A 57671-nucleotide genomic window follows, 5' to 3' on the forward strand; every position below is an offset into this window, starting at 1 on the left:
TTGTTCGTCCATTTCGCGGTATCCATAAAAAGTATCTGCATCTCTATGTAGCCATGTTTGAGTGGGCTTACAATTTACGTTGGATTGATTTTGACTTCCTCCGCCGTCTTCTTGTCCCTCCTTTCACCTATTTACCCACATGAGCGACCCCTATTAATCCTCAGTCTCGCAGGTACGGTCATCGCCAACCTCATGGCAGGAACCGCCACCACTGCGGCAGTATTATTCTTCGCCAGATTTCTTGATGGCATCACAGGGGGAAATGCCTCCGTTGCTCAGGCTGTGATTTCTGATGTCACGCCACCAGAGCAACGCGCTAGAGCCTTTGGTATTAATGGAGCCGCCTTTGGCATGGGCTTCATTATGGGACCTGCGATTAGTTTACTTGCCCAAAAAGCGGCGCTAAATACACCCCTCGGCAAATCCTTCGGCGCGTCCTTTTTGGTATCCGCAGTTATCGCGGCGATCGCTCTGATATTGACCATTTTTGGGCTACCTGAAACCCTCAAAACTAACCCTAGCCAATCCCCCAAGAAAATCAACTTTTTCGATCTTGGTCTAGAAAGTCTGCTAAAGGGGCTATTTATGCCCAAGATTGGTATTTTATTAATGATCAACTTCCTGACAGGCTTAACCTTTACCCTGTTTACCTTTGCCTTTCAGCCCTACTTTATTAATGTAATCAAACAAAATAGTGATGCACTGACCTTGATGTTTCTGCTGTTTGGGGTATTGGGCGTAATCATGCAGACCTTGGGCATTGCCCAAATGACTAAACGTCTGCAATTAGTACAGATTCTCTTTTTAGGTCTATTTATCCGCAGTCTATCCTTTGTCCTGATGCCGATTTGGGTAAACCTCTATTATTTTGTCGCCGTATGTATTCTTTTCTCTTTGCTAAATTCAGTCGTGCAACCGATGATCAGTGCCTTAATTTCTCTCAACACTAGTCCCGCAGAACAAGGCACAATGCTGGGAATCAATTCCTCTTATCTGAGCATATCCAATGCCTTTGGACCTGTAATTGCAGGGCTAGTCGTCAATCAAAATAATCCCTCCTCCTACGGCTATCCCCTTTACATCGCGGGGATTTGTACATTTCTCGTTCTCATGCTAGCGATCGCCAAGCAAAAAGATTACGCAATCGCCACAAACAGAGAGCGATAACTGTGAAAAATCCACTGTGAATAGAGACAATAAGGAGTCGGGATTTTTGATTACCAGCTACGCCCATTGACTGGTCGCCTTAGACCCGCACCAACGAGTTCTCTTTCTTCGCCTTTGGGTCTAACACCAGAATTACCAGAACTATTAAATGTGGGCAGTTGATCAAGATATTGCTGATTTAGCTTTTGATCCTGCTTCAGCTCTTGATAGTTGCGCTCATTCTTAAGCAACACTTGCCGAACTGCCCTTACGATTGAGCGTTGGGCAAGCTTAGACATTACATCGCGCCCGATCGCTAAGGTTTGGGGCTTACTGAGAATACGGGTGGCTAGGGGCAGCATCTCATTGGGGGCGATCGCTTGATCCTTTTGGAGGATATTCCATAATTTAGCAATGTAACCAAGACTAGAAACAGATTCTTCCTTGCCAGAATTCGTGTTCCCTGATTGAGTTCCCGAACCAACAGCCTTACCAATCAAAGAATCCCGTAATGTTGAGGGTAAACGCTTACTTGCTTCCATTTCAATGCCTTTAACGATTTCCTCAATAATGCGATCGTGCATAAACTCACTGCGATCGGATAGAAGAAAATCAATTCCCTTATCTAAGGTTCCTGTTAGGTTATATTCAGGGTTAGTCTGGGCATTGGTGAGCAGATTCTCAAGGCGATTCCAACGAAATTCCCCATTGCGAAATAGTAAATCCTTAAGGGCTGCTCTTAATTCGGGAGCCGAATCATTGAGCAAGCGATTGGCAACATAAGGATAGGCAACCGCCAATACTTTGAACTTAGGATCGACACTAAAGGCAATGCCCTCAAGGGTGACGAGCGATCGGATAATCAACGCATAGTAAGCTGGCACTTGAAAGGGATAGTCATACATGATCTGGGATAGTTGATCGGTCATGTCTTTAAAATCCATTTGGGTTAAGCTCTGCCCCTCTGGAGGATTAAAAACGCTAGATAAAGCAGGCACGATCGCCGCAAAATCAATGTCTTCAGTCAAAAATCCCAAACGTACATAGTCCTTTGACAAAGCATCAAAATCACGATTAACTAGATGCACGATCGCCTCAATCAGTCCAAAACGCTGATCGGCAGACACCTCACTCATCATCCCAAAATCTAAGTAGGCAAGCTTGCCATCACTCATTACCAGTAAGTTGCCTGGATGAGGATCGGCATGAAAATAGCCATAGTCTAATAGCTGTTTGAGAGAACATTGCACGCCAACTTCAATAATCTGGCGACTGTCAAAGCCTGCTGCCTTTACCTTTTCCACATTAGTCAGCTTAATTCCCTCAATCCATTCCATCGTCAAAACCCGTTTGGCGGTGTATTCCCAATAGATCTTAGGAACGTAAATGCCTTCAAGATCACCGTAATATTTCGCAAATTTCTCGGCATTATGTCCTTCAAAGGTATAGTCCATTTCCTCAAAAATGCGACTTGCAAACTCATCAAGAATTGCAGCGAGGTTGCTCCGCACAAATTTGAAGGTTTTGCGTAGCCATAGGGCAATACCACGCAGAATATACATATCAAGAGCAATTCCTGCGGCAATATCTGGACGTTGCACTTTGATCGCCACCAACTCTCCCGATCGCAACTTTCCTTTATAAACCTGTCCTAATGAAGCGGCGGCGATGGGGTTTTCTGAAATCTCGGCATATACTACCAACGGCTCTGCGCCTAAAGCTTCACGAATAAACTGAAAAGCAATTTCATTAGGAAATGCAGGTAATTGATCCTGTAGTTCTGATAGCTCATCCATAAAAACAGGCGGCACAATGTCGGGGCGTGTCGATAGCGCCTGCCCAATTTTGATGAAGGCAGGACCAAGGCGGGTTAATAATTTGCGTGACTCGATCGCTAGTTTTTTTAATTGCGTTGGTGATGACTTTTGACTAAAGCGTAGTCTAATCAACAACCAAACCAATGGTACAAAAATCACGATGCAGCGCCACCAAACCCGCAAAGGCTGGTTGCGGTAATACTGGGCGATCGCTTCAATATCGTAGCGATCTAGCTCAAAGACAGATTTGGTGGTAGGCATAGACTTTGGATAATCTCAACAGGATCAACGAATTTCGGGGCTTGTGCCTTTGCCATCAGTTGTTAGCAAAGCTAGATTTCAATAAAAATCAACTATAGATTATTTTAACAATTTGTTACACAATTGGCGATCGCTCTCTGTGCCTATATTTGTAGCTTACAGCGCAAAATTAAAGCCTGTTGCCAATCCACATCAGTGACAAGGGCATGGGAAAAATCACAACTAATCAAATTTGCCTTATGAAATGACGCATTGGTGAGATCGGCATATTGAAACTGCGTACCAATCAATGTTCGGGCGCGATATAAATTCCATTGAAATAAATAAAGACTGCCAAAAACTTGGAGTGGTTGAATTGCCAAAAATGTTAACGAGGCCAGCCAAATATTCTCGGTCATAGAATTAGCGATCCCCTTAAAAGCACCATGAACCAACATTTTGACTAAAGGCGATCCCCAAAACCCCGCACAAAATGCAGTTGCTAGACAAATAAAAATTGCCAAAGTAATTTGCCTACGGCTCACATATGCCATGCCCCCATTGCAACCGAGCATAAAGGCGATCGCAAAACTCACTGCAAAAATCACAACTACAGCGATCGCCACCCCTGTCAAAATATCTGGGCTAAAACTATTACTGCCACTCAACCAAGTCATCATTAGAGTTGTGACAAACACCAGACATAGAATGGCAGAAACCATCACTGTCCCTGCAAATATAGCTGATATGCCATAGGCAATCAGCGAATGCCATAGGATCTGGCGATCGCTTAATCCCGATCTGACATTCGCAAAATTCGCAAACTTAAGCTGAGCGCGGTAAAAATTGCAACCACGAATATCAGCACCACTAAAATCCGCACCAATGAGGTTACGCCCTTTAAAAGAGCGATCGCGTAAATCTTGGTTAGCAAAGTTAAGACCTTGACTCATATAGTATTCCAATCCGCCTCAAACCTATGCAGCCTAGCTATATAACCTATTTAGAGCTTCTTGGTAACACCAAACCAAGAAAAGGCATAGTCATCTTGGAGTTGGGTATTACTGGACTAAGGCAGCTCTGCCGTAGTCGGCTTAGAAATATGGGGCAGCCCCCAACCTAATTTTTCGCGCAAAACTTGGAAAAATTCACCTTTTTGTAAACGAATAAATCTAGCAGGATAATGTGATCGCTCCACCTCCACCCGATAATCTGGATACACATAGCATCCTGCATTACCATCCACCACTAGCACCAAGCGATGTCGGTTGGCAGGAGTGACGATCACTTTTTCAGTATTAGCAAATACCAAAGCGCGGGATGCCATCGAGTGGGCGCAAATTGGCACAAGCTGAAAGACAGGAATTCCCGGCTCAATCACAGGTCCACCTGCCGAAAGCGCATAGGCAGTCGAGCCAGTAGGCGTACAGATAATTACCCCATCTGCGGCAATATCTACAGGCACATGATGACCAATCTGCACCTCAAAATGACACATACTAGTTAGCGGCTCACGGTGCAGCACCATTTCATTCAAGGATAGAGCTTCCCAAAGCAAGCCTTTACTGTCATAAACCCTAACCGTCATCATCGATCGCTGCTCAATTACATAGCGCCCTTCCAACACCTGATCAAGCGCCTCCTGCCACTTCGTCACATATACCTCTGTCAAAAAACCCATATGCCCTGTATTGACAGTTAGTACAGGTAGGGCTAGGGGCGCAATTTGGCGGCAGGTGGATAGAACCGTGCCATCACCACCCAAGGCAATGACAAACATTACCTCAGAGTCAAAACCCATTGGTACTAAACTATCTATGGGCGTATGACATACGGGCGCGTCTGGCTTGCCATAGCCCAAAATACCGCCCTTACCAGTTGCCAATACGGTCTGGATATCGTGCTTTTCCAGCCACAACCTCATATCCATCGCCACACTTTCGGCAACAGGCTTTGCGTCGTTATACACAATCCCGACTTTTGGCACGCTTAATGACTACCTATGACTATTCAAAATTTCCGTCAATCTGCTAATTATATCTTTGATACCCAATTAAAAAATGGTAACGCCGTTTTTTAATTTAAAAAATCTCGCTGACTCAAATCATCAAACAAAAGAAGCGACACATGGTATCGCTTCTTTGTTCTGGCTTATTTTTAAGGCAATATGTCCATTTGCATGACACACTAGTTAGCCAGTCAGCTAATTAGCAGTGAGGTCAACTGGCTTTTTTGAACGCTTAGCAGACTTTGACTCATGTTTTGCCTTGTGACCATGAAAACGAATGCCAAGGAATAAATCATAGAGAAACCCAGCAAGGTCAGGCATTTTGAAGATACCTAGGGTCTGAGGAGAACCATTGGCATCTAGCAAAGGCTTCATTTGATAATAAGCTGATTCGTAGTAGTACCAAGGTACGTTTGGCCAAAGGTGATGGATCAGGTGATAGTTTTGACCTAAAAGCAAAATGTTCAAAAATCGACCAGGGTAAACTCTGGCATTTTTCCAACGCGATCGCTCGACAAAGGGGCGATGGGGTAAGTAATCAAAGAACAGACCCAGCAGTAAACCCATCACGGCGGCGGGGACAAACCAGAAATTGAGCATATATCCCAAGAAGCCCCAATAGTAACCGACCACAATTGTTGCAATCACAATCAGACGGCTAACTGCCCATTCTAATAGTTCATAGTTGCGCCATAGACGGCGCTGAAAAAAGAAGATCTCATGGTAAAAGAATCGAGCAGCTATTAGCCAAAGGGGGCCGCCTGTAGAAACATAGTGATCAGGATCATCTTCCTCATCATTAACATGGGCATGATGCTGCATATGCACCCTTGTAAATACGGGAAATACAAATCCTTGCAAAATTGCCGAAATATGACCGATCGCCGCGTTAACGATTCGATTGGGATGCGCGACCCCATGGGAAGCATCATGGATGACGGTTCCTAGCACATATAATGCAGAAAAATTGCAAACGAATACCAGCCAGTGTGACCAGCCCCATACCCAATACCCTGTCGTTGATGCGGTTCCCAAAACGATAGAACCTAGTAACAGTATTATTGTTGGATTAAATCCCTGTGCTGCACCCATCAAACCGACTGGAACAGTTAGGGCTTTGCCCTGCTGCTGCATTGTGTCACTCCTTACTGAATTTCTAATCTTTTATTTTATGAATTTGGATCCGCCATAGTTAGACTTAACTAACCTATGCTTAACTAACCCATGCTTAACTAACCTATGCCTAAGCTTGTACAAGGCTAGAAACTAGCTTTGTATATTGTTTAGTTTTATTACGTTTATTATTATGACCCATGCTATCTGTATTGGGGTAAGATTGCAACTATTTTTAATCGGTGACAATTCATCATGGCAACTATCAACGACAACTACCTCAAGCTCAAAGCAGGTTATTTATTTCCTGAAATTGCGCGAAGGGTTAACACTTTCATCGAAGCAAATCCTGAAGCCCAAGTAATTCGCCTTGGCATCGGTGATGTCACCGAACCTCTGCCCCAAGCTTGTCGAGATGCCATGATCAAGGCTGTGGAAGATATGGGTGATCGCCATTCCTTTAAGGGCTATGGTCCCGAACAGGGCTACGCATGGTTGCGTGAGAAAATTGCCAGCCATGATTTTCAAGCTAGAGGTTGTGACATTGACGCTTCCGAAATTTTTATTTCCGATGGTTCTAAGTGCGACTGCGGCAATATCCTCGATATTTTTGGCAATGATAATGTCATCGCCGTTACCGATCCTGTTTATCCCGTTTATGTGGACACCAACGTGATGGCAGGGCATACAGGCGACATCAATGACAAGGGCGAATATGAGGGGTTAGTTTATTTACCAATTACTGCTGAGAATAATTTCACTGCCACCCTGCCCACACAAAAGGTGGATCTAATCTATCTCTGCTTCCCCAACAATCCCACGGGTGCAACTGCCACTAGAGAATATCTGCAAGCTTGGGTCGACTATGCTAGAGCCAATGGATCGATTATTTTCTATGATGCCGCCTATGAAGCTTTCATCACCGATCCCAGTATTCCCCATTCCATTTATGAGATTGCAGGCGCAAAGGAATGTGCGATCGAGTTCCGTTCTTTCTCTAAAAATGCTGGCTTTACGGGAACCCGTTGTGCTTTGACCGTAGTTCCTAAAAACTTGATCGGCAAAGCCAAAGATGGCGCGGATGTCGAGGTATGGAAGCTATGGAATCGTCGTCAATCCACTAAATTTAATGGCGTATCCTACATTGTTCAGCGCGGTGCTGAAGCGGTATATTCAGCAGAGGGGAAAGCGCAAATCAAGGCACTGATCGATTTCTATATGGAAAATGCTCAAATCATTCGCGATCGCCTAACTGAGGCAGGTCTAGCGGTATATGGCGGTGTCAATGCGCCCTATGTGTGGGTCAAAACTCCCGATGGTCTGACCAGTTGGGACTTCTTCGATAAGCTGCTCCATAACTGTCATGTGGTGGGTACACCAGGTTCAGGCTTTGGTGCAGCAGGGGAAGGCTATTTCCGTATTTCCGCATTCAACAGCCGCGACAATGTGAACGAGGCAATGCGGCGCATCCTTGAGAAGTTCTAACAAATAGGCGGTGCATTGCACCGCCTATTTGTTCACGCATTATCAAACTTATTTTCTAACTAACTTTACAGGTTGACCATCTGCCTGTAATTCTTTGCCATCGGCGGATATGGTGTAGGGCTGTTTGGGCGGGGTTTGGGGTGGCTTTTCACCATTGGCTAGTTCAACCTGTGAGGTCACTTTGCCATCTTCAATGCTCATTTTGCCAGTAATTTTAATTTCCTGCTCCTCCCCTTTAATCGAGACTGCCTTGAGGGTTGCGTCAAATTTGCCTTCAGGCTTAATTGTCCATATGCCTGTTACTGACTTCACCCCATCTTTTTCGGCTTCAGCCAATAATTTAGGATCTAAAACTACGTCATACGCACCTGCAATTTTATCTAAGCTGAGATCGCCCGTATTGGCGGCGGCAGGAGTCGGGCTGGCGGTTGACTCAGGAGACTTAGTGACCTGAACTTCAGGAGATTTTGCTGGGGTGGGGGTTGCGGCGGGAGTCGTGGCAGTGGGGCTGGCGGTAGGAGTGGCGGCGGTTTCTACCTTAGGAGGTTCGGGCTGTTGACAAGCAGACAGTACCGCAACGCAGGCGATCGCTGTAATAATTCTATGCTTGGCAGGAAGGTTGAATGATTGTTTCACGATTAAATTTATGGTCGGTGGATTGAAAATTGCATACAGGATGAGGGTATGCCTTTGATGACAGGTTTAAGTCGATCTAAGTTGCCTGATGTGGCAAACAGATCATCGATAGTTACTCATAATATATAGCGATCGCTAGTCTTATTAGGACACAAAACTAGAAGACGAGTAGTGGCGCGAAGAGCCGCTACTCGCTTCTTGGGCTGTGATTTGTCCCAATATAAGTGGCTATAGCTATACTGTAGGTATTATTGACTATACACTCCCTCATCAGCAACACCTCAGTAATACCTATGGTCATTAGTGAATCGAAACTGGATATCAAAGCAGAGATCGCTTTGCAGCGTGAATTTTTTGCTACTGGTAAAACCAAAAGCTATGAATTTCGGAAAACGCAACTAGAAAAGCTGGAACGGCTGATCAAGGAGCATGATCAAATCATCCTTGATGCACTGCACCAAGATTTGCGAAAACCTGCGATCGAAGCATTTGGCAGTGAAGTCTTAGTGACTACTAGCGAAATCAAGTATATTTTGAAGCATTTGCGGGCTTGGATGAAGCCGCAAAAGGTGAGTACTCCCCTCAATCTGTTTCCTAGCTCTAGCTATATCCATACAGAGCCCTTGGGCGTGGTCTTGATTGTTGCTCCTTGGAATTATCCCTTTTCCTTGACGATTCAGCCTTTGTTGGGGGCGATCGCCGCAGGTAACTGTGCCATCCTCAAACCCTCAGAGCATACGCCTAATACATCACGGGTAATTGCTCAGATCATTAACAATAACTTTGATCCCAGCTTTATTACCGTCATCGAAGGGGGCATTGAAACCAATCAAGCTCTACTAGCGGAGAAGTTTGATCATATTTTCTTCACTGGCGGCACGGCGATCGGCAAAATTGTGATGGCCGCCGCCGCGAAACACCTCACCCCCGTCACCCTAGAGCTTGGTGGTAAAAGCCCTTGCATTGTTGACGCAACCTGCGATCTCGAAATTACAGCCAAACGGATCATTTGGGGCAAATTCTATAACTGCGGACAAACCTGTATTGCGCCAGATTATTTATTGGTGCAAAAAAGCATTAAGCCGATTTTGCTAGAGAAATTGATTAGCTATATCAAAACTTTCTTTGGTGACAATCCTCAACAAAGCGCCGATCTGGGGCGTATCGTCAATGAGCGCCAATTCGATCGCCTCGTGGGACTGCTCGATGAAGGCAAAATTTTAATTGGTGGACAACATGATCGCGGCGATCGCTACATTGCCCCGACTTTAATTGATCAGGTTTCCCCCGATGCTAAGGTGATGGCGGATGAGATCTTTGGTCCGATTTTGCCAATTTTGGAATATGACCAAATTGAGGAGGCGATCGCCTTAGTTAACGCTCAGCCCAAACCCCTTGCCCTATACTTGTTTTCCAAGAATGAGCAGCTTCAACAAAGGATCGTGCAGGAAGTTGCCTATGGCGGTGGTTGTTTTAATGACATCATTCTCCATGTTGGCAATCCTGAACTGCCCTTTGGCGGTGTCGGCAATAGCGGCATCGGCAACTATCACGGTAAAGCCAGCTTTGATACCTTTTCCCACCGCAAGAGTATCCTCAAAAACTCTTTCCGCTTTGATTTGAAGTGGCGTTACCCTCCCTATACAATGAGTTTAGAGACTTTAAAAAAATTCATTTAGTTAGTATTAGAAAAGGAGAAATAGAAAGATTTTGAGCATCGGCGCTAAGCGTTGCTGCTCAAAATCTTTCTGGGTTTTAAATTAGTAATATTTATCAAGCATAAATTAGGAATTAATATGGATATCCATGCACTGAGAGAAGAATATAAAAAAGGTCAGCTAAGGCGTAAGGATTTACAGGAAGATCCATTTAAACAATTTGAGACATGGTTTCAACAAGCTTGTAATGCCGAATTGCTAGAGCCCAATGCCATGACCATTACCACGGTTTCACCACAGGGAAGCCCCTTTGCCCGAACAGTGCTTTTGAAATATTTTGACCAACAGGGCTTAGTCTTTTTTACCAATTACAAAAGCCGTAAGGCACAGCATATCGAACAAAATCCCCAGGTTTCTCTGCTTTTTACTTGGCTACCACTTCAGCGCCAAGTGCATATCACAGGCAAAGCGGTCAAAGTCTCTCAAAAGGAATCTTGGGAATATTTTACATCGCGTCCCCGTGGTAGTCAGCTAGGTGCTTGGACTTCTCAACAAAGCGAAGTGATTTCTTCTAAACAGCTATTGCTAATGCAGTTTGAAGAAGTAAAGCGTAAGTTTTTAGAAGGGGAAATTCCTCTGCCAGATTTTTGGGGTGGTTTTCGCATTGTGCCTGATAGCTTTGAGTTTTGGCAGGGCTGCCCTAATCGGCTGCACGATCGCTTTTTATACAGCCTGCAAGACGATCAACAATGGAATATCCAGAGGCTCTCGCCATAAAGGATAAAAGTATGAAAGAGCTGCGAAGCAGCGCTTTCATGTCGGTTCTCATTAAAAAACATTGATCGCTTGACAGTTCTAGATGCAGAATTATTAGATTTTGGATAATGGCGCAAAACCAAAGGTGGCGTTATATTGACGACACCAAATAGCAACAGAATTGAATTGTTCGGATTGAACGTTCTTGGGGATCTCGTAACGCTGTGTTCCGTTATAGCTTTTGAGAGGGGCGATTACCACATAGTCACCTGAAGCGATCGCGTAGTCAGGGGGCTTAGATATTTGCAGGATATTTGGTGATTTATGCAAAATCACGAATAGGTCGGGGCCATTTGGTGAAGTGCTAAAGTTTTGATCCAGCTCAATGAAATAAGTTCCATTTTCTTGCATAACTTGAGTTTTACCACTGGTCGTATGTTCGCCACTGATAAAGCTTCCAGACCTGATTTTGGCGGTTGCCACCTTTTCAGCTTTAGGTGAAGTTGGACTCTCGGCGGTAAGGCTTGCGGTTGGTGGCTCTGTCTGAGTGTTTATGGGAGCAACATTGGCGCATCCCATTGCTAAAATTAGCATTGTAGCGATCGCAGTAAATTTTTTCATGTTCACGTATTCATCAAAATTGGTGCTGGTCAAATTACATGGATACACTTGCTCACACTCACCTAATATTATCGCATTTTGATTATTCAATGCCTTGCCTTTGAGCCTTACCGTTTTACCTTGACTAGTCCTTTGCAAACGGCAAGAGGGGAGATCGCTTGTCGTGAGGGTTTTGTAATTAGCATCGGCGATCGCCAAGGTTTAGTTGGCTATGGCGAGGCGACTCCCCTTGATGGTTTGGCAATGGAGCCTTTGGGGATGACTAGGGAATGCTTGGCAAATGCTCAGCGATCGCTAGTTAATATGCAGATATCAAGTCTGGCTGACATTGAGAATCTATTGAGTGAATATGAACCATATCCTGCGGCAAGGCATGGCTTAGAACTTGCTTTAGTCGATCTCTATGCCAAACAGCAGGGGCTAACATTACCGCCATTAATAATCAAGCATTTTGGTGGCGTGATCCATCTGCCCAAGGTGAATGCGGTCATTGGCGCGATCGCTCCGCAATTAGCAGTAATCAAAGCTCAAGGTCAGATCCAAACGGGTTATCGCTGTCTCAAAATTAAAGTGGGATCTGACGATTTTGCAACAGATTGGCAGAGGGTGGCGGCGGTGCGATCGCAGGTGGGCAATGATATCCAAATTCGCATTGATGCCAATCAAGCTTGGACAGAGGCGGCGGCGATCGCCAATTTAAACAAATTAGCACCCTTGGATATTGAATATGTGGAACAGCCCGTTCCCTTTGATGACCTAGCGGCAATGGCAAGATTACGGCGATCTCAACCAATCGCGATCGCGGCGGATGAATCGGTTAATCATCTTGCACAGTTACAGCAAATAATTAATAGGCAAGCCGCCGATATTGTAATTTTAAAGCCCATGGTCTTAGGCGGCATTTTAACCACCCATCGAGCGGCGATAATTGCCCTAGATGCAGGTTTAGATGTGGTGATCACCACAACCCTCGATGGCGCGATCGCCTGTCAAGGAGCAATGGATTTAGCCTCGACTTTACCAATTACCAGAGCCTGTGGGTTATCAACATTGCACTTAGCGCGGTAAATCTTCAGGCTTGTTGCAATTTAGCAACATCCTTGGCGGCACTGAAGTAATCTCGATCACCTCATGTTTACTTAACCATTTTTGAAAGGAGCGCCCTCCCTGCTCAATAAATTGATGAAGAGATATGTGCGCTTGCCATCGATAAAAACCGCATAAAGGTTCCCAGTTTTTGCCATCGGCAGAACGTGGCAAATAGGCGATCGCCGCCATCGGTAACGCTGCTAAATCACGCGCCCAAGCCTGTAAAACCGCGCCTTGCAAATTCGGCAAATCGCAAGCCAATAGTAAGATCCAATCCACAGGAGGCGCGATCGCCTCTATGCCCAGACTAAAACCCACCAAAGCGCCATCTAGTTTGTTATCAATCACCAAGGTAAAATTACCAGCGATCGCCTGTTGATATGGCGCTGGTTCCCGCACCACCACATAGCCTTGCTCTGTCACCTGTGCCGCCGCCAAACATACACGCCGCAACATCGGCTCCCCATCAATTAAGATTAGTGCCTTGTCCTGCCCCATCCTTGAGCTTCTGCCCCCTGCAAGAGCGATCGCGGCGATTTGCATAATGTTTATACGGCTAAGAGTGATGCCGCGTTCCACACAGCATTACTGTCAGTTAATAATGTATTTCTGCCATTCGTCATGGTTGCCCGATCGCAAATACTTACTAACCTCAAAATGCAAACCACTATGGGGACGGCGGGGCTGCTTTTTGAGGGGCATTCCTGCCTCCTTGGGCGTGCGGTTGCCCTTTTTGACATTACAACGCACACAGGCAGTGGTAATATTTTCCCAACTGTCGCCGCCACCACGCGATCGCGGCAAAACATGATCGAGGGTCAAATCATCCCCGATATGTCCACAATATTGGCAGGAATGGGCATCACGGTGGAGAATATTGCGGCGGGTGAGGGGAATTTCTTTGTAAGGGATATTGATGTAATGCAGCATTCGGATCACAGTGGGCAGGGGCATCCCTGGATAAATCATCTTGCCATTATGCTCCACCTGTTCTGCCTTGCCTTTTATAACCAACACAATAGCCCGCTGCCAATTGGTAATGTTCAGCGGCTCATAGGATGCGTTGAGTACTAAGACTTTTGCCATTACTATCCATCTGACGTACAAAAGATGCTAACACAGCTAACCGAAAATTTACATAAGGCTTATATATCAATTTTCAGGATCTCAAAGGAATCGATTTTTGATGGCGCGGCTCAGTTGCGTCTTCAGAAACCGATTCTCTTACTTTTACGACACAGCCCTAAGCTAGGATTTAACAAATGTTTAGTCATCTCAATTTAGCTGCGGAGCAACATTTGTGAATATTCGTAAAGCAATCATTGCCTATAAGTCAGGTAGTCAAGTTGGGAAAGATTGGGCTGAGCGTTGTAGTTGCGAATTAGAATCTTTGGGGGTAAAGGTGCTGATGGGGCCAACAGGCGCAAATGATAATCCTTACCCTGTGTTTATTGAGTCTTTGCACCGCGAAATAGATTTTGCCTTGATCTTGGGGGGCGATGGCGCAACCTTGGGAGCCGCGAGATATTTGGCGAGGTTGGGAGTGCCAATTTTAGCGATCAATGTCGGGGGGCATCTGGGGTTTCTCACCCATGCGATCGAGGAATGTCAAAATACACAGGAAATTTGGGAGCGCTTGTTGTCTGATCGCTTTGCAATCGAGCGCCGCATGATGTTAGAGGCAAAAGTTATTACTGTTGATAAATGCTTAGGTATGAATATCAGCCAGCCGCAGGAGTCTTTTTTATGCCTCAATGAAATGTGTGTTAAACCTGCTTCGCCCGATCGCATGGTCACAGCATCCCTAGAGCTAGAAATCGATGGCGAAATCGTGGATCAATATCATGGAGATGGATTAATTGTGGCAACGCCCACAGGCTCAACCTCCTATACTGTTGCTGCCAATGGTCCAATCGTACATCCTGGAATGCACGCGATCGCCATTACACCGATTTGTCCATTGAGTTTATCTAGTCGAGCGATCGTGATCCCCCCCAAGCTCACTGTCAGCATCTGGCCTCTTTCGATTGATGACCTGAGTTTAAAACTTTGGACAGATGGTGTGATTGCTAGTTCCATCTTTCATGGTCAAAAGGTAGACATTCGGATGTCTGAACATCAAGCCCAATTTATCGTACTGCGCGAAGACTATTCCTATTACCAAGCATTGCGCCAAAAATTACTATGGACTGGGGCTAGGGTGCGCTATCCCAATCAAAACCGTGATTAATTATTAAAAGTGTGGCTACGCCACATTTTCAATAATTAATCACGAAAGGCAATCCGCCCTGTTTTAGGCAGACTAAACACCAAAAATATAGATAAATACAGCATATAAACTATGCCTGCAACTGCCCCCGCAAAGGCGAGATTTTCGGGCGCGATGAAGCCACTGAAAAATTTACCAAAACTAGCGGGTGGTTCAAACCAAACCTTACAAACATCGCTAAGGCGATCGCTGCTCACAAAGGCACAGTTGGCAAAGATGAGGCGAAATATGCCAGTGAGAACACAGTAAAAACTAGCAGCCCAGCGCCATCCTAAATAAATAGGTTTGAGAATATGACGTGATGCATTGATATCTTCGTTAAGATCGCGCCAAAACCATAGTGCTAAGACAATCAAAATATTGGCAAGGATGCCAGAAATAAACGATGCACCAATATTACCGATCGCCAAATAAATTGTAATTAGCACCATGCTGGCAACTCGCCAATACAATAGCAGCGATCGCTTGATGGCAATATTATCTACGCGCAATGACCAAATCAACAGTACAAGGGGGGCGATCGCTGTAAATATTAAAGCTAATCGATAGTCTAGCCAAACTAATTGACGAATAAGGGCGACATCCATAGATTAGAGAGAGATGGGAGAAAAATTAGAGAGAGATAACTTTGAGATTTGGTTGATTTGGCTGATCAAAAGAGGCGGCGTTATGCTATTTTACCAACCCTGCCCTCAAAGCGCGAACAGCAGCTTGGGTACGATCATCAGCACAGAGTTTGTTGAGGATGTTACGCACATGGGTTTTGACCGTGCCGACCGTAATGTATAGCTTCGTTGCAATTTCAGCATTGCTATTACCATTGACAATCTCCGAAAGAACTTCTAGCTCTCTTTCGGTCAGAGGTGTGGCCTCTAGTACCTGTTTGTAATCAGCTTCTGCGGCATCTATTTCCACGGTTGCCTCTCGACGGCGCACCTGTTGCAATACGATACTGGCGATCGCTGGGTCAATCCATGAATTGCCCTCGGCTGTAAGCTTTAAGGCTTGAACGAGATTTTCAGAACTGATGTCTTTGATGCAGTAAGAGTCAGCACCTGCGGCAAAGGCGGCTAGTACTGTTTCTTGGTTGTCAGTCAAGGTCAAAATTAAAACCTTAGTGGCTTTGCCAGTTTCGGTTGCCTTGATTTGACGGGTCACTTCCACCCCATCCATATCAGGCAAACCCAAGTCCACGATCGCCACATCTGGCTGTTGGCTATTGATGATCGCCACACCTTCCGCGCCCGTGGCAGCTTCACCTACAAATTCCAACTCGCCTTGTTGTTGCAGGGCTATCTTCATGCCCATACGGGTAAGGTCATGGTCTTCAATTAGAACAACACGAATTGAACTCATAAGCAGTTTTGCAAATTATGCGGATCTATATTGCTATCAGAATCTCACAGAAGTGGTAATAAAAACAGTTTATTTTTTTATGCTTAGCCAAGGCAGCCTATTGAGGGAAAGAGTAGCTCAAGAATATAGGCTATCAATCTGGCGATCGCCTTAAGATCGCATTTTAAGACCCTCAGCAAAATGAAGCCCATCAAGTTTTGCTAACATTGAGTCTATGACTGAGCCGTTACTACAAAACCCTGAAAAACTACAGGCTAGACTCAAAGAAATACCCCTAGAGGCGGGGGTTTACTTTATGCGCGATCGCCTTGACGGAGTGATCTATATTGGCAAATCTAAGGCTTTGCGAAATCGGGTGCGCTCTTACTTTCGCAATAGTCTGGACTTGTCGCCACGCATTGCGATGATGGTGCAATTGGTGCATGAGATTGAGTTTATTGTCACTGATTCGGAAGCCGAAGCACTTGCCCTAGAAGCCAACTTAATTAAGCAATATCAGCCTTATTACAACGTCCTCCTTAAAGATGACAAGAAATATCCCTATGTCTGCATTACTTGGTCAGAGGATTATCCGCGCATTTTTATCACCCGTAAGCGGCGCATGGGCGGCACAAAAGACAAATATTACGGTCCCTACGTTGATGTTTTTAATCTCAAGCGTACTTTAGGAATTATTAAACGGGCTTTTCCATTACGGCAGCGTCCTATTCCTGTTTTTAAAGATCGACCTTGCCTAAATTATGATATGGGTCTATGCCCTGGGGTATGCCAAGAAAAGATTTCACCCCAAGACTATCGACAGACAATGCTCAAGGTGGCGATGGTTTTTCAAGGGCGATCTAGTGAATTAGTGCAGTCTTTTACTGAGAAGATGGAATTAGCGGCGGCAAATCTGGAGTTTGAGAAGGCGGCAGATCTACGCGATCGCATACAGGTATTGCAAAATTTGGGTGCAAATCAAAAGGTGTCATTGCCCGATGATACTGTCTCCCGTGATGCGATCGCCCTAGCCTATGACGAGCAGCACACCTGCATCCAGCTATTCCAAATTAGGGCAGGACGTTTGGTGGGCAGGTTGGCTTTTGTTGCCGATAGTCAGAGTGCTAGTCCAGAGGGGATTTTGCAAAGAACCTTGGAGGCTCATTATCAAAACTGCGATCCTGTGGAAATTCCCAATGAAATACATACACAATTGGAACTGCCTGAACTTGAGATCTTGCAAGCATGGCTCAGCGATCGCAAGGGGCGCAAAGTGGCGATCGCGACTCCACAGAGGCAACTTAAAGCAGAATTAGTCGAAATGGTGGAGCGTAACGCTCAGTACGAATTAGCCAGAATCCAAAAACAAAGCGATCGTAGCGATCGTAATTTACAAGGATTAGAGGATCTCGCTGAGATCCTCAATCTCGATCACCTGCCCCATCGTATTGAGGGCTATGACATTTCCCACATTCAAGGCTCTGATGCCGTTGCCAGCCAAGTTGTTTTTGTCGATGGTATCCCTGCAAAGCAGCACTATCGCCATTACAAAATCCGCAATCCTGATATTCAATCTGGTCACTCCGATGATTTCGCCAGTCTAGCAGAAGTAATTGCGAGAAGATTCAAAAATCACACCAATCCCCAATCTCCAATCCCCAGTTCCCCTGAACCCGATTTTCCTGATTTGATCATGATTGATGGCGGTAAGGGGCAGCTATCTTCGGTGATGAAAATTATTGATAAGCTAGGACTGCGCGATCGCCTAACGGTGATTAGCTTAGCCAAGAAGCGCGAAGAAATATTTCTGCCCGAACAGTCGGAACCATTAATTAGTGGCGATCCTGAACGGGCGGGAGTGCAGGTATTGCGACGCTTGCGCGATGAGGCTCACCGTTTCGCGATTACCTTTCATCGTAAAAAACGGAGCCAAAGAATGCAGCGATCGCACCTTGATCAAATTAATGGTCTGGGTCATCACCGCCAAAAAATTCTCCTAGAGAAATTCCACTCTGTAGAATATATTCGTCAAGCAACTGTGGAACAAATTGCGGAAACCGATGGCATCGGCAAAAAGTTAGCCCAACTTATTTACAATCATTTTCACCCTCAAAATGATTAATCCCTTACACCCTATTGATATAAAAAGTTGATTCTAAAAAGCTGTCCCACCTGCATAGCGGGGGACAGCTTCTGATTTTAGGTTTTAATTATGGTGAACTACTTACTACAGAAAGTCTCCGTAGGCTGTAATTTCAATTTTTATTGAGGTGAACTTAGTACGCGATCAATCAAGCCATAATTTAGCGCTTCTTCCGCAGACATATAGTAATCGCGGTTCATATCGCGTTCAATCTTTTCCAAAGGTTGACCAGTGCGCTTAGCATACTCCTCATTCAGCTTTTGGCGAATTCGCAAAATTTCCCTTGCTTCGATTTCAATATCTGAGGCTTGTCCCCTAGTACCGCCCGAAGGTTGGTGAATCATGATTCGCGCATTGGGCAGAGCAAAGCGTTTACCCTTAGTGCCAGCCATGAGCAGATAGGAACCCATCGAAGCCGCCAAACCAACGCAAATCGTGGTTACTTCAGCCTTGATATGTTGCATCGTATCAAAGATTGCTAAACCTGCGGATACAGAACCACCTGGGGAGTTGATATACATATAGATATCTTTGGTTTGATCCTCAGAGTCAAAGTATAGAAGACGCGCAATAATCGAATTAGCCATACCATCTGTCACTTCACCACTCATAAAAATGATGCGCTCCATGGACAGACGCTCATAGATACTAATCCACTGCGTGAAAGTATCACCAGGATAGCGATAGGGAACTCTAGGAACACCGATAGGCATAGGTTTGTTTTTGGGATTGGTGGGATTTTGATTTTTAGCTTTTAGCTTTTAGCTTTTAGCTTTTAGCTTTTAGCTTTTAGCATTTAGCTTTTAGCGATTGGCTTTTAGCATTTAGCTTTTAGCTTCTGATGGATGTCTTTATGTTGGCTATGGAATTTAGAATCAATTGAGCTAACAGCTAACAGCTAACAGCTTAAACAAGTGCAGGCAAAGCTTTTGGCAAGTCTTTGGCACTTTCCAAGACGCGATCGATTAGCCCGTATTCTTTTGCCTGCTCTGGGGTCATGTAAAACATCCGATCCATGTCTTTGGTCAATACTTCAGGCTCCTTGCCCGTTGTGTTGGACAGGATTTTGAGCATGGCGGCGCGGTTGGTCAATACTTCCTTCGCCTGTATTTGCAGGTCAGAGGCTTGCCCTCTAGTTTGGCGGCGGGCTTGGTGAAGTACGATGGTGGCGTTGGGTAAGCTGGCTCTGAAGCCCTTTGTGCCAGAGGCAAGGATCATCGCGGCGGTTCCCATTGCTTGACCAAGACAGATGGTATGTACGGGCGGTTTGATATAGTTGAGGGTGTCACAGATGGCAAAGGCTTCGGTTTCAAAGCCGATCGCATCGCCTGTGTACCAAGATGTCCCCGTAGAGTTGATGTATAGGAAAATCGGTTTTTCGGGATCTTCGTATTGCAAATAGAGGAGTTGGGCGATTAGCAATTCGGTAACATCGACACCAAGCTGCTGTTTGTATTCGTCAGGCGATACAAGCGGCAACCCAAAGTAAATAATCCGCTCTTTTAGCAATAGCGAAGGTAAGTCAGGCGGCGGTGTGCGTCCGTATGACGAATCCCCGTAATAGGCGGCTTGGGCGGCGCGGGGAACAGAGCGAGAAGGTCGATCCATGTTTATTCGTGTTAATGACACTGACATTGTTAGCTTATCACAGCGATCCCACTGTCTTGGTCAGGGTTGGTTAGGTTTTGAGGTAGGGTTAGCCGTCAAATTTCCAAAATCCAAGAAGCGAGTGATGGGGAGAAGCACAGCCATCCGATTCTTAGACTTATCTCTTTGCAGGTTTTGAGACAGCCCAAAGCGCTGTATTATTTTTATGTGTATTTATTCTACAAAATAAAATTTCGTGTTAGACATTAAGCTTCTGCGATCGCAGCCTGAACAAATCCAAACGCGCCTCAATAGTCGTGGCAAGGGCTATGACCTTAGTCAATTATTGGCACTAGAGCAGCAGGCAAGGGAGTTAGAAACCCAGCGATCGCACTTGCAGGCAGAAAGCAATGACATCGGTAAGCAGGTGGGCATGAAGATGAAGGCGGGTGCGCCTGCCGCCGAAATCGAGCAACTTAAGGGGCGATCGCTAGAAATTAAGCAACTATTAGCCGCATTGGAGCCGCAGGAAAAGTCATTGCGGGAGGCAAGCAACGGAATTTTAATGACCTTGCCCAACCTGCCTAGTGAAAGCGCCCCCATCGGTAAGGATGAGAAAGAAAATGTAGAAGTGCGGCGTTGGGGCGATGAGTATAAAACTACTCGCACCGATATTCAGCCCCATTGGGAAATTGGCGAAAAACTAGGCATCCTTAATTTTGAACGCGCTGTTAAAATCTCCCAAGCAAGGTTTGTTAATCTCATTGGGGCGGGGGCAGCGTTGGAACGTGCCTTAATTCAGTTTATGCTCAATACCCACACTGCCAATGGTTACACTGAGGTTGCGCCGCCGCTATTGGTGAATAGTGACAGCATGACTGGCACAGGGCAGTTACCCAAATTTGCCGAAGATCTATTTAAATGTGCAGAGGACGATCTCTGGCTGATTCCCACGGCGGAAGTGCCTGTGACGAATTTATATCGCGATGAAATTTTGGAGGGTGAAAATCTGCCCATTTATCATTGCGCCTATACCCCTTGTTTTCGCCGTGAGGCAGGTAGCTATGGACGGGATACGCGGGGACTGATTCGCTTGCACCAATTTAATAAGGTGGAATTAGTCAAATTTGTCCTGCCCGAAAATTCTGCGGCTGAGCATGAGCAACTGGTAAGTGATGCCGAATCAATTTTGCAAGCGCTAAAACTGCCCTATCGGGTGGTAGAACTCTGCACGGGCGATATGGGTTTTAGTGCCGCTAAGTGCTATGACCTCGAAGTTTGGTTGCCCACCGCCAATACTTACCGCGAAATTTCTAGCTGCTCGAATTTCCATGATTTTCAAGCTAGACGTGCCAATATTCGCTTTAGGAGCAAGGGCAAGAAGGGAACCGAGTTTGTGCATACCCTCAATGGCTCAGGTTTGGCGGTGGGGCGGACGATGACCGCAATTCTCGAAAATTATCAACAGGCAGACGGACGGGTGCTAATTCCTGAAGTGTTGCAACCTTTACTCAACAGGGAATATCTCTAATGGCAACTATCCATCGGCTCAATCCCGACAACCCGCAAGAGCGCACGATCACTCAGATTGTCAATGCGTTGCGGGGTGGCGCGATCATGCTTTATCCCACGGATACGGTCTATGCGATCGGCTGCGATCTGATGTCAAAGTCGGCGGTGCAGCGTGTGCGACAGCTTAAGCAAATGTCTAATGACAAGCCCTTGACCTTTTTATGTTCTTCTTTGTCGAATATTGCGGAATATGCGATCGTTTCTAATGCCAACTATCGCACCATGAAAAGCCTAGTGCCAGGTCCTTTCACCTTCATTTTGCCTGCCACAAAACAAGTGCCGAAACTGGTCATGAACCCGAAGCGCAAAACCACAGGTATCCGCGTTCCCGATCACAAACTATCGCAAATGATCATTGAAAGGCTTCAAAATCCGATTATTTCCACCTCAGCCAATCTTCGGGATATGCAAGCAGATGATGATGAGTTTGATTATGCGGTCAAGGGTGTTAAGCAGCGTCATGTTTGCGAGTTGCCCAAAATTGAGTTATTCGATCGCTTCTCTAAACTAGTGGATTTGATCATCGATGATGGTTCAGAAAATGGCTCGGAAGTTTCGACTATTGTCGATCTCACCGATGATTTACATCCTGAGGTAATCCGTCAAGGTTTAGGCAACTTCTTTGATGTTGCATCGCGATTATAAGCATTTGGATCTGCGCGATCGCCTATATGCCCTGTATCTAATCTTGCATCTAATCTAAATTAAAGCAAATTCAGCAAATTAGTGAGCGTCAAAACTATTGACTTGGGCAAAGCCCATCCCGATATTGCTTGGATTCATATTAGTTTCGCCTGTGGCAAATATAAAATCAAAGTAAAGCTCAAAAGCTTGCATAGTTGTGACTAAACAATAAATAAACTTTTGTCATGACATTCTGGTATGTTTGAGATCCGCCGTTAGCTGAATATCCATGACCGTTAGAGAAACCTTTCGTCGCACCAAAATTGTTGCCACCATTGGCCCCGCCACCAGTAGCCCAGAGATGCTACGCCAGCTTATCGAAGCAGGTGCAACCACTTTTCGCTTAAATTTCTCCCATGGGGTCCATGCCGATCACCATCGCAGTATTTGTAATATTCGCCAAGTATCCAGTGAACTTAACCAACCTGTCGGTATATTACAGGACTTACAAGGACCCAAAATTCGCCTTGGAGTATTTAAAGAGGGGCCAATTCAATTAAATAGAGGCGATAAGTTTACGTTAACCAGTCGCAGAGTCGATGGTACAAACGAAATTAGCTGTATTACTTACGACAAGCTTGCCGAGGAAGTGCCAATTGGAGCAGTGATTATGCTCGATGATGGCAAAGTGGAAATGGTTGTCGAAGATGTCAATGCAGATTTGGGAGATCTTTACTGCCGTGTGGTGATTGGCGGTACACTCTCGAATAATAAAGGCGTAAATTTTCCCAATGTACATTTGTCGGTTAGTGCTATGACAGACAAAGATCGTGAGGATCTTAGGTTTGGCTTGTCCGAAGGTGTGGATTGGGTGGCGCTAAGCTTTGTTTGCCATCCTGAGGATGTGCTAGAGGTTAAGGATTTAATCGCAGCTTCGGGGCGCAATGCCAGTGTGATTGCCAAGATCGAAAAGCATGAGGCAATTACTAACATGGAGGCAATCCTAGCAGTATGTGATGGAGTGATGGTGGCCAGGGGTGATTTGGGCGTGGAAATCCCTGCGGAGGATGTGCCGATCGCCCAAAAGCAATTGATCAAAACCGCCAACCGTATGGGCATCCCTGTAATTACAGCGACCCAAATGCTCGACAGCATGGTGAATAGTCCTCGTGCTACTCGTGCCGAAATTTCAGATGTCGCCAATGCGATCATTGATGGTACGGATGCGGTGATGCTTTCCAATGAAACGGCTGTAGGCAAATATCCGATTTTGGCTGTGGAGACGATGGCAAGGATCGCGGTGCGGATCGAGAGGGAGCAGGATCTAAAAATGCAGCCCATTGAAAGTATGGGGCGAGCCGTCCCCAATGCCATTAGCCAAGCGGTGGGGCGGATTGCCATGCAACTTGATGCGGCAGCGATCGTCACGCTCACCAAAACAGGCTCTACTGCCCGCAATGTCAGCAAATTCCGTCCACCGATTCCCATTTTGGCAGTGACTCCCAATGTGCAGGTGGCAAGGCGATTGCAAATGGTTTGGGGCGTGCAACCTTTAGTGATGTTGTCTTTGCCATCGGCTAGACAAAATTTTGAGGCGGCGCTAAACCTTGCTCAAGAGATGAAGCTCCTGACCGCAGGAGATTTGGTGGTAATGTCCGCAGGCACTTTACAGGATGTCTCAGGTTCCACAGATCTAATCAAGGTCGAGTTTGTGTCATCAGTGGTTGGACGTGGTTTGAGTGTCGGCTCTGGTATGGTGCATGGTCGGGCTAGGGTGGCTTTCCATCACCTTGATGTGCGTGATTTTAATAAGGGTGAGATCTTAGTCATTGATAATACTGATGCTGACTATGTGGAAGTAATTCGTAAGGCGGCGGCGGTGATTACGGAGGAGGGAAGTTTGGATTCCCATGCAGTAGTAATCGGACGCAGGCTGGGCATCCCAATCCTGATTGGGGTAAAAAATGCTACGGGCTTTATCCGTGATGGTGAACCTTTAAGTATCAATTTCCATAAAGGGATGATCTATTCTGGCTCACGTACCGATGAGTTAGCTTTTTAATATCTTTTCTAGCTTGGGTTTGAGCGCAAAGTGATGAATAATCACAGAGCCAACGTCCTAAAGACTTAGCCAGCTAAAAATCTGCTCAACCGTCAGATCCAAATCAATTCCTGTTAAAACTGGCAAGCGATCGCTATGGGTAAATTCCTTAACACGGCGATCGCCATCCACCACCAAAATACTCTCATCTTCTGCATCAAGCAGCCAGCCCAATTCAGTACCATACTCCACACAATGCAGAAGTTTACCCAAAACTTGCTTATATCGTTGATCAGGGGAAAGAATTTCAATAGCCCAATCAGGATGAATTTCAAAACGGTTAGCAATACGACCTGATGGAAGACGAGGAATTCTTTCCCAACGAAATACAGATATGTCTGGGACAATAGCTAACCCACCAAAAACACAGCGCAATTCTGGAAAAGCCTTGGCAATTTTTTGTGGTTTAGTGACTTGATTAATAGCTTCGCATAGATCTATCTGAAGTTCACTATGTTCACCTTGTGGCATTGCTTTTTGAATGATTTGTCCATGAATAAATTCAGAGGCAGGTTTAGTTTCGGGCAGTTGCAAAAACGCATCTATAGTTATGGGTTTAATTGCTGTAGTAGTCATAGCTCCATACCCTCAAAAACTAATCTAATAGTAACAGCGATCGCTTCCCCACAAACAAATCAACAAGCAAGGGGCGATCGCCATAATATTCTCAACTACTCAACACTTACCAAATTTTCCAATCTTCCCAATTGAGATTGAATATAGAAGTATCGGGAAAAGCGATCGCATTCTGATTTTGGACTAGTCTTTGTTGCAACTGGGTCAATAGCGGATTGATTCTGGGCAAACTTGCCACCAATTGATAAGGAAAAATCCCTTCAGCAAGGGCAAAAGCAGCCGTTGTGCCTGCGGCGGCTCCCACTGACCACTCATAGGAATGCACCCGATAACCTGCGGCAACAATATAACTGAAGGCAATATTTTTGCCCGAAACAATCAAATTATCAACCCTTTGCGGAATCAGCGATCGCAAGGGAATTTGTCCAGGAAAAGCCGCTCCGTGACCATTGCGAACCCCTGCTCGTTCGGTATTACCAGCCTTCTCCACAGGATATTCACTGAGGCAGGGATGGAAATCTAGATAATATTGGGCAATACCGATCGCATCAGGATAGATAGTGGAACGAGTGCGCCGAGGAATATTTTGCGGGGCAGTATTATTTCTAATGGCACTAGCGGCTTCTAAACCAGCGATCGCCTTCCATAGGCTGCGATATTGCGACTCCGAAAGATTATTGCGATATACTTCTGTACTAAAATCCACCCGCGACACATCAATTTCCGACATACTAAAGCCTTCAGGATAGCCATAGGCAGGTCTGCCGATGATCCGCCGTGACTCGCGGATATAGGGATATTTCGATAGTCCATGCATCGTTCCCATTGGTGAGTTTAAACCCGTGAGCAAGCGATGGTTGGGAAATGGCTTTTTCCAATTTGTCTTTTGCTGTGAATCAGTTGTGCCTGCTACTAGCCAATAGTAAAAACCGAGGGCAATTTCTTCACCGCTTTTGAGGGTTTCTGTGCGTAACCCGCCCATCCAGCCATGGGGTTCCAACTGCCCCGATCGCTGCAATTGTTCCCTTGTGTAAATTAGATTATCCTTGGCAGTACCTGGGCGATAGTCATTTCCCCAAACCCAGTTCTGCATGGAGATATCCCCCGCCTTCATTGGCGAAACACCAAAAGCATTCTTTTTCTGAGAATTAGAACCTTCCGTAATTGCACTCCAAATGCGGCGATAGGTAAAAATCACATCAAAATTGGCAAGATTTGGTTTGGGGTCAGAGCCGTAGTAGGGTAAGTAGCGATCGTAAAAGGGCGGCTTGGTTTGTGGTTGTGGTTCCGCAGTCTGCTCCATTGCAAAGGTATAGGTGAAGCCTTGGGTGCAGTAAGGATCATTTACAGTTACGGGGGAAGAAGGGTTGAGATGCGATCGCGGATCGATGCCCAGTCGATAGGGAACATCGGCAAGAGCAATAATTTCCCCTGTTTCCGTAGAATCAATCACAAACCAATTATTAGTTTGCGCTTTAGTTTGCGCTCTAGTTTGCGTTTTTGTTGCAGGTTTGAATTTAATCACCTGTTTGTGCAGACGGGAAGAATTTTCGTAACGATAGGCATCTTCAATAATGGCTGAAAGCGGCTCCGTATTTAGGACAGCACTATTGGGCGCAGGACGATGTTGAATGGCGATCGCACCTTCAATTAATTGGCGATCAGTAGACATTTCTAACTTTTTGATCACCGTATTTGGGAACCATTTTAATTTGCCATTCCCTTTTTGTGCCGCCTCATCAAGCATTGCCACTAGAATCTTTTGGGCAGTATTGGGAATAAAGCAGGATACACTTACCCAGCAGTCTCCTGGGTTTAACTTGCCATAGGTTTGTTCTATCCGTTTGCGAAATTCACTATAGCCTTTAGGAAAGAACCAGAGATTGCGCTGCTTTTTCGCTTCATCTAAAGCCGAAGTCCCCTGCGCGGTAATCTGTCCACCCATCCAATCTGTAATCTCGGTCATGCAGACTATGCGCCCCGCAAGGAGTGCTTCGTAGGCGGCAGCAGTACCTGCCACACCACCACCCACAATTAGGACTTCGCAATCTTCTACTACATCAGGGTTGCGTGGGGTAGATGGTGATAAATTTTGGGCGATCGCTTGATTGGGAAATAGCGTGAATATAGTGGCGATCGCTGAGGATGCAATTATTGCGCCACAGTATTTATTGAGAACTCTATGGAAATGGGAATGTCGCATACTTTTACGGTCTCTCTCTTCATTTCGAGGTGTAGATACCCCCCCAGCCCCCCTTGTAAAGGGGGGAGAATAAATTAAGTAAGGGGGATTGAGGGGGATCTCTGGAAGACTATTCTAGCAATCCTTCAATCCACTTGGGCGGATGGGGGATCGGGTTGCCAAGGCGATCTAAGACAATCCAAGCTACTAAATGCACCAGCAATTGATAGGCAAAATTACTAAAAACAATTCCCGCGATCGCAAAGGCTTGAATTGCTGCAAAATCTGGCTGCTCTAAAGAACCAAACAACTGCATTAACCAATTGAGAAAACTGGTAATTTGGACAATGGAATAATTCCACACATTTTCGCCAAGCAGCAATGACACAAACGCAAATTGGAAGCCCGTACCGATCGCCCCAATGATCGTGGCAATGCTCAGGGACCCCGCCCAAGGAAAGTTCCGTTTCCAGAGATAGCCCAATGTCACACCCACTATGCCGTGGGGAATTAGATATTGAATGCTGCGGGTGGGACCCATCAAAATTGCCAATAGTAGCGCCGTGACGATGACAGACATCCATGCAGCCCGTCCATGCCAACGCAAATAGGCGAGAGCAGTGGGTAATGGAAATAACATCCGCAGTAAAGGACCTACGGGAAAATAAAAATTAATCAGGAATAGCATGGCGGTGGTACTGGCAAGAAAGGCAGTCTCTACCATTTCACGGGGATGATTTTGTGGTGATTGGGACATACTCTAATCTTGGGCTTCCGCAATGACTTCCTGTGAATTGGTATCAGGCAGGCGGCGGCGCATGGCATAGAGCCAAACTAACCCGATGCTCCCTGCGGCGATCGCCACTAGACTTACAATTTGTGCCGTCCGCAAAGAGCCGACCATCAAACTATCAGTGCGAAGCCCTTCGATCCAAAATCTGCCGATGCTATAGGCGATCGCATAGATCATCGTGATTGTACCTGCCCTTAGCTTGGGAAATCGCAAAAATGTAATCATCAAAATCGCAAATACGCCCAAATTCCAGAGAGATTCATATAAAAAAGTGGGATGAAAGTAAGCCTCATTAATCAAATCAGGGGGGCGGCGGTTAATGGGAATCAATAGTTTCCAAGGTAAATCTGTGGGAGCGCCAAAGGCTTCAGAATTGAAGAAATTGCCCCAACGCCCGATCGCCTGTCCGAGAATTACCGCAGGCATAAAAATATCTGCCATCACCCATGTGGAAATTTTGTGGCGGCTGCAAAAAATAATAGCGGCGATCGTGCCACCAATAATTGCGCCATGAATGGCGATGCCCCCTTCCCAAATGGCAAAAGCCTTATGCCAAGGCTGACTTTGAAAGCGTTGCCACTCAAATAGGACATAGTATAGCCGCGCAAAGGGAATCGCGCCGACCACTAGCCAAATTGCCAGATCGCCGACCATTTCGGGGTCAACTTTGCGCCGCTTTGCCAGATTCTGTGCCAGGGTTGTCCCTAAGATAATTGCCGAAGCGATCAATAGTCCATACCAACGGATCGACAATGGACCAATCTCAAAGGCGATCGGTCCTGGGGAAGTAAACTCAAAAGCAAGCGGCAACAAATTCATCACTTTTTCTTTTTTTCCTATGGCGATCAAATCAAACAGAAAGGTTAGTGCATTGCGCCAACCTCTCTAATGATATCTAATGCCTGCCTGTTTGAGCCTAGCGAGAGCTTCACCAAGGCGATCGCAATCGGCAATCAGACTAATGCGGACATAACCTTCGCCGCCCTGACCAAAGGCACTACCAGGCGTGAAGACAACGCCCGTACTTTCTAATACCTTCAGAGCAAAGTCAGCCGAACTCATGCCACTGGGGACAGGAATCCATAAATACATAGTCGCATAGGTCTTGGGGATATCCCAACCCAATGCGCCCAAACCTGCAATCAAGAAATCACGGCGTTCTTTGTAGCGATCGCACACTTCTTCGAGATACTTGTCAGGCAGTTGCAAAGCGGTTTCTGCCGCAACTTGGATCGCTGAAAAAATGCCATAGTCGAGGTTAGTCTTGAGGGTGCGTAAGCCTTGGATCACATGGCGATTGCCCACCACAAAGCCCACGCGCCAGCCTGCCATATTATAGGTTTTGGAGAGGGTATGAAACTCCACGCCCACATCCTTGCCCCCTTCGATCTCTAACAAGCTGGTAGGGACATAGCCATCAAAGGCAAGCTCCGCATAACAGAGATCATGGACAAGCAGAATTTCGTATTTCTTGGCAAAGGCAACCACTTCCTCAAAAAATTCACGGGGGGCGATCGCACCTGTGGGGTTGGCGGGATAGTTGAAGTACATTACCTTGGCGCGTTTGGCGATGTCTTCAGGAATCCCCTTGAGATCAATCAGCCAATTATTTTCGGCGGTGAGAATCATCTCATAGATTTCACCACCCGCCAGTAAGGGCCCACGAAAATGGGCGGGATAGGCGGGGCTAGGCACAAGGACGACATCCCCAGGATTGATATAGGCGATCGCCAAATGCCCTAGCCCTTCCTTAGAGCCAATCAATGGCAGCGCCTCACCCTCTGGGTCAAGCTGCACGTTATAGCGGCGATGATACCAGTCAGTAATGGCACGGCGAAAACTGGCAGTACCTTCAAAGGGCGGATAGCCGTGATTTTTTGGGTTTTGCAAAGCCGCGATCGCCGAATCGATCACAGGTTGCGGGGTCGGGCCATCGGGATTACCCATACCGAGGTCAATTAAATCTAAACCTTGCTCCTTCGCTCGCAACTTCAACTCATCCAAGCGGGCAAACACATATTGAGGGAGTTTTTCTAGTCTCTGAGCAGGTTTGAGCCAAGTTTTCATCGGTATTTTGCAAGCGTATAGGTTTAGTGTCTTCACAAGACTGGCAATAGCCATAAAAGCCATAGAGATTCAATCTTACAGTGCTTTGCGCCCAAATCAAACTCAATAATTTTGGGAAAGTATTGCTTCAACGCACTTTCACCGCCTTTCACTGGGAAGGAGGCAAATCATAGCTAGAAATCAATGATATTCATTAGTACAATGAGTATTTATAGATGAATATCCATCTAAAGCCTAATATATCAAGCTAGGTATAGATTCTGCTCTATTTTGATGATTTGATAAATTGTTAACTTTTATGTCGAAAGACTTAATACAAGTTAACAATTTCTTCATACAATAATAAAAAAGAGTAAGTATTTATCCTCATCATGTCTGTTGCAGAGTTCCCTTGGCTTACCGCGATTCTCCTGTTTCCCCTAATTGCCGCCTGTGCAATTCCCGTCATTCCTGATAAGTACGGCAAAAATGTGCGCTCCTACGCGATCGCCGTGGCTTTTACAGAACTGTCCCTGATGATCTACGCATTTTGGCAGCAATACAATTGGCAAGTGCCAACACTTCAGATGGCGGAGAGCTATCCCTGGATTCCTCAGCTAGGTTTAAATTGGGCAGTGGCGGTTGATGGTTTATCCATGCCCCTGATTGTATTGACAGGTTTAATCACCACCTTAGCGATTTTTGCGGCGGGAAATGTTCAGCAAAAGCCCAGACTGTTTTACTTCTTGATGCTATGCCTTTACAGCGCTCAGATTGGTGTATTTGCGGCGCAAGATTTATTGCTATTTTTCTTCATGTGGGAATTGGAATTGATTCCCGTTTATTTGCTAATCGCGATTTGGGGGGGAAGCAAGCGACTCTATGCAGCGACAAAGTTTATTTTATATACGGCGATCGGTTCGATTTTCATTTTGGTAGCTGGTTTGGCGATGGCTTTTTATGGTGATACCGTCACTTTCAATATGGCGGAAATGGGACTGAAGCAATACCCGATCGCCTTTGAATTATTGGCCTATGCAGGTTTCTTAATTGCCTTTGGTGTGAAGCTGCCCATGTTCCCTTTGCATACATGGTTGCCCGATGCCCATGGTGAAGCTTCCGCACCCGTATCGATGGTTTTGGCAGGCGTACTATTAAAAATGGGTGGCTATGCGCTGATCCGTTTCAATATTGAAATGCTGCCCAATGCCCATGTTTATTTTGCGCCCCTATTGGCAGTATTAGGTGTAGTTGGCATTGTTTACGGCGCGATCGCTGCCTTTGGTCAACAACATCTCAAGCGCCGTCTTGCCTATTCTTCCATTTCCCACATGGGTTTTATTTTAGTGGGCTTAGCCTCCTTCAATGCCCTTGGCGTTAGTGGCGCAGTATTGCAAATGCTGTCCCACGGGTTAATTGCCGCCGCCCTCTTCTTCCTTGCTGGTGTCACTTACGATCGCACCCATACTTTAATGATGGATGAAATGGGCGGTATTGCCAAATCCATGCCCAAAGCATTCGCCCTAATGACCGCCGCCGCGATGGCATCCCTTGCCTTACCAGGGATGAGTGGCTTTGTAAGTGAGTTGCAGGTATTTCTTGGAATTACCACTAGTGATGTTTATTCTGCCAATTTCAAAACTGTCATGGTGGCGATCGCTGCCTTTGGCGTAATCATCACGCCTATCTATTTACTCTCCACCCTGCGCCAAGTGTTCTATGGCAAACCTAATCCCACCTTGCACCTTGAGCAGGTTAGTTCATATTTCACCGATGCCAATCCCCGTGAAGTATTTATCGCTGCCTGTTTGATCGTGCCGATTGTGGCGATCGGGCTATATCCTAAGCTGGCTACTCAAACCTATGATGTCAAAACCGTAGCTGTCACCGAGCAAGCAAGGGATGCCTTTAGTACTGTTGCTCAAGCCCATCCCACTCTATATTCGGCGGGTTGGGTTGCCCCCAAGTTGCCAAGTTCGCCATCCCCAACTTTGTTGGGCATCGTTGAATAATGATCGGGATTTTAAACCCAAGTCTGCGGCGATTCGATAAAATGAGTTCAGCGCTAATGAAGACTGTAATTTTATCGCGATCGCCCCTTTAATTTCCCCGTTCATGATTTTACAAAAATGGCTCTCGGTAGTTGGTATTGGTGAAGATGGTCTAGCAGGATTGAACGCGATCGGGCGATCGCTAATTGAGCAAGCAGAAATCATTTTTGGGGGCGATCGCCATTTAGCAATGTTGCAGGATCTTGATTCGAGCCATCGGCAAGGGCAACAACTGCGGCTAGCTTGGCAAGCTCCCATCGAAAAATCTGTTGCACAAATCCTGAGCTATCGAGGTAAGCGGGTTTGTGTGTTGGCAAGTGGTGATCCTCTATGGTTTGGCATCGGCACAACCCTATTGAAAAAGATTGCCATCGCCGAAATAACCATTTTGCCATCACCCTCCACATTTAGTTGGATTTGTGCGCGTTTGGGTTGGACACTCAATGAAGTAGAAACCCTGAGCCTATGTGGTCGCTCAGCCGCCCTCATCCAAACTTACATCTACCCCAACGCCAAGCTTTTAATTCTCAGCGCCAACCATAAGACTCCGCAAATCGTGGCAAATACACTCTGCGATCGCCACTTTAGCAACAGTAAAATCACTGTGTTTGAACATCTCAATGGGGTTAAAGAGCGCATCGTTACGACTACGGCAATGGAACTAGAGCATCTTGGCGCATTTGCCGATCTCAATGCGATCGCTGTGGAATGTGTGGCAAGCTTTGAGACAAGCACCGAAGCAGTATTGGCGGCAAAAACGCGATCGCGTATGGCAGGGCTACCCGATAGCGCTTATCACCATGATGGACAGCTAACTAAGCGCGAAGTCCGTGCTGTCACCCTATCCTCCCTTGCCCCCAATGCTGGTGAAATGCTGTGGGATGTGGGTGCTGGCTGTGGCTCGATCGCCATTGAATGGATGCGAAGTCATCCCCGTTGCCAAGCGATCGCCATTGAGAAGTCGCGTACCCATTTCATTACAGAAAATGCGATCGCCCTCGGCACACCTAATTTGCAAATCATCGCAGGACAAGCTCCCGATGTCTTGCAAGGTTTGCCCACCCCTGATGCCATATTTATCGGCGGTGGCGCAACCACGACAGGCTTAATGGATATTTGTTGGCAAAGTCTGCGATCTCAGGGGCGGATAGTGGCGAATGTTGTCACTCTGGAAGGCGAGCAGCAATTATGGCAATGGCAACAAAAATATGGTGGTACACTTACCCAAATAGCCATTAGCCGTGCAGAAGCGATCGGTTCATTTTTAGGATGGAAGCCAATGCGACCTGTTACGCAATGGCAGGTTATTAAGCTTGTTTAGCGTGAGAGACTTCTCAAACAAGCTCTAGAAAAAATATAAATTATGTCCAATATCCAGACTTTACCGCTTGAAGTTGTGCATCTCATCGCCGCAGGGGAGGTGATTGACTCGCTGGCGGCTGTCGTGCGGGAGCTTGCGGAAAATGCGATCGATGCTCAAGCTAATCGGATTGTGGTTAACGTTTGGACAGATTCCCTGTCGATGCAGGTTAGCGATAATGGTTGTGGCATGGCGATCGCCGATCTTATGCAAGCCGCCACACCTCACTCCACCAGCAAAATTAGTAATGCGGCAGATTTGCGCCAAATCCGTAGTCTTGGCTTTCGCGGTGAAGCCCTCTATAGTCTTGCCCAGCTTGCCGATCTGAGTATTTGTAGTCGTCCCAAATTAGAGCCTGTGGGCTATCAGGCGCATTACGATCAATCAGGCGCAGTTAATGAACGTCCAAAAGTAATCGCGATCGCCACAGGGACAGTCGTTACAGTTAAACAGCTTTTCAAACGCTATCCCAATCGCCAACAGTCACTGCCTAGTGCCGCGCAGCAAATTCGTAAAGTCCAGTTACAGGTGCAGCATATGGCGATCGCCCATCCGCACATTAGTTGGCAGATCTATTTAGATGATCGCGATTGGCTCTCGATTTGGGCAGGGGCAAATGTTAGCGAGATTTTGCCGCAAATTGTCAATTCTATTCAGCCCTACGATTTATTGTATAAACACTTTGACTTCTTCCCTAACCACTCTCTTCATCAGAACCCTGAAACGCAGATAGAGAATCAGAGAGAGTCTATTACCATTACCCTCGGCTTACCCAGTCGCATCTCTCGCCCTCGCCTTGATTGGCTCAAAATCATTCTCAATGGTCGCGTAATTAATTTCCCTGAACTAGAGCAAATAATTTTAGCTAGTTTAGAGAGAACCTTGCCGCGCAATCGCTTCCCCATCTGTATTGTGCAGTTAGATCTTCCCTGCGATCGCATCGATTGGAATCGACATCCTGCCAAAACTGAAGCATATATTCAAGACTTAGCGGCATTGCAAAGTCGACTTAAGGAATGCTTAGCGGAAATGCTGAAAATACCCAATACACCTGTCACCTATACCAATGCCACTAATGAGCTATTAAGAGCCGCCGAGCGCAAAACTGCCTATCTAGTTCCTGCAAAACGTGAGAATTTCAATCAATCTCATCCTTCCATCAAAGCGATCGCCCAAGTATTGCGGACTTATATTTTGGCAGAACATGCAGGGGGGCTTTGGTTAGTGGAACAGCACGTTGCCCATGAAAGGGTAATTTTTGAGCGCATTGAAGCCCAATGGCAGGTGGTTGAAATTGAGCAGCCAATTTTGTTGAAAAACTTAGATGATGATGGTGTGGCAAGGTTGCAAGCGCTGGGGCTAGAGGTTGTCGCTTTTGGAACGCAGATTTGGGCGGTGCGATCGCTGCCTGAAATATTGGTTGGGCATAGAGATTGCGAATTGATCCTACGAGAGATGAGTCAACAGGATGATCCCACCCTAGCGAGAGCTACCGCCGCTTGCCGCAGTGCCATTCGCAATGGTGAAGTTTTAGATCTCGCAACGATGGGCGATCTGCTTAGCCAATGGCAACAAACCCGCAATCCCCATACCTGTCCCCACGGTCGTCCCATTTGCCTAGCGATCGATCAAACCGATCTTGCCAAATTTTTTCACCGCAATTGGCTAATCAAATAAACAGATCAAAGAAACTAACTAAAGATAATCTCCAGCAGCATTCAAGCATTTAACAGCAATTGGTATAGATCAGGACGGCGATCGCGAAAGAATCCGAAGGAAGCTCGATTTAGCCTAACAATATCCAAATCAAACTCAGCCGTAATTACTCCCTCTTCTATATCGTTGAGCTCTGCCACCTTATCACCACGCTGATCAGCAATAAACGAATGTCCATAAAAAGTTTGACTGCCCTCCAAGCCAATGCGATTAGCTGCCGCCACAGGGATCACATTGCTCACCGCATGACCGATCATCGCCCTTTGCCAAGGATCTTTAGTGTTTAAATTTGGCTCCTCTGGCTCTGACCCGATCGCCGTTGGATAAAGCAAAATTTCTGCACCCATCAGCACCATTGCCCGCGCACATTCAGGAAACCATTGATCCCAGCAAATTCCTACACCAATCTTGCCAAATGTGGTATCCCAAACCCTAAAGCCCGTATCGCCATTGCGGAAGTAGAACTTCTCTTCATAACCAGGTCCATCGGGAATATGACTTTTGCGATATACACCTAACATTGCACCATCGGCATTAATCATTGCCAAACTGTTGTAATAAACCTGACCCGATCGCTCAAAAAAAGAAACAGGAATCACCACCTTCAATGCCTGTGCCAACTGTTGAAAATGGGCAATTGTCGGATGATCGGCAACAGGATAAGCCCAATCGAAGAAGCGATCGCGCTCCTCGCGACAAAAATAAGCACCTTCAAATAGTTCTGGTGGCAAGATCACCTGCGCTCCTTGATGCGCTGCCTTGCTCACCAATTCCGAGATTTTAGCAACATTTGTCGCCCTATCCGCATTTAGAAATGCCTGAATTACGGCAATCTTGACAGTCTTAGATGATGGCATCAGTACTTACAGCGCTTTGCGCTGACATAAAGCTCAAGTTTTGCATACATCAAGTTTTGCATAAATAGGGCTGTACCTTATTTGCTCAAAATTAATTTTCCCCATTAATTTTCCCCATTAATGTTGGCAAGTTACAAAGCAATCTTTACAAGCTACAGACAAGCTACATACAAGCTACAATTGTCTCATTGCCTAGCTGTCAGCCATGAAGCAACTAGTAATTATCCTAATTCAACTTTACCGCATCCTAATTTCACCATTATTTCCGCCCAGATGTCGTTTTCAGCCGACTTGCTCCCAATATGCTCTCACGGCGATCGAGCGATTTGGACTCATTACAGGCGGCACAATGGCAACTAAACGAATCCTACGCTGCCATCCTTGGCACATCGGTGGCTATGATCCAGTGCCACAAAACTCTCAAGAAGAAGTGTAAGAGATGGCTTAGCCATGTCTTAAAAAACGTTTAGGAATTACTTTCTGCGGTCAAAGGTTTTCATTCTCATTAAATTTCCCGATCGTTAATAAGCCTGTTGCCAATGAACCCATATAGGCTAATAGGAATCCGAAAAAAGCATCTTCCACGGCTTGCCAATGCGGTGCATTGCTAAATCCAGTTCTCGGTACATCAGTCAATATAACTTGCAGGTTTGAGTAACATCTAGAACCCTGTTTGAATCCATAACAATTGGCGGGAGAAACTAATAAGGTAGCGAGTTGCAAGGACAAAACCATACCGAATATCCAATATTTAATATGTCTGAACTGATATTTTTTACGCCGATTTTGCCAGCTAGCAACCCAACATATCAGCAGGATAATTCCATAGAATGGCATTAGTAAAAATAGATAGAAAATCCAGCCAGCGATCGTATTGGAAACCACTAAAAACAGAATGCAGCTTACAACAATATAGACTGTGAGGAGCAAAGCAAATTTGATCATGGTTTTATGGGAAGTTGGAATGCAGCTTTTACAGACTCTTGGATCATGCTTAAAGGCAGATTATGCGATCGCGCTAATTTGGCACAGTCTTCATATTCAGGCTGCACCGTGCAGAAACCATTACGCCAGGCAATTTTGACCCTAGCATTACCATATTCGGTGGTCACTTCCTGAAGTTCACGCTGGAGGATTTGCCGCTCTTGCTGACGCACCCGAATGCCTAGGGTGCTAGTTTCTTGAAAGAGAATCTGTTCGCAAATAGCTTGGCGATCGCAGGGACAAATCACCGTAATTAAGATGCCATGACGTGATTTTTTCATGGTAATTGCTTGGGTATAGACATCCAGCGCCCCCTGTGATAGCAACTGCTCCATAGTGTAGGCGATCGCTTGGGCGGTCATATCATCCACCTGTGTCTCCAAAATACTAATCACTTCGGAGGTGGGTGCAAATTCTGAATCTTCCCAAATCAAATCAGCAGCTTGCAGAGCTAAGCTTTTTTTTTGCTAGAACCAAGCCATAGACGCAAAATGTTAGGGATTTCTAAGTCTTGACTGCCAGCCCCCAAGCCGACTTTTTTGATGGTCATTAATGGGACTTCGCCAAAACTCTCGCTAATTGTAACAGCGATCGCTGCCCCTGTGGGCGTGACTAACTCTTTTCTGATGCCATTGTCAAAGGTCATGACGGCGTGAGTTTCCCATAACTTGAGGGTGGCAGGGGCAGGCACGGGCATAATGCCATGCTCGCAATGCACATAGCCGCCCCCCGCAGGCAATGGTGAGCAGTAAATCTGCTCGACCCCTAAATAGGCTAAGCCTGCACAGGTACAAACAATATCCACGATCGCATCCAGCGCCCCCACTTCATGAAAATGTACCTGTTCGGGGGCAATGCCATGCACCAATCCCTCCGCGATCGCCAATTCTCGAAATGTGGCAATGCTCCATATTTCCACCTGTTTGGGCAGTTTAGCATTACGGATGATCTGCTCTATTGCGGGCAAATGACGATGGGCTTTATGAATTTGAGGAATAACTGCATGGGCATGGTTAAGCTCATGATCATGGGAATGCGGGTGATCATGATGGTCATGGTGATTATGATCATTATGATCATCGACTACTAAGACTTGGACATCTGATTCAAATACCGATAGAGCCGCGATCTCGATCGTTTCCTTATCAGGGTCGCGATCGGCAGCTATAGCCTTTACTATTTTCTTAGGTGGTTCACTAGGTTTTGGTTGCGGCTCTGGTGCTGGGCTTTCTAGGATTTCAACGTGCATTTTTAAGGCTTCGATGCCCCTGCGCTTAACTGTTTCTGTCCATAATTTCACCTGACTCTCTAGCCCTAGTTTCTGCACAACGTCCTGCAAATATTCTAAAGGCACACCCGCATTAACCAATGCACCCAAACACATATCCCCTGCGATTCCTGTCGGGCAGTCCCAATAGGCAATGGTTCCCATAGTGATCTCTCTCTTTTTTTGCAAATTGTAGCTTTTTTTTGCGTAAGTCCCAACTGATAAAGAAGAGCCGTGCCTTGCGTGGATCTTCTTTATAAATTTGCAATTGCGTTGCGTTGCCAGCGATCGCGCTTAATTCTTCGTAGCGCCGAGCCTGTAAACCTGCGTTCCCATTCAGCATCGGTCATATTTGCCAAATCCGCCAATGGTGGATCGATGTTATGGTCAAAGGGCTGAAAATCAGTTTCCGCCGTCTCTTGGGCAAAGCGTTGATTCCAAGGGCAAACATCTTGGCAAATGTCACAGCCTGCAACCCAATTGTTGAGATTAATCGCCTCAGGGATCACCTCTGCCCTGTTCTCAATGGTGTGATAGGCAATACAACGATTGGCATCTACCACAAAGGGCTGGGCGATCGCCCCCGTTGGACAAGCATCAAGGCAACGGGTACAAGTGCCACAATGCTCCGTATGGGGTTGATCAGGCTCCAATTCTAAATTGGTCAGAATTTCTCCTAAAAATAACCAAGAACCATATTCGCGGCTAATCACATTACTATGCTTGCCGATCCAACCGATCCCCGCCCTCTGTGCCAAGGCTTTTTCAGCGATCGGTCCTGTATCCACATAATACCTTGCCTCAATATTTTCCCCTTGGGCAGTTAGCCAATGTGCCAAAGCCTTGAGTTTCTTTGTCAATACCTTGTGATAATCACGCCCCCAGCCATATCTAGATATTTTGCCCACAGCGCGATCGCCCGAATGTTGATGAGGTGTGTAATAATTCAGCGCCACACAAATTACCGACTTCACCCCCGCCATTACCTGCGTAATATCTTGACGCTTAGGATTTGCCATCCATGCCATATCCGCCTGATAGCCAAGATCGAGCCAAGCTTGCAGATGTGCTGCCTCCTGCCCCGTCTCCGCTTTCGTAAAGCCAATCTTACTAAACCCTAATTCCTGAGATTTCGCAGCGATCGTCCGCTTCATTGCCTCCACAAACTAACCTCCCCCCAACCAACCAAAAAAGCCCCCTTTCTTGCCTTTATCATCCTTAGATTTTGCCTGTCTATTACCAGCCACATTGGGCATAGTACCACTTACCTGATCAATATATTGCAGCGCTAAAGGCTCATTAGGATTCAACTTTAAAGCCTGTTGAAAACTAACCTTAGCCATCCCCGCCAACTTTTGATTGAGATACACAAACCCCAAAAGAGCGTGACACTTACTGTTATTGCAATCAATTTGGATCGCCGCCCGCAACTCCTTCAGCGCCGAAGCCCATAGCTGCTGTTGAATATAACTTTCCGCCTGACGGATATAATTATCAAGCGCCCCTGAACTTACCCGCCCAGCCCCAGTATCTTTGGGCTTAGAGCCATTATCACTTCGCATTTGGTAACTGCCTTGATAGCCGCCTTGATAGCTGCTGCCATAGCTATTTGATTTTGTCGTTCCAGTATCACCAGCAGTCCGATCCCCATTGCTATTTAAGCCATAACCTTTACTATCCTTCCTATCAACCCCATTTTTAGCATTTCCATTAATAGCAGTATCATCGCTATTAAGATCACGGCTAACCTGACTACCACCACCCGTATTAAGTCCAGCGTTTGAGCGACTGTTATAACTAATTACTTCACCACTATGACGATACCCTTCCTGCAACAAGATGTAAACTAAATTTAGTTCACTAAGTAAGCCAATATTCTCTATGGCTTCGGTTAGATTTTGATACTGAATTTTGGCAATTTCATTAATACTCTGTTCATAACTTGTCGCCTGAGCAGACAAAAGTAATTGCTTAGCAATCTCAGACTGTGGCTCAAACCTTTGATTGCGTTTCATCAGCCGCTTACCCAACAACTTGAGAATTGCGTAATATTCAGTGCGCTCTCGCTCTTGTGATAGCACATCATAGGCAGGGTTGACTAATTTAGACAGGTATTGGGTCGCAATTAGCTTTTCTTCATCAGTACGCCCATGCACATCGGGATGCAGACATTTTGCAATACTCAAATATCGTTTACGCACATGGGATGCTGGCGCTGTTAGTGGTAATCCCAAAACAGCATAATAATCGTTGAAATCATATTGACCGATGCCTCGTTCAATCCGAAAAGTTTTGGGATGTGCCACTATCTAACCTCACTATCAAACTAAATTTGCGTCAATATACCAATTCACAAAAGCGTAATCAAACCTCTGCAAACCATAAACTAAACCCAGTCATGACTCTCAAATTAGGGGAGCTGTATCAGGAAATGCGATCAACCATGGGAGGGGTAGGAAAATCCCAAAAATCAACTGAAGTTTAGCAAGTTTTAGAAGGGCAATGCAGTCTGATTTAAGCAATTTTAACTATTCCTTAGCTAATCTTAATTAAATTACAGCCTATTGCGGCTTTGAGTAATACAGATAAATTTTAGAAAGCGGCGCTTTCTAAATCTGCTTTGGGTTTAAATCAAGCGCAAGGCTCTGTAAAACAGAAATATTTTTTGTTTAAGTTATTGCTTGGCGCTGTAGTTGATAAATTTTCAGAGCCATATAAATAATACCTGATTTAGATATTGCTTTTATGGTAAATTCTAAAAACAAAAAACGAGTGGCAGCGCGGGGCGGTGCTACTCGTTTTTATATGGTTTATAAAAAATACTCCCAAAAGTGTTGTTATATTTTCGTGAGTTGACAACTAAACCCAGTATTGATGTCCTCAGTTGAGCATCTCAACTTCAAGATTATTGCCGCATGGGCATCTTGCCCACTTCAATAACTAGATGGCTGCAAAGTTGGCTGCAACAAACTCCCAGTTGATCAAATTCTCAACAAAGTTGGTCATGAAGTTAGGACGACTATTTTGGAAATCTAGATAGTAGGCGTGTTCCCACACATCCATTGTCAATAGTGGTACTTGACCTTCATGGATCAAGGGATTTTCGGCGTTGGGGGTTTTGGTGATTTTCAATGAGCCGCCTTCAGCGACAAGCCATGCCCAGCCACTACCAAATTGAGTTGCCCCAGCATTTTTAAATTCGGTTTTGAAGTTGTCTAGGCTGCCAAAACTGGCGTTGATGGCTTCTAATAATTCACCAGTGGGCGATCCACCACCCGCAGGTTTGATCCCATTCCAATAAAATGTGTGATTCCAAACTTGGGCGGCATTGTTAAAGATGCCAGCTTTGCCTTCTTTATAGCTGATCTTGATGATATCTTCTAGAGACTTATCAGCAAGGTCAGTATCTTTGATCAGGTTGTTTAGATTGTCAACATAGGCTTTATGGTGTTTGCCATAGTGAAAGGATAGGGTTTCCGCAGACATACCCGAAGCAGCTAGAGCATCTTGGGCGTAAGGTAGGGGTGCTAGTTCAAATGCCATTGTTTTTTATTACCTTTTAAAGTCAGAATTGCTTTCTCAGCTTTAAGTATTGTTACAATTATATAATGATTCGGGTTGAATTAGAAACTAGTAAAATTTTGGAAAGTGTTGCAAATCCGCCATCTCCAAAAAGTTTCATGTCATTTGACGGATCAGCGGTCTATGGGATTATTCATAAACTGTAGCTGAAAATACAAAAATTAAATTTGCGTAATAATGGTCTTTACCCATGAAAAAGCGCGAGCTGTTGATAACTGGAGTGACTGTATTTGGTGGTGCTTGGCTATGGCAGTTTTTCAATAACCATGAAGATCTCCCACTTGCCAGTACAAATCAGCTAATTGCTGCCAGTCCTCCCGATCAATCTACAAATAAGTCCACAAGTCAATCTAAGAATCAATTGGTGAATAAAGTTATGAAAACTGAGGCAGAATGGCAACAGGAGCTAACTCCTGAGCAGTTTTATGTGTTGCGGAAACATGGTACAGAGAGAGCTTTTACTAGTCCCCTTGATAAAACCTACGATAAGGGGATCTATTATTGTGCGGGGTGTAATCAGGCTTTGTTTACTTCAGATACTAAGTTTAATAGTGGCACGGGGTGGCCTAGCTTTTTTGATCCTATTGAGGGGGCGATCGCCACTAAGAGCGACAATACTTTTTTTATGCGCCGCACGGAAGTCCATTGCAGCCGTTGCGAGGGGCATTTGGGTCATGTGTTTGATGATGGCCCACGCCCGACGGGTAAACGCTATTGCATGAATGGCGTGTCGCTTAGGTTTGAGCCTGCTCAGGCTTGACACTAAATTGCCTTGCATTCACGGCTAAATAACAGAGGCTTTGCGAAAATCGACCAATCTGATCTTTGCAAGGTCTTTGTTATTGGGGAACAGTGCAGAGCTGCTCAGTATCAAGATATCTTTGCGCTGATTGGCAGTCTTGGTGAATTTGTGATTGCAGCGCATCTAGGGACTCAAATTTTTGTTCGGGACGGATAAATTGCTTTAACTCAACGTTGAGCCTTTGACCATAAATATCCCCTTGCCATGCAAATAGATGTACTTCCAGCGATCGCAGATTGCCGTTAACCGTTGGGCGCATCCCGATATTCATTACCCCACTTATGTATGGGTGGGCATTATTTATCAGTACCTGTACAGCATAGACCCCATCGCGGGGTAAGCATTTTGCTTCGGGTATGGCGATATTGGCGGTGGGGAAGCCAATTGTCCTGCCTAATTGCTTGCCATAGACAACTTCACCAAGAAGATTGTAAGGACGACCAAGGAGCGCATTGGCAAGGTCAATATTTCCTTCGGCAAGGGCTGCGCGAATGTTAGAACTGCTGATGCGTACTGCTTGGTTCGATGTCCCCACATTCATAGTCTGCTCAGGGATCACCGTGAGGCGATCGCCCCAGATCTGCTGCAAGTCATTGATGCTGCCCTGACGTTGCTTGCCAAATCGAAAATCACAGCCCACGCTGATCATTTCTACCTGCATTGATTTAATCAAAATTTGCTGAATAAATTCAGCCGCCGTGAGTTTGGCGAGTGCCGCATTAAAGGGCAACAATACTAATTGCTCTACGCCTAAATCTGCTAATAATGATACTTTCTCTTCAAAGGGGGCTAGTAGTTGACGCGGTTGGTTGCTAAAGAATTCTTGAGGGTGCGGGGCAAAGGAGACAACGGTGCTGGTCAAGTGGCGATCGTCCAAGGCGGTAGGCAAAATTGGGGCAATTACGCGGCGATGTCCTATATGCACGCCGTCAAAATTGCCTAGGGCGATCGCCGTTGGGCGGGAAATTTCGGTTGGGTCAAAAATTATTCTCACACTTAATATTTTGACACAATTCATGGATTTACATTACTATTCAAAGCCGCAATGGGCTGTAGTGATTATAAATATTGTCAAGAGGCAGTTAGGCTGCTGCTGGTGCAAAGGTTTTAAACTTTTGTCAATTTCTCTGGGGTGTTAGTTTGACTGGCATTGGATTGTAATTGGATCGAATAAGTCTGCGTCATCTGGCAACAGGTTGTTCAATAGTTTTGCCACTTCATCGGCATTTAGAGGAGAAAATAGGTGATGCCCTTGCCCTGCATGGCAGTTATGGAATTTCAGGAAATTCAGTTGTTCTTCGGTCTCTATTCCTTCTGCAATCACATTTAATCCTAAATTAATGCCCAAAATGATGATCGCCTTCACGATTTCGCCATCACCGCTATCCATTTTTAAATGAGAGATAAAGGAGCGATCAATTTTTAGCGTATGAATCGGGAATTGGTGTAAATAGCTCAGAGAGGAATAACCTGTGCCGAAGTCATCAATGCAGATCCGAACATTTTGGTCGCTTAGTTCCGATAAAATTTGATTGGCGATCGAAGTTTTCTCAAGGAGAATACTTTCTGTAATCTCAATTTTTAAATTAGCATTTCGCAAGTTGGTTTGTGCCAAAATCTGATTGATCTGCTCGGTCAATCCATATTGATTGAATTGTCGCGCCGATAGATTTACATGGATAGTAAGTTGTTCGGCGGCGGGATAAAGCTGCTGCCAGATTTGCATTTGACGACAGGCTTCCTGCAATACCCAGAAATCAATCATGACAATTAGTCCAATATCCTCGGCTAATGGCACAAATGAAGCTGGATATATTATGCCCCTTTCGGGATGTTGCCATCGGATCAGCGATTCAAGACCAATAATTTTCCTTGATTGCAGACATACAATCGGTTGATATTGCAGAATAAATTCATTGCGCTCGATCGCTCGGCGTAGTTCATTTTCAAGACGTAGCTTTTGAAAAGCCTCACTATGCATTACCGTAGTAAATACTTCATAGCGATCCCTGCCCGACTCTTTGGCGCGATACATGGCGGTATCTGCATCTCGCAGCAATTCTTCGGGGCTAAGATAATTGCTACTATTTAGCGCAATGCCAATACTGGTACTAACAAATATTTCCTGACCATTGATTAAGATTGGCAACTTTAGGCGTTCTTGGATTCTTTGAGCGACATCAATCACATCCTTTACGCCATTGATGCTTTCCAGCAGCATCACAAATTCATCACCTCCCAACCTTGCCACCGTGTCCCCCGTTCGCAAACATCCTACTAATCGTTCGGAAACCGTTTGTAATAGTACATCCCCTGCTAAATGTCCAAGGCTGTCATTGATCAATTTGAAGCGATCTAGGTCTAGAAACATGACGGCGAAATCGGCGGCTGGCAATGCTTCTGCCTGGACATACGATCGCCTCTGGGAAAGGTGCATCGCGTGATTGAGTCGGTCTAGAAAGAGGGAACGATTGGGCAGTCCTGTTAAGGCATCATGGAAAGCATCATGGCGCAGTTGGGCTTCAATCTTTTGACGTTCCATCAGTTCCTTTTGGGCGCTTTGATAGAGATTGGCTTGATGGATGGCGATCGCGCATTGATCCGCAATTACCTTAACCAGCGATCGCACCTCCTCCGACCATTGCCCATGATGCTCAAGGAAATATAGACTAATGCCCCCGCAGTAAATATTTTGATAAATTAAAGGTGTAATCAACATTGAGAGAATGCCGTAGGATTCCGCCAGTTCGCGTACCTCCGTATGGGTATCTTCATCCACACGCTCGATCGCAATTTGCTCCCCCTGCGCCAAATGCTGCTGATAGAAATCATAAAATCCACAGTAAACGCCTAAAAATTCATCATTTTGCTGTTGCTGAAGAGTTGAGGGTAATTTGCTGATGTAACTAGATCGCATTTTGCCATTATGGTCAGGGCGAAAGATCAAACAATGTGAAACCTGCAAGGATTCTTGTAATAGATTGGCGGTAATTTGTAAGACCTCATCGAGAATAAGCGTACCGCGCATGGCTTGGAGAATGCGATTGATGATTGTTTCTCGCCATGCCTGTCGCTGGATTTTGGCGATCGCCTCCCTCTGTTGTTGTCGCAAATCAAACTCTGCCAATGCTCTGTGCAGTACCAATGGCAGTCGAAAGAGCCGCTCCTTTAATACATAGTCGGTCATCCCCGCCTTGATACATTCCACTGCCGCCTCTTCACCAAGGCTGCCCGTAACCAAAATAAAAGGAATATCCTGCGATGATTGCTGGAGATATTGCAGCGCCTGTAAGCCATTGAGCTTTGGTAAGCGATAATCTGACAATACTGCATCATAGCTAGTTTCTCGCAGAAATTGCTGACATTCTGCGGATGTGGCAGCCACGTCATAGGTGACATTAATGTTGGCTGCTGCCAATTCCAAAATGACCAACTCAGCATCGGCGCTTACATCTTCGATGAGCAGTAAGTGCAGCGATCGCGATTGTGTGAGTTGCTGCATCTCTATCTCGCTAGATCTTCTGGATTCCGATGTAAAGTCTTGCATTATTTACGGATATCAAGTTGTAAGTAAATTCAGATTAATTATTTATACTCATTAATGCCCATCAGTTACTAGGAATTAGTCAACCAACTAAATATTCTTAGTTGCTGATTGGTCTGCTCATAAATGGGGTAGAAATAATATTTTTTCAGTGTATCTAAAAAAATTATTGAATATACTCCCTTTTGTCATAAATTGCTACCCTTTAGCGAGCAAATTGATTAACAAAAAAGCCAAACTGGCGATCGCTAACTGGTCAAATGAAACTTTCCGTTACTTTCTACTGATTTATGAGGGCAATTGGTTGAGCATCATCCAATAAAAACCAACTTGTCTGGACACCTCCACAAATTGATGAAAATCTAGCGGCTTAACGATGTAACTATTTACACCAAGGTCATAACAAGCCTGCAAATCACGATTCTCCGCAGATGAGGTCATCACTACCACTACCAAATTACGAGTGCGCGGCGCTTCGCGAATAAGTTGCAGGACGCTAATGCCATTAATTTTCGGGAGTTTGAGATCCAAGAGAACTAGACGTGGCAGGGGGGCTGTTGGGGGTTGTCCATCTCGCCCAAACAGGTAATGTACTGCTTGTTCGCCGTCATAGACAATATCGATCTTATTAACAAAGTTATAGTTGCTCAGTGCGATCTGAATTAGTTCAACGTCATTGGGATCATCTTCAACTAACAAGATTTGACTTGGTTCCATATTGTGCCAAAAGTTAATCATAACTTTTCCATGACATTTTACAGCTAAGCAAAAGGGAAGAGATGATCTTATTTGGGTAAAGCAGTTAGATCCTGTTGGAAAAGTCTTGGTATTCGCCTTATGAAAGGCGGGAAAGATTAAAAAAGTCCCCCTTTACAAGGTAGATTTAGGGGGATCAAAACTTTTAAAACACGTTCTTACCGATCAAAATAGCTAAAGGAAAAGACTTGAAAGTCTCGCTTAGCAAAATTTCCAAGTCTTTTTGGGGTTTATATTGGAGCGCAAAGCAATGTAAATGCTAGGTTTTAAGTGCTGGGTAATAAGACTTCAAATTCAGTACCGATGGTGACATCACCGTTATTGTTCAAGTAAGGCGATCGCAGGATAATTTTGCCATTATGCTGCTGGGTGATGATTTGATGACAAATTGCTAAACCTAAACCCGTACCCTTGCCCTGCCCCTTGGTGGTGAAGAAGTTGTCAAAAATACGACTTTGAATTTCCTTAGGAATACCCATACCATTGTCTGAAATTTTGATCGATAGCCAATTGCGATTATCAAGCTCGGTAATGGCGCTATGGATCATTACAATGGGCTGCCAATGGGCAAGCGTTTGGGTGGCAGCACGCTCTGTCCCATCATCAGCAACTAGCAAATGACTGCGCTGTTCAATGAGTTCAGGACGCGATTGCATCTCCATCAACGCATCTAAGGCATTGCTGATCAAATTCATAAATACTTGAATTAGGCGATCGCTGTAGCCATTGACCGATGGCAGCTTTGTATAGCTCTTAACAATCTGCACATTTCTAATCCGCCCACTGAGGATCGTCAAGCTGCTATCAACACAGTCTAATAAATCGATCAGTCCAGGATTTGTATGCTCCTCCATATGGGACAGGCTCTGCAAAGTATCCACCAAACGCCGCAAATATTTTGCCCCAGACTGAATGCTCCGCACCACCTGCGGTAAGTCAGAGCGCACAAACTCCCAATCCACATTTTCAAGGGTTTCCACAACCAAAGGCGAAACAGTTCCATACTCTTTCTCATAGGCACGGAGAATCTTCATCACCCCTTCGATGTAGGTTAATAAACATTCAGTATTGCCATAGATTGCTGAAACAGGATTGCGGATATCATGGGATACTTCAGCCACGATCTGCCCCAAGCTTGCCATTTTCTCGGTTTGGATCATTGTGCTTTGGGTCTGTTCTCGCAGCAGTTTGGTGGCTAATTCATGGATATAAGACTGTGACTGCAACAGATCATGGACATCTAGTATGCGGTACTGTTCATCTTCTAGCTGCACCACCAATGGCTCGTAAATATCATCACTGCCACGACCAAGGGCTAACTGGGAAGCCATCACAATGGACATATTGCCAATCAACTTCAAAGGCTCACCATTAAACTGCTCATACATCACCCGCAAAGGTCTTTTAGTAAATAATTCCAGTGCGTAGGGACGGCTAAGGCATTCTAGAAAACGCCGCCGCGATATCATTCCGATATATTTGCCCTTGTCGGAAATCAATAATGCTGGCAATAGAGGATCAGCTTTAAACAACTCCTTGGCAAATGCCCCTGTTTTGTCTAGCTCCACTTGCACATGATAAAGATGTAACTGCGAAATTGTGGAGTCTAGAGCTAAATGCTGCATGGGATTGTCATCCACAACTGTATCTGATGTCGCAGGCTCTGCTTCGGTTGCCATGACCATGAGGGGGATCATTGCCATCTTTCGCGCCAACTCTTGAGTGGCGGTTTGGCGAATATTTCTACCCTTGATAGCGCCGCGATCTAATTGGTTTTGTTGTTGCTTAAAACTATTAATTACCGATGCCAAAGAATCGGGATTAATTTCAATACCTAACGTTGTGGCGACAGTCTCAAAGGCGATCGCTAGGTTATCTAAGGAAGTCTTAGGCAGCAAATCTACAGCACCACGACGGGTTGCCCAGCGTTTTTCTACTTCTTTTATTTGTGATTGTCGAGGATTAATCAGCAGAACTTTGGTTTCGGGTGCATTTTCGGTACACCATTTACATAGTTCAGTTGCTAATAAAGAAGTACCGCCACCATAACGAATGCCAATGTCAGAAATTATTAATGATGGCAAGTTTTGCTGAGATTGTTGCTTTTGTTCTAGGAGTTTTAATAAATTTTCACTGTCAGGAGCAGCCCACACTTCTAGGTTGTGGGAAGACAGGGTGGTGTGCCAAATTAAAGACTCTTCCTCAGATAACTGAGCAAGTAAAATAGATTTAGCCATGCAACCCCCAAGTTATTATTAATAGTTATCATAAATTATCAATAGTTAGGCTATGAATTCAAGAAAAGACAGATAACCAAAGGTTAACCTAATGTTAATAAATTGGTTTAGCGATAGAATAGGGCAAAGCAAGAATAAAGCAACAACAGGGCATTAGACTTTTCATGATACGAATTTGTATTCTTGGTGGTGGTTTTGGGGGCTTATATACAGCCTTACATCTTGCGCGTCTGCCTTGGGTGGTTAGCCCTGAAATTATCCTGATTGATCGCCGCGATCGCTTTTTATTTACGCCGTTTCTCTATGAGCTAGTGACAGCCGAACTGCAAGAATGGGAGGTCGCGCCCACCTTTGCCGAGCTATTGGTGGGTACGAATATTAAGTTTGTGCAAGCTGATGTTGTCGGCATTGATCTAGACCAGCATTGCTTGCAAATGGATACAGGCAATATTGGGCAGCCGACGATGCTCAATTATGATCGCCTTGTAATAGCGATCGGTGGCGAAACGCCGATGCAAATGGTATCGGGGGCAGCAACCTATGCGATCGCTTTCCGTAACCTGCAAGATTTCCATCGACTAAATAGTAAATTGTCGCTTTTAGAAGCTAGCAATCGCGATAAAATTCGGGTTTGTGTGGCGGGAGGCGGTAGCAGTGGGGTGGAACTTGCCTGTAAGCTTGCCGATCGCCTCAAAGAGAGGGGCAGGGTTAGGCTGGTTGATCGCAATGACAAAATTCTGAGCCGATCTACTGACGCGAATCGGGCGATCGCAGAGAAGGCTTTATCTGCCCGTGGGGTCTGGACTGACCTGAATACAAGGGTTGTCGAAATTACAGATACTGAGATTACCCTTGATTATGCTGGCGGTAGTGATACCCTGCCCGTTGATCTGGTGATGTGGACGGTGGGCAGTGCCTTCTCTAGTTTGTTGCGCGATTTGCCGATTCGCCATAGTGCTAAGGGGGCGATCGTGACTGAACCCACCTTGCAAGTATCAGGATTCCCAGATGTCTGGGCGATCGGGGATGCGGCTGAATGTCTTGATGCAGATGGCAAGGTCTTACCCGCTACCGCCCAAGTTGCCTTTCAACAGTCTCAATATTGTGCATGGAATATTTGGGCGAGCCTCAACCAAAAGCCCTTGGTCAACTTCAGCTATATTCCCCTTGGTGAATTTATTAGCTTAGGCATTGATGGGGCAACTGCTTCTATTTTTGGGAAATTTAGTATTGAAGGTTTACCTGCCCATGTACTGCGCCGCTTTGCCTATTTACTAAGAATGCCAACCCTACAACATCAATGGAAAATTGGCACCCATTGGGTTACTAAGCCGCTCATTGAGCTATTTAGAAATTCGGTTATTAAATAAAAGAAATGGAGTGCTTGGCACTCCATTTCTTTTATTCTTCTGTTTCAGGGTTTGTTTCTTCTGTTTCTAGGGTAGGGGCGCTGGCGATATCTGATAGACTGGCGGCTCCAGATTTAGCACCTTTTTTCTTCCGTTTTTTCACGACAGAGCGTGTCCATTTGGTTTGATTCCAGATGCAGATAAAAACTATTGCCGATACCAAAGCTTCAAAGTAAGACTTGCCAGACTGCTTGACCAACTGACGAAAAGCCCTAGCCTTTTGATCTTCCAGTCTAGTTCTTAACTCATTTTCATTTTTGGCAATTTCTGCTGCCAATTGTGTGCGTAGCTCTGCGGGGTTTTCCTTATTGAGCTTGATATTAGGAGACTGACGTTCAATAAATTCAGCCGCCTTTTTGAGGTTACTGTCATCGGTGTTTTTGAGGTTTTCTTTAGCAGTATTGAACTGGGCTAGTTGTTGGGTGGCAACCGAACTTGCCTGATTATTATTGTCATTGTTAATGCGAATGGCGGCACTAATACCAATTAGGAGCATCACGATATAGATAACACCCAATAATAAACTCAGCCAAGATAATACCTTGAGGAGGGTTTTGCCGAAGGAAGATCGCGCTGTAGATTCTCCATAAAATATTAAAACCATGCCGATAATTGGCACAGGCGAACTGCCCGAAAACTTTGTTAAAGTGCTTAGCTCCCAGACGGGATCTTGCCCAAATCTGGGCGGCAATAGGGCTTCGCCAAAGTTAGCAAGGGCGAGTAGTAGCAAACCATAACCTGCAAGACGGAGGAGATTAGCAGTAATAGTTTCGGTACTACTTGAGGTGGAATTACTCATTTTTATTTTTATTTTTATTTTTATTTTTATTTTTGGCTTGTGTTTGGTTTGATACAGTCTGCTGTGGATTAAATTAGCATAAAAGGAATGTGTGAAAAGGCGGCTTAGATGTCTTTTCACGCATTCCTTTTAGTTTCCAGTAAGCGCAAAGTGCTGTATTTATTATTTATTGCTTGACACTCTAAGGTTGTGGAAAACGAATTTTCCACCATTCATACCATAAAATCCAGACCTTCTCTAGTTTTTGATCGATTATGGCGCGATCACCACCAGTATTAAAGGGGGTGGATAAAACTGTCCAGAGACAACGGCGATCGCGCAAATCTGTTTGTCCTAATAGCCACTTAATCACCACAACGCGATCAGTAGCACTTTTACTAGCATTATCATCAAACTGTTCTCTTGTAACCGTAGAAATGCCTCGTGGATTGATGCAAGCGGTCAAGTAAACTCGGTTTTGATACTCAAAAATAAGGTAATAACCTAGATCGTTTTTACGAACTTGTTGCCGCAGTTTATCTTCATCAATTTCAAGATTGGCTAACTCTTTTAGAAACAATAAAATATTGCCTTCGGTTCCAAAAAGATAGCGAATATCTAGATCTAGGGGTAAGCCATCGACTAAATATTTATAGCTTTGACCAGAAACATAGCGCGGCTTGCCATAAAATTCTTTTTTGTCAATAATTACCTTTGGCTTGTCATTTGGTGAAATGTTTGGCACAACATTAGGGTTTGTCCAATCTATTTGTTCGGGAAATGTAAATGCGGTGGGTTTGCCAATATTGCCATCAAGTAGCGATCGCCCCAAAATCAGTAAAGCCCCACCCAAGAAAATACTCAATAAACTAATCCGTAATTGGTATTGTCTTTTAGGCTCTGGCGATCTGACCTCTGGTGATTGCATCTCTGGCGATATGTTTGGATCTGGCTTTGGCTCAAGATCCAGCCCTGGATCTAAATCCTTGTTCTCCAAGATATTTAGATCTTGCTCAACATTACTATTTTCTTCGTTAGTTAAATCATTCATTAACCTATCCACTAAATCACTTCATGTCTGTAGCCTAATATATCTGTAGCCCAAAAACTTGCAGCACAGTATGAATAACTCTCCTATTGATATTCCTAATGCCCCAACATGGCTTGATCGCTTAGGTAATTGGAACCCACAACTATTGCGAGAAATTCGAGGCAGATTAAAACGGCGTAACCTAATTGTTGCCGTCAGTGTATCACTGTTATTTCAGGTCTTGCTTTTGTTGTTTTACAGTCAGCGATTACCTGTCAATGATTGCTATATTCAACCTGGGGGCTTTGGCTGTGCTACATCATGGACAGAGTGGTGGCGGGAACAGTTTCGTTTCTTGGCATGGGTTGAGCCATTTCTACTGTTTTTAACAGGAATCTACAGCATTGTTGCCGATTTGTCCCTAGAGGATTATAAAGGTACGCTCAATTTTATTCGCATTAGTCCGCGATCAAGTGTCAGCATCTTGTTGGGTAAAGTGATGGGTGTGCCTTTGCTTGCCTATATTAGTTTGGGGCTGATTATTCCCTATCACCTAGTCACCGCGATCAAGGGTGATGTGGCGATCGCCTTTATGTTGAGCTTTTATATAATGCTAATCGGCACAGCTTTTTTGCTATTTAGTGCGTCACTGCTGATCGCATTGCTGAGTGGGTGGCAAGCAAAATTTGGCGGACAGGTATCGGCAGGGGCTTTGTTATTTGCCTTTATTAGTTTTATTTGGATTAGCCCCGCATTTATGTGGTGGAATTCCATCACAACATGGAGCGCCTATAGTGAATTTTTGTATGGACGTGCTATTGCACCCATAACGGCCGAATGGTGGTACTTGCCAATTAGCAATAACATTTGGGCGGCTCATGGGTTTAATATCGGTAATTTATTGGTGTTTAATCTGGCAATTTGGCGCATTCTCGAACGCAGGTTTCATAACCCCACCGCCACGATCGCCAGCAAAGGACAGAGCTATGTGATTACCGCCTATCTAGAGATTTTGATGTTGGGCTTTTGTGTGCAGTCTTGGGTGAATCAAAGTGATGCTAATGAGTTTGAATTGCAACTAATCATGTTGCTGCTCCTGTATATTGCGAATTCCTTGATCTTTTTGTCAGCGATCGCCGCCCTCACGCCGCCCCGCCAAGCGCTACTGGATTGGGTCAGATTTGGGGCTCTATCGACCACTGAGGAGCATCCTTCAGGTTGGCTTTACATTCTCCGCGACCTGATCTGGTCAGATAAAAGCCCTGCACCCGTGGCAATTTTGCTGAATTTACTATTCACCCATCTCCCAATTTTGATCTGGGTTAATTCTTGGAAAAACCCCTCAGCCCAAGCCAAGGCTTTGATTGTAATTGCATCCTTTGTTTTAACATCCCTATTGATTTCCTTGATCAATCAATTGATCATGTTCCTCAAAACCCGTAACCCTAGCGCTTGGTCGACGGGAGCAATTTTGGGGCTGATCGTTTTGCCAAGCCTGACCATGCTGAGCTTATCGATTAGCCCCGATCGCTATGGCAGTGTTTGGTTGTTTTTTGGCTATCCTTGGGCAATTTTAACTAATATCAAACAAATCGACCTAATTGCAGGCTTCAGCGCCCAAATTTCTGTAATTATTGCCCTCTCATTGCAGTTCGTCCATCGATTGCAACGCGCAAATAATATGGCAAAGTAAATGTAGAAATAGCACGACCATTTCTACAATTCAAAAACCATAAAAGCGCCGCCTTTATGATTTCTAGATTTTAAAGCAGCCTTAGTAATCGTAGGGATTTTTGGGCTCGGCAATCTCGGTAATATTGTTAGCTACGATCAGCACCTGCCGATTACTACCAGTGCCATCCACATCGATTTGCCCTTCCACCTTAAGCCAGCGATCGGGCGGATAGTTAACTCGACTGCCTGAGATTTTGACGGGTAAACTCACGGGATAAACATCGGCGGCGCAGCAGGTAATGATGAACCGCGTAATCAAAAACATATTGTCGGGCTGGTCGGGAGAATGCACCACAAATCCCGTCACATTTACCTTCTGCCCCCTATAGGCATCAGGCTCAGGATAGGCACTGACAGTCCGTACCCATTCCACCAAGGTGCGTTGTTCGGGGCGGTTACTAGCACGGAAAGATTGCGGCACAGTACGGGCATCGGCAATGGTTTCAATTACACCGCGATGAATGGCTTTTTCGCTAGTGAAGGGGCGCGGCTCGATCAAGAAAGAAGAGATCGCCACCAATAATAGTAAGCTGCTGCCTAGGGATGGCTTAAAAAGGGTGGTATGACCTTGCCGATTAGACCGCCGCCTCTGCCATACGCGCCATGCCTCGGTAAATCCCACCATAGTAAGCAGAAATGCGGCGATGATCGTTAGAGGGATATAGTTAGGATGAATTAGTAGGTACAGTCTTCCCGTCAGCCACAATCTAAATAGGGCAATTCCCCATGCGGCGATCGCCCATGATTCCAGCCAAGGGGCAAACCTTTGCCAGATTTTTTGCCACAGATTCGGGTGACGGACGGGGTTAGCAGATTTCGATGACATTATGCCAAGAGGGATACGGTTTTTGTGAATAGTGGCGATCTAATTGATTGGTGTCTTTACTTGAAACTCCCCGTACTCTCTGTAACGGGGATTCCTGATTCAACGAGACAATTTAGCAAGCAGACTTCCATCAACTTGACAAAGGTCTAACTCAACCTAAGTGTTAATTTGGGTATACCCTAACCTCTAATCGACCAATAGCTAAGATATTCAAAGATGCATTGTGGTCACGATCTAATATAATTCCACAATGTCCACAATGATGTGTTCTGTTGCTCAATGTTCTGACAACTTGCTTGTCGCAAAAGGAATCTATTAGATTTGCGAGAGATGTAATCACACATCCCCATGAGTAAGACCTAATACTTTTCAACATATCTATATCATCCTTAGTACCACTTAATCAAGGTGAATTTTATACTGGGAAGGGAACAGAAACATCCTTGAGTCTCTCAGTATAGTTATCACATAGCTTTTGTCAATTGTTGCAAGATAGTGACTAGCTTGTTAGAATACTTGTGTAGTTCCCCTAAGTTTCCAGCTTCCTTAATTTGCAGAGTGACAGAAGAGAGCTACAATCTCCTACTCGCTAGGGGGACGCAATCGACTGCAAATTAATATTAAGACTCGATTCAATTGGTATTACATCGGTATTATATTTATGGTACTGTCAAATATCAGGCACTGGTTCCGCCCAATGAGGAGCAGAAAGTCTTATTCAGCAAGGAGTGTAGGAATCTGTTGTCAAAGCTGGTTAACGTGGTTTTTGAGCAAAAAGTGCCTGTACACCCTGTTTTTGTGTTAGGTTACTGCCATACAAGATTCTTTTAATTAAAACCATAACCCTTGCTATGCTTGGCTTTTACTTCCTCACTGGGCGGAACCAGTGCCAAATATCAAAACTGTCTAAAATTACAGCAACCATCCAAGGGGGGTGGTGGTGTGTTTGAGTCTCATCACATGACTTAAAGTAAGACAAATCAGTGTTAGATCACATCAAAAATTGCTGGAATAACCTTTGCTTGCTCACCCCTTGGATAAGTACAAACCATCAATACAATCAGAGGGTTAAACATGACAGAAAATCTAGATTCTAATCAGCAGACGCTGGCAGAGCGGTCTAGCCTGAGTACTCGCGCAGCGAAGCAGTTGGCTACAACCACCAAGACTGCTCCGCAGATGCAGGGCATCACATCGCGCTGGATTAGTCGCCTGTTGCCTTGGGTGGAGCTGCGCGGCGGCTCCTACCGTGTCAATCGCCGCTTGACCTATGCACTAGGTGATGGTCGTGTCACTTTTACGAACGTTGGGTCAACGATTCAAGTAATTCCTCAAGAGTTGCGCGAACTAGCCTTTCTGCGAGACTTTGAAGATGAGGCTGTTTTGAATGCCTTGGCTGATCGCTTTGTGCAGCAAGAGTTTCAACCTGGTGATGTGCTGGTAGACAAGGGAACCCCCGCCGACCAGATAGTACTGATTGCTCACGGCAAGGTCAGTAAGATTGGTACAGGCAAGTATGGCGATGAGGTAGAGCTTGCGGTGTTGACCAATGGCGATCACTTTGCCTATCAAGCCATTCTTGAATCAGAAGATCTATGGGACTTCACCATCAAAGCGATCACACGTTGTACGGTCTTAGCACTAACACAAAGCTCCTTTGAAGAACTGCTCAACTCCTCAGAGTCACTTCAGGCACACATTGAGGCATTTCGCACCCAACCCCAAAAAGATCAGGATCGGTACGGTCAATCCGCCATTGATCTAGCCGCCGGTCACAGTGGTGAACCAGTGCTGCCCGCAACCTTTGTCGACTACGAAACCTCTCCACGTGAATATGAGCTAAGCTTGGCGCAGACAGTACTGCGTGTTCATACCCGCGTTGCCGACCTCTACAACGAGCCAATGAACCAGATTGCGGAACAGCTTAAGCTAACAGTACACGAGTTGCGTGAACGTCAAGAGTACGAGTTGGTTAACAACCGAGAATTTGGGCTACTGCACAATGCTGACCTCGGTCAGCGCTTCTCTACCCGCAATGGTCCGCCCACACCAGATGATTTTGATGAGCTGATCACCCGCCGCCGCAATGCACAGTACATTTTTGCCCACCCGCGTGCCATTGCAGCCTTCGGTCGGGAGTGCAGCAAGCTAGGGCTCTATCCCGACAGCATTGATATGGGGGGCGAACGAGTGTTGACTTGGCGCAACATCCCGATTTTGCCCTGCGACAAGATTCCCATTAGCAACACCCAGACCAGTTCTGTGATCGTTGTCCGTACTGGTGAAGATAATCAGGGCTTAGTAGGGCTTCGCCCCGCAGCATTGCCCGATCAACATGAGCCGGGGTTAAACGTGCGCTTCATGGGCATCAATGAAAAAGCCATCATCTCCTACCTCGTTAGCAACTACTTCTCTGCCGCCATCCTCGTACCCGATGCCGTTGGCGTACTCGAAGATGTCGAACTCGGACGCTAGTAGCTCTAGCTCCCGTTAGAGTTATACAAACATCCAAATGTCGGCATCTTCACCACATAATCATTGAAACACCTATTTAGCAGTAACACATCCCATGTCCACGCCCCACACTATCACTGCCAATAATGTTTTGCGCAGTGAATATCAGAAGTCAGTTGCTAACTATTGGAACCAAGAAAAAAATCCCGTTAATCTTCTGCTTGGTCACGTTGACGGTTATTACCATCATCACTACGGGATCGGCGATGTCGATTGGTCGGTATTGGAATCTCCCGAAAGTGAGCGCGATGATCAGATTATTCGCGAGCTACACCGACTCGAACACGCTCAGGCGGTTTTCCTGCTCGACCATCTGGGCAACGTCAAGCCTGATGACCGCGTGATGGATGGCGGTTCTGGTCGCGGCGGTACCAGTTTCATGGTCAATGAGCGCTTTGGCTGTCAGGTTGATGGAGTGTCCATCTCA

Annotated in this window: 51 protein-coding genes (1 of these 51 running past the window's edge); 19 read left to right on the forward strand and 32 right to left on the reverse strand. The window is 45.4% G+C overall.

Features of this window, described 5'->3' with window-relative positions:
* Positions 1-84 precede the first annotated feature (84 nt).
* Complete coding sequence (locus H6F44_RS05635) at positions 85-1167, forward strand: MFS transporter (RefSeq protein WP_407681862.1); 1083 nt, start codon at positions 85-87, stop codon at positions 1165-1167.
* Between the two features lie 50 nt (positions 1168-1217).
* On the opposite strand, the gene H6F44_RS05640 is transcribed toward H6F44_RS05635, so the two are convergent.
* The 4 genes from H6F44_RS05640 to crtR all read right to left on the reverse strand — a co-directional run bounded on the left by H6F44_RS05640 (position 1218) and on the right by crtR (position 6345).
* A complete protein-coding gene (locus H6F44_RS05640) occupies positions 1218-3224 on the reverse strand; it encodes an ABC1 kinase family protein (protein WP_190349982.1) in 2007 nt (668 codons plus the stop codon).
* Between the two features lie 143 nt (positions 3225-3367).
* Complete coding sequence (locus H6F44_RS05645) at positions 3368-4156, reverse strand: pentapeptide repeat-containing protein (protein WP_190349983.1); 789 nt, start codon at positions 4154-4156, stop codon at positions 3368-3370.
* 116 nt (positions 4157-4272) lie between these two features.
* Positions 4273-5190, reverse strand: coding sequence for an NAD(+) kinase (locus tag H6F44_RS05650; RefSeq protein ID WP_190349984.1), 918 nt, complete (start codon positions 5188-5190; stop codon positions 4273-4275).
* Positions 5191-5406: 216 nt separating this feature from the next.
* The gene (gene crtR / locus H6F44_RS05655) at positions 5407-6345 is read right to left on the reverse strand and encodes a beta-carotene hydroxylase (protein WP_190349985.1); all 939 of its coding nucleotides are present in this window, start codon (positions 6343-6345) and stop codon (positions 5407-5409) included.
* A gap of 234 nt (positions 6346-6579) precedes the next feature.
* On the opposite strand from crtR, the gene H6F44_RS05660 reads away from it, so the two are divergent.
* Positions 6580-7809 (forward strand): LL-diaminopimelate aminotransferase, encoded by a 1230-nt coding sequence (locus H6F44_RS05660; protein WP_190349986.1) that lies wholly within the window; start codon positions 6580-6582, stop codon positions 7807-7809.
* A 48-nt stretch (positions 7810-7857) separates the two neighbouring features.
* Here H6F44_RS05660 and H6F44_RS05665 read toward each other — a convergent pair whose 3' ends face one another.
* The gene (locus H6F44_RS05665; RefSeq protein WP_190349987.1) at positions 7858-8445 is read right to left on the reverse strand and encodes a hypothetical protein; all 588 of its coding nucleotides are present in this window, start codon (positions 8443-8445) and stop codon (positions 7858-7860) included.
* Between the two features lie 293 nt (positions 8446-8738).
* On the opposite strand from H6F44_RS05665, the gene H6F44_RS05670 reads away from it, so the two are divergent.
* Complete coding sequence (locus H6F44_RS05670; RefSeq protein WP_190349988.1) at positions 8739-10124, forward strand: aldehyde dehydrogenase; 1386 nt, start codon at positions 8739-8741, stop codon at positions 10122-10124.
* Between the two features lie 117 nt (positions 10125-10241).
* On the forward strand, positions 10242-10880 hold the full coding sequence (gene pdxH, locus H6F44_RS05675; protein WP_190349989.1) for a pyridoxamine 5'-phosphate oxidase: 639 nt from the start codon (positions 10242-10244) through the stop codon (positions 10878-10880).
* Between the two features lie 93 nt (positions 10881-10973).
* On the opposite strand, the gene H6F44_RS05680 is transcribed toward pdxH, so the two are convergent.
* The gene (locus H6F44_RS05680) at positions 10974-11480 is read right to left on the reverse strand and encodes a DM13 domain-containing protein (RefSeq protein ID WP_190349990.1); all 507 of its coding nucleotides are present in this window, start codon (positions 11478-11480) and stop codon (positions 10974-10976) included.
* Between the two features lie 78 nt (positions 11481-11558).
* Between H6F44_RS05680 and menC the strand changes: the two genes are divergently transcribed.
* Positions 11559-12548, forward strand: coding sequence for an o-succinylbenzoate synthase (menC, locus tag H6F44_RS05685; RefSeq protein WP_190349991.1), 990 nt, complete (start codon positions 11559-11561; stop codon positions 12546-12548).
* Here menC and H6F44_RS05690 read toward each other — a convergent pair.
* Positions 12537-13112, reverse strand: coding sequence for a molybdenum cofactor guanylyltransferase (locus H6F44_RS05690; protein WP_190349992.1), 576 nt, complete (start codon positions 13110-13112; stop codon positions 12537-12539). The genes menC and H6F44_RS05690 overlap by 12 nt on opposite strands.
* A 48-nt stretch (positions 13113-13160) precedes the next feature.
* A complete protein-coding gene (locus H6F44_RS05695) occupies positions 13161-13655 on the reverse strand; it encodes an HNH endonuclease (RefSeq protein WP_190349993.1) in 495 nt (164 codons plus the stop codon).
* A 214-nt stretch (positions 13656-13869) separates the two neighbouring features.
* On the opposite strand from H6F44_RS05695, the gene H6F44_RS05700 reads away from it, so the two are divergent.
* On the forward strand, positions 13870-14799 hold the full coding sequence (locus tag H6F44_RS05700; protein WP_190349994.1) for an NAD(+) kinase: 930 nt from the start codon (positions 13870-13872) through the stop codon (positions 14797-14799).
* A gap of 35 nt (positions 14800-14834) precedes the next feature.
* Here H6F44_RS05700 and H6F44_RS05705 read toward each other — a convergent pair whose 3' ends face one another.
* Positions 14835-15425 (reverse strand): DUF3177 family protein, encoded by a 591-nt coding sequence (locus tag H6F44_RS05705; protein ID WP_190349995.1) that lies wholly within the window; start codon positions 15423-15425, stop codon positions 14835-14837.
* 85 nt (positions 15426-15510) lie between these two features.
* The gene (locus tag H6F44_RS05710; RefSeq protein ID WP_190349996.1) at positions 15511-16194 is read right to left on the reverse strand and encodes a response regulator; all 684 of its coding nucleotides are present in this window, start codon (positions 16192-16194) and stop codon (positions 15511-15513) included.
* 214 nt (positions 16195-16408) lie between these two features.
* On the opposite strand from H6F44_RS05710, the gene uvrC reads away from it, so the two are divergent.
* Positions 16409-18295: an excinuclease ABC subunit UvrC gene (gene uvrC / locus H6F44_RS05715; protein WP_190349997.1), complete on the forward strand. Its 1887-nt coding sequence runs from the start codon at positions 16409-16411 to the stop codon at positions 18293-18295.
* Between the two features lie 140 nt (positions 18296-18435).
* Here uvrC and H6F44_RS05720 read toward each other — a convergent pair whose 3' ends face one another.
* Positions 18436-19029, reverse strand: coding sequence for an ATP-dependent Clp protease proteolytic subunit (locus H6F44_RS05720; RefSeq protein ID WP_199302009.1), 594 nt, complete (start codon positions 19027-19029; stop codon positions 18436-18438).
* A 193-nt stretch (positions 19030-19222) separates the two neighbouring features.
* Complete coding sequence (locus H6F44_RS05725) at positions 19223-19924, reverse strand: ATP-dependent Clp protease proteolytic subunit (protein WP_190349998.1); 702 nt, start codon at positions 19922-19924, stop codon at positions 19223-19225.
* Between the two features lie 235 nt (positions 19925-20159).
* On the opposite strand from H6F44_RS05725, the gene serS reads away from it, so the two are divergent.
* The 3 genes from serS to pyk all read left to right on the forward strand — a co-directional run bounded on the left by serS (position 20160) and on the right by pyk (position 24161).
* Positions 20160-21434 carry a serine--tRNA ligase gene (serS, locus tag H6F44_RS05730; protein WP_190349999.1) on the forward strand — a complete coding sequence of 425 codons (1275 nt, stop codon included), beginning with the start codon at positions 20160-20162 and terminating at the stop codon, positions 21432-21434.
* On the forward strand, positions 21434-22120 hold the full coding sequence (locus H6F44_RS05735; protein ID WP_190350000.1) for an L-threonylcarbamoyladenylate synthase: 687 nt from the start codon (positions 21434-21436) through the stop codon (positions 22118-22120). The genes serS and H6F44_RS05735 overlap by 1 nt, the downstream gene beginning before the upstream one ends.
* Before the next feature lie 268 nt (positions 22121-22388).
* Positions 22389-24161 carry a pyruvate kinase gene (pyk, locus tag H6F44_RS05740; protein ID WP_190350001.1) on the forward strand — a complete coding sequence of 591 codons (1773 nt, stop codon included), beginning with the start codon at positions 22389-22391 and terminating at the stop codon, positions 24159-24161.
* 57 nt (positions 24162-24218) lie between these two features.
* Here pyk and H6F44_RS05745 read toward each other — a convergent pair whose 3' ends face one another.
* From H6F44_RS05745 to H6F44_RS05765, 5 genes are all read right to left on the reverse strand, one after another.
* Positions 24219-24776, reverse strand: a complete 558-nt coding sequence (locus H6F44_RS05745; RefSeq protein ID WP_190350002.1) for a Uma2 family endonuclease — start codon at positions 24774-24776, stop codon at positions 24219-24221.
* Positions 24777-24882: 106 nt separating this feature from the next.
* The gene (locus H6F44_RS05750) at positions 24883-26979 is read right to left on the reverse strand and encodes an FAD-dependent oxidoreductase (protein ID WP_190350003.1); all 2097 of its coding nucleotides are present in this window, start codon (positions 26977-26979) and stop codon (positions 24883-24885) included.
* A gap of 109 nt (positions 26980-27088) precedes the next feature.
* Positions 27089-27715: a DUF2232 domain-containing protein gene (locus H6F44_RS05755; protein ID WP_190350004.1), complete on the reverse strand. Its 627-nt coding sequence runs from the start codon at positions 27713-27715 to the stop codon at positions 27089-27091.
* A gap of 3 nt (positions 27716-27718) precedes the next feature.
* Positions 27719-28570, reverse strand: coding sequence for a prolipoprotein diacylglyceryl transferase (lgt, locus tag H6F44_RS05760; RefSeq protein WP_190350005.1), 852 nt, complete (start codon positions 28568-28570; stop codon positions 27719-27721).
* 66 nt (positions 28571-28636) lie between these two features.
* Positions 28637-29818 carry an aspartate aminotransferase gene (locus tag H6F44_RS05765; protein ID WP_190350048.1) on the reverse strand — a complete coding sequence of 394 codons (1182 nt, stop codon included), beginning with the start codon at positions 29816-29818 and terminating at the stop codon, positions 28637-28639.
* 371 nt (positions 29819-30189) lie between these two features.
* Here H6F44_RS05765 and H6F44_RS05770 point away from each other — a divergent pair, with 371 nt between their 5' ends.
* The 3 genes from H6F44_RS05770 to mutL all read left to right on the forward strand — a co-directional run bounded on the left by H6F44_RS05770 (position 30190) and on the right by mutL (position 34885).
* Positions 30190-31809 carry an NAD(P)H-quinone oxidoreductase subunit 4 gene (locus H6F44_RS05770; RefSeq protein ID WP_190350006.1) on the forward strand — a complete coding sequence of 540 codons (1620 nt, stop codon included), beginning with the start codon at positions 30190-30192 and terminating at the stop codon, positions 31807-31809.
* A gap of 103 nt (positions 31810-31912) precedes the next feature.
* Entirely contained in the window at positions 31913-33169 is a 1257-nt protein-coding gene (gene cbiE / locus H6F44_RS05775) for a precorrin-6y C5,15-methyltransferase (decarboxylating) subunit CbiE (RefSeq protein WP_199302010.1), read from the forward strand.
* A gap of 42 nt (positions 33170-33211) precedes the next feature.
* On the forward strand, positions 33212-34885 hold the full coding sequence (gene mutL, locus H6F44_RS05780; RefSeq protein WP_190350007.1) for a DNA mismatch repair endonuclease MutL: 1674 nt from the start codon (positions 33212-33214) through the stop codon (positions 34883-34885).
* A 41-nt stretch (positions 34886-34926) separates the two neighbouring features.
* Here the strand turns inward: mutL and aguB are convergent, their stop codons facing one another.
* Positions 34927-35781, reverse strand: a complete 855-nt coding sequence (gene aguB, locus H6F44_RS05785) for an N-carbamoylputrescine amidase (protein ID WP_190350008.1) — start codon at positions 35779-35781, stop codon at positions 34927-34929.
* Between the two features lie 205 nt (positions 35782-35986).
* Here aguB and yidD point away from each other — a divergent pair, with 205 nt between their 5' ends.
* Positions 35987-36217, forward strand: a complete 231-nt coding sequence (gene yidD / locus H6F44_RS05790) for a membrane protein insertion efficiency factor YidD (RefSeq protein WP_190350009.1) — start codon at positions 35987-35989, stop codon at positions 36215-36217.
* A 50-nt stretch (positions 36218-36267) separates the two neighbouring features.
* On the opposite strand, the gene H6F44_RS05795 is transcribed toward yidD, so the two are convergent.
* The 6 genes from H6F44_RS05795 to H6F44_RS05820 all read right to left on the reverse strand — a co-directional run bounded on the left by H6F44_RS05795 (position 36268) and on the right by H6F44_RS05820 (position 41575).
* Positions 36268-36726, reverse strand: a complete 459-nt coding sequence (locus H6F44_RS05795; RefSeq protein WP_190350010.1) for a hypothetical protein — start codon at positions 36724-36726, stop codon at positions 36268-36270.
* Complete coding sequence (gene larC2, locus H6F44_RS05800) at positions 36723-37199, reverse strand: nickel pincer cofactor biosynthesis protein LarC2 (protein ID WP_199302011.1); 477 nt, start codon at positions 37197-37199, stop codon at positions 36723-36725. The genes H6F44_RS05795 and larC2 overlap by 4 nt, the downstream gene beginning before the upstream one ends.
* Positions 37200-37216: 17 nt before the next feature.
* On the reverse strand, positions 37217-38197 hold the full coding sequence (larC, locus tag H6F44_RS05805; protein ID WP_190350011.1) for a nickel pincer cofactor biosynthesis protein LarC: 981 nt from the start codon (positions 38195-38197) through the stop codon (positions 37217-37219).
* A gap of 89 nt (positions 38198-38286) precedes the next feature.
* The gene (gene queG / locus H6F44_RS05810) at positions 38287-39186 is read right to left on the reverse strand and encodes a tRNA epoxyqueuosine(34) reductase QueG (protein WP_190350012.1); all 900 of its coding nucleotides are present in this window, start codon (positions 39184-39186) and stop codon (positions 38287-38289) included.
* 12 nt (positions 39187-39198) lie between these two features.
* The gene (locus H6F44_RS05815) at positions 39199-40338 is read right to left on the reverse strand and encodes a J domain-containing protein (RefSeq protein ID WP_190350013.1); all 1140 of its coding nucleotides are present in this window, start codon (positions 40336-40338) and stop codon (positions 39199-39201) included.
* A 634-nt stretch (positions 40339-40972) separates the two neighbouring features.
* Entirely contained in the window at positions 40973-41575 is a 603-nt protein-coding gene (locus H6F44_RS05820) for a superoxide dismutase (protein ID WP_190350014.1), read from the reverse strand.
* A gap of 229 nt (positions 41576-41804) precedes the next feature.
* Here H6F44_RS05820 and msrB point away from each other — a divergent pair, with 229 nt between their 5' ends.
* Positions 41805-42374 carry a peptide-methionine (R)-S-oxide reductase MsrB gene (gene msrB, locus H6F44_RS05825; protein ID WP_190350015.1) on the forward strand — a complete coding sequence of 190 codons (570 nt, stop codon included), beginning with the start codon at positions 41805-41807 and terminating at the stop codon, positions 42372-42374.
* A 79-nt stretch (positions 42375-42453) separates the two neighbouring features.
* On the opposite strand, the gene H6F44_RS05830 is transcribed toward msrB, so the two are convergent.
* From H6F44_RS05830 to H6F44_RS05845, 4 genes are all read right to left on the reverse strand, one after another.
* A complete protein-coding gene (locus H6F44_RS05830; protein WP_190350016.1) occupies positions 42454-43434 on the reverse strand; it encodes a bifunctional riboflavin kinase/FAD synthetase in 981 nt (326 codons plus the stop codon).
* A gap of 117 nt (positions 43435-43551) precedes the next feature.
* Positions 43552-45963 carry a two-component system response regulator gene (locus H6F44_RS05835; protein WP_190350017.1) on the reverse strand — a complete coding sequence of 804 codons (2412 nt, stop codon included), beginning with the start codon at positions 45961-45963 and terminating at the stop codon, positions 43552-43554.
* Positions 45964-46248: 285 nt separating this feature from the next.
* Positions 46249-46698 (reverse strand): response regulator, encoded by a 450-nt coding sequence (locus tag H6F44_RS05840; protein WP_242016454.1) that lies wholly within the window; start codon positions 46696-46698, stop codon positions 46249-46251.
* 284 nt (positions 46699-46982) lie between these two features.
* Positions 46983-48953 carry a hybrid sensor histidine kinase/response regulator gene (locus H6F44_RS05845; protein WP_190350018.1) on the reverse strand — a complete coding sequence of 657 codons (1971 nt, stop codon included), beginning with the start codon at positions 48951-48953 and terminating at the stop codon, positions 46983-46985.
* A 164-nt stretch (positions 48954-49117) separates the two neighbouring features.
* On the opposite strand from H6F44_RS05845, the gene H6F44_RS05850 reads away from it, so the two are divergent.
* Positions 49118-50323 (forward strand): NAD(P)/FAD-dependent oxidoreductase, encoded by a 1206-nt coding sequence (locus H6F44_RS05850; RefSeq protein ID WP_190350019.1) that lies wholly within the window; start codon positions 49118-49120, stop codon positions 50321-50323.
* Positions 50324-50354: 31 nt separating this feature from the next.
* On the opposite strand, the gene hpsJ-A is transcribed toward H6F44_RS05850, so the two are convergent.
* Together hpsJ-A and H6F44_RS05860 are read right to left on the reverse strand one after the other, a co-directional pair.
* Positions 50355-51161: an HpsJ-like protein, cyanoexosortase A-associated gene (gene hpsJ-A, locus H6F44_RS05855; protein ID WP_190350020.1), complete on the reverse strand. Its 807-nt coding sequence runs from the start codon at positions 51159-51161 to the stop codon at positions 50355-50357.
* A gap of 181 nt (positions 51162-51342) precedes the next feature.
* Positions 51343-52191, reverse strand: coding sequence for a cyanoexosortase A system-associated protein (locus tag H6F44_RS05860; RefSeq protein ID WP_190350021.1), 849 nt, complete (start codon positions 52189-52191; stop codon positions 51343-51345).
* Between the two features lie 70 nt (positions 52192-52261).
* On the opposite strand from H6F44_RS05860, the gene H6F44_RS05865 reads away from it, so the two are divergent.
* On the forward strand, positions 52262-53863 hold the full coding sequence (locus H6F44_RS05865; protein ID WP_190350022.1) for a hypothetical protein: 1602 nt from the start codon (positions 52262-52264) through the stop codon (positions 53861-53863).
* Positions 53864-53944: 81 nt separating this feature from the next.
* Here H6F44_RS05865 and H6F44_RS05870 read toward each other — a convergent pair whose 3' ends face one another.
* Positions 53945-54730, reverse strand: a complete 786-nt coding sequence (locus H6F44_RS05870) for a TIGR03943 family putative permease subunit (protein WP_190350023.1) — start codon at positions 54728-54730, stop codon at positions 53945-53947.
* Positions 54731-54893: 163 nt separating this feature from the next.
* Positions 54894-55106, reverse strand: coding sequence for a transposase (locus tag H6F44_RS05875; RefSeq protein ID WP_242016455.1), 213 nt, complete (start codon positions 55104-55106; stop codon positions 54894-54896).
* 698 nt (positions 55107-55804) lie between these two features.
* On the opposite strand from H6F44_RS05875, the gene H6F44_RS05880 reads away from it, so the two are divergent.
* Together H6F44_RS05880 and H6F44_RS05885 are read left to right on the forward strand one after the other, a co-directional pair.
* Positions 55805-57205, forward strand: coding sequence for a family 2B encapsulin nanocompartment shell protein (locus H6F44_RS05880; protein WP_190350024.1), 1401 nt, complete (start codon positions 55805-55807; stop codon positions 57203-57205).
* A 94-nt stretch (positions 57206-57299) separates the two neighbouring features.
* Positions 57300-57671: the start of a geranyl diphosphate 2-C-methyltransferase gene (locus H6F44_RS05885; RefSeq protein WP_190350025.1), read on the forward strand. The gene runs 498 nt beyond the window's last position; the window shows 372 of its 870 coding nt (coding positions 1-372); the start codon lies at positions 57300-57302; its stop codon lies off the right edge, out of view.

The sequence above is a fragment of the Pseudanabaena cinerea FACHB-1277 genome (genome assembly GCF_014696345.1).
Taxonomy (GTDB): domain Bacteria; phylum Cyanobacteriota; class Cyanobacteriia; order Pseudanabaenales; family Pseudanabaenaceae; genus Pseudanabaena; species Pseudanabaena cinerea.

Coding starts and splice junctions, on each gene's coding strand:
- H6F44_RS05645 (WP_190349983.1), bottom strand. CDS start 4,156: ATGAGTCAAGGTCTTAACTTTGCTAACCAAGATTTACGCGATCGCTCT.
- H6F44_RS05795 (WP_190350010.1), bottom strand. CDS start 36,726: ATGATCAAATTTGCTTTGCTCCTCACAGTCTATATTGTTGTAAGCTGC.
- mutL (WP_190350007.1), top strand. CDS start 33,212: ATGTCCAATATCCAGACTTTACCGCTTGAAGTTGTGCATCTCATCGCC.
- msrB (WP_190350015.1), top strand. CDS start 41,805: ATGAAAAAGCGCGAGCTGTTGATAACTGGAGTGACTGTATTTGGTGGT.
- H6F44_RS05695 (WP_190349993.1), bottom strand. CDS start 13,655: ATGGCAAAAGTCTTAGTACTCAACGCATCCTATGAGCCGCTGAACATT.
- H6F44_RS05680 (WP_190349990.1), bottom strand. CDS start 11,480: ATGAAAAAATTTACTGCGATCGCTACAATGCTAATTTTAGCAATGGGA.
- H6F44_RS05845 (WP_190350018.1), bottom strand. CDS start 48,953: ATGGCTAAATCTATTTTACTTGCTCAGTTATCTGAGGAAGAGTCTTTA.
- H6F44_RS05710 (WP_190349996.1), bottom strand. CDS start 16,194: ATGAGTTCAATTCGTGTTGTTCTAATTGAAGACCATGACCTTACCCGT.
- H6F44_RS05745 (WP_190350002.1), bottom strand. CDS start 24,776: ATGACTACTACAGCAATTAAACCCATAACTATAGATGCGTTTTTGCAA.
- H6F44_RS05830 (WP_190350016.1), bottom strand. CDS start 43,434: ATGAATTGTGTCAAAATATTAAGTGTGAGAATAATTTTTGACCCAACC.
- yidD (WP_190350009.1), top strand. CDS start 35,987: ATGAAGCAACTAGTAATTATCCTAATTCAACTTTACCGCATCCTAATT.
- pyk (WP_190350001.1), top strand. CDS start 22,389: ATGACCGTTAGAGAAACCTTTCGTCGCACCAAAATTGTTGCCACCATT.
- H6F44_RS05735 (WP_190350000.1), top strand. CDS start 21,434: ATGGCAACTATCCATCGGCTCAATCCCGACAACCCGCAAGAGCGCACG.
- H6F44_RS05835 (WP_190350017.1), bottom strand. CDS start 45,963: ATGCAAGACTTTACATCGGAATCCAGAAGATCTAGCGAGATAGAGATG.
- H6F44_RS05670 (WP_190349988.1), top strand. CDS start 8,739: ATGGTCATTAGTGAATCGAAACTGGATATCAAAGCAGAGATCGCTTTG.
- queG (WP_190350012.1), bottom strand. CDS start 39,186: ATGAAGCGGACGATCGCTGCGAAATCTCAGGAATTAGGGTTTAGTAAG.
- aguB (WP_190350008.1), bottom strand. CDS start 35,781: ATGCCATCATCTAAGACTGTCAAGATTGCCGTAATTCAGGCATTTCTA.
- H6F44_RS05690 (WP_190349992.1), bottom strand. CDS start 13,112: ATGCAAATCGCCGCGATCGCTCTTGCAGGGGGCAGAAGCTCAAGGATG.
- cbiE (WP_199302010.1), top strand. CDS start 31,913: ATGATTTTACAAAAATGGCTCTCGGTAGTTGGTATTGGTGAAGATGGT.
- H6F44_RS05770 (WP_190350006.1), top strand. CDS start 30,190: ATGTCTGTTGCAGAGTTCCCTTGGCTTACCGCGATTCTCCTGTTTCCC.
- H6F44_RS05725 (WP_190349998.1), bottom strand. CDS start 19,924: ATGGATCGACCTTCTCGCTCTGTTCCCCGCGCCGCCCAAGCCGCCTAT.
- larC (WP_190350011.1), bottom strand. CDS start 38,197: ATGGGAACCATTGCCTATTGGGACTGCCCGACAGGAATCGCAGGGGAT.
- H6F44_RS05720 (WP_199302009.1), bottom strand. CDS start 19,029: ATGCCTATCGGTGTTCCTAGAGTTCCCTATCGCTATCCTGGTGATACT.
- H6F44_RS05860 (WP_190350021.1), bottom strand. CDS start 52,191: ATGAATGATTTAACTAACGAAGAAAATAGTAATGTTGAGCAAGATCTA.
- uvrC (WP_190349997.1), top strand. CDS start 16,409: ATGACTGAGCCGTTACTACAAAACCCTGAAAAACTACAGGCTAGACTC.
- H6F44_RS05875 (WP_242016455.1), bottom strand. CDS start 55,106: ATGTTGAAAAGTATTAGGTCTTACTCATGGGGATGTGTGATTACATCT.
- H6F44_RS05750 (WP_190350003.1), bottom strand. CDS start 26,979: ATGCGACATTCCCATTTCCATAGAGTTCTCAATAAATACTGTGGCGCA.
- H6F44_RS05865 (WP_190350022.1), top strand. CDS start 52,262: ATGAATAACTCTCCTATTGATATTCCTAATGCCCCAACATGGCTTGAT.
- H6F44_RS05660 (WP_190349986.1), top strand. CDS start 6,580: ATGGCAACTATCAACGACAACTACCTCAAGCTCAAAGCAGGTTATTTA.
- lgt (WP_190350005.1), bottom strand. CDS start 28,570: ATGAATTTGTTGCCGCTTGCTTTTGAGTTTACTTCCCCAGGACCGATC.
- H6F44_RS05880 (WP_190350024.1), top strand. CDS start 55,805: ATGACAGAAAATCTAGATTCTAATCAGCAGACGCTGGCAGAGCGGTCT.
- H6F44_RS05870 (WP_190350023.1), bottom strand. CDS start 54,730: ATGTCATCGAAATCTGCTAACCCCGTCCGTCACCCGAATCTGTGGCAA.
- pdxH (WP_190349989.1), top strand. CDS start 10,242: ATGGATATCCATGCACTGAGAGAAGAATATAAAAAAGGTCAGCTAAGG.
- crtR (WP_190349985.1), bottom strand. CDS start 6,345: ATGCAGCAGCAGGGCAAAGCCCTAACTGTTCCAGTCGGTTTGATGGGT.
- H6F44_RS05850 (WP_190350019.1), top strand. CDS start 49,118: ATGATACGAATTTGTATTCTTGGTGGTGGTTTTGGGGGCTTATATACA.
- H6F44_RS05820 (WP_190350014.1), bottom strand. CDS start 41,575: ATGGCATTTGAACTAGCACCCCTACCTTACGCCCAAGATGCTCTAGCT.
- hpsJ-A (WP_190350020.1), bottom strand. CDS start 51,161: ATGAGTAATTCCACCTCAAGTAGTACCGAAACTATTACTGCTAATCTC.
- H6F44_RS05640 (WP_190349982.1), bottom strand. CDS start 3,224: ATGCCTACCACCAAATCTGTCTTTGAGCTAGATCGCTACGATATTGAA.
- H6F44_RS05840 (WP_242016454.1), bottom strand. CDS start 46,698: ATGATTAACTTTTGGCACAATATGGAACCAAGTCAAATCTTGTTAGTT.
- H6F44_RS05705 (WP_190349995.1), bottom strand. CDS start 15,425: ATGGATGTCGCCCTTATTCGTCAATTAGTTTGGCTAGACTATCGATTA.
- H6F44_RS05755 (WP_190350004.1), bottom strand. CDS start 27,715: ATGTCCCAATCACCACAAAATCATCCCCGTGAAATGGTAGAGACTGCC.
- H6F44_RS05765 (WP_190350048.1), bottom strand. CDS start 29,818: ATGAAAACTTGGCTCAAACCTGCTCAGAGACTAGAAAAACTCCCTCAA.